Origin of the sequence: Pseudomonas sp. REST10 (genome assembly GCF_029542605.1) — a bacterium.
Classification (GTDB): domain Bacteria; phylum Pseudomonadota; class Gammaproteobacteria; order Pseudomonadales; family Pseudomonadaceae; genus Aquipseudomonas; species Aquipseudomonas khazarica.
In genome coordinates this window covers 1,301,372-1,358,636 of record NZ_CP035677.1, presented here as the reverse complement: position 1 = coordinate 1,358,636, position 57,265 = coordinate 1,301,372, and the positions used below count along the sequence as shown (strand labels likewise).

The following is a 57,265-nucleotide window of genomic DNA, read 5'->3' as shown; positions in this document are numbered from 1 at the left end:
AGCGATCACCTGGAGCACTGGCGCCTGGGGCGTTTCCGCTTCCTCACCGGCGACGACAAATCCAGCTGGTTCAGCCTGATGCGCCTGGGCTACGACACCTTCTACGTGCCCGACGCCAGCATCAACACGGTCGAGCACCCGCCGGAGAAGAGCTTCATCAAGGCCAGCCGCAAGCTGATGTTCCGCTGGTACGGCAACAACCTGCGGCAGAACTCGCGCGCCCTGCGCCTGGGTGTGAAGCGCCTCGGTGCCTTCACCAGCCTGGTGCTGTTCGATCAGCGGGTATCGATGTGGACCTGCATCCTCGGCCTGTGCGTGGCGCTCATCGCCAGCATCAAGTACAGCCTGATGTACCTGCTGATCTACCTGCTGTGGATCGGCAGCACGCGCCTGATCCTGACCCTGCTGCTGATGCTCTCCGGGCATCGCATCGGCCCGGCCTACCCGGTCCTTCTCTATTACAACCAGATCGTCGGTGCGCTGGTGAAGATCTACGTGTTCTTCCGCCTCGACCAGCAGTCCTGGACCCGTCAACCGACCAAGTTGAACCGTGGCCTGTCCAGCTTCGCCAGCTGGTTCAACAGCTGGTCGTCACGCGCCATGACCTTCTCTGCCGCCTCCGTCTTCATCGCCGCGCTGCTGGCGCTGGTGTGACCGTACTCGAATAGGAATTAGCCACCATGAACTCTGTCGCCAATCTCAACGTCGTCCATGAGTCCGAAGCCCAGCGCCAGCACGCCCGCGTCAAGCTGCCCGGGCGCCTGCGCTACAGCAATGCCCAGCGCGAGCGCATCGACGCGCGCCTGCAGGATGTCTCCGCGGGTGGTTTCAGCTTCACCAGCGAGAACGCCACGCACAAGGTCGGCGACTTCCATCGCGGCCAGCTGCAGTTCCAGCTCGACAGCCTGGTCCTGGGCCTGGACATCGAGTTTCAGGTCACCTCGGTGCAGCCCGAGCACAACCGCGTCGGCTGCCAGTTCCACGGCCTCGGCGCCCGCGAGACGGCCGCCCTGCGCCACCTGATCAGCGCCCACCTGGCCGGCGAGCTGGTCAATGTCGGCGAAGTGCTGCACATCCTCCAGCGCGACAACTTCACCAAGGCGCGCAAGAACGGTTCCGGCAGCGGCATGGGCGTGTTCGGCCGCCTGCGTGCGGTCACCTTCAGTGGCGCCATCTTCCTCATCGGCCTGGCCGCCTTCGGCTACATCGGCAAGTCGATCTACGGCCTGTACTTCGTCACCCATGCCCAGTCGGCGCAGATCAGCCTGCCGGCGCTGCAGGTGACCATGCCGCGCGAGGGCAGCGTGCAGAGCCTGGCTCAGCCTGACGGGATGATCGAGAAAGGCGCGCCGATCGCCACCTTCACCACCAGCATGCTGGAGATGCTCAAGGGCCACCTGGGCGACGACCAGCTCGAGCCGAGCCGGATCGAGGCGCTGTTCGCCCGCGAGATGCAGGGCACCCTGACCAGCCCGTGCAACTGCAAGATCGCCCGTCAGCTGGTCGCGGACGGCCAGTTCGCCAGCAAGGGCGACGTGATCTTCGAGCTGGTGCCGCAGGATGGCGTGGCCACCGTCAGCGCCAGCTTCCCCTACCGCCACCTGGAGCAGGCCCGCCCGGGCACGCCGGTGACCTTCAAGGTCGCGGGTGAAGAACAGTCGCGGCGCGGCGAGATCGTCAGCAGCAGCCTCCACGACGGCGGCCTGAGCTCGGACATCCGCGTGGTGATCAAGCCGCAGGACACCCTGCCGGCCAGCCTCGCCGGACAGCCGGTGGACGTGGTCATCGACCGTGGCCCGTCGCTGAGCTGGCTGGTCGATCGCGCCGTCGCCGCAGGTCGATAAGGAGATCGCCGTGAGCATGCCCCTTCTTCGCCCCGCCCTGCTCGGCCTGGCCGTCGGCGCCACGCTGGCCGGTTGCGCCGGCCTGCCGGACGAGCGCCTGGCCCGTGAAGCCCTGCACAGCGGCGACCAGCAGACTGCCGAATGGCATTTCCGTCAACTCGCCGAGATGGGCTACAGCGACGCGCAGATCGGTCTGGCCGATATCTACGCGGCCGGCGGCCAGGACCAGGATCTGGATCAGGCCGAGCGCATCTATCGCCAGGCCCTGGACGGTTCGCCACGGGCCAAGGCACGCCTCGGCAAGCTGCTGGCACGCAAGCCCGGCAGCAGCCTGGCCGAGCGCCAGGAAGCCGCCGAGCTGCTGGAAAGCGCCAGCCGCGCCGGCGAGCCGAGCGCGCTGCTGCCGCTGACCGAACTCTACCTGTTCTACCCACAGGACTTTCCCGCCATGAACATCGCGCAACGTATCCAAGACTGGCGCCAGGAAGGCCGGCCGCAGGCCGAGCTGGCGCAGATTCTCCTGTACCGCACCGATGGCACCTACGACCAGCACCTGGGCGAGATCGAACGCATCTGCCAGGCCCGCCTGGCCAGCAACGACGCCTGCTATGTGGAACTGGCGACCGTGTACCAGAAGCAGAACCGCGAAGACGACCGCGAAGCGCTGCTCGAGCAACTGCTGGCCGGCTACCGCACGGGCACTGTCTCGCCCAACCAGGTCGAGTCCGTGGCCCAGGTGCTCAGCGACGCCGAGCTCGGCCAGCCGCAGCCGCAACGCGCCCAGGACCTGCTCGAAACCATCGCCCCGGACTACCCGGCGGCCTGGGTCAGCCTGGCGCGCCTGCTCTACGACTACCCGGCGCAGGGCGATACCGAGACCCTGCTCGGCTATCTGGACAAGGGCCGCGAAGCCGCCCTGCCGCGCGCCGAGCTGTTGCTGGGGCGCCTGTACTACGAAGGCAAGCTGCTGCCGAAAGAGCCGCACAAGGCCGAGCAGCACCTGCGCAAGGCCGCGCCCAGCGAGCCCAGCGCCAACTACTACCTGGGACAGCTCTACCTGCGTGGCTACCTCGGCGAGGTCTACGCCCAGCAGGCCTTGGACCACCTACTCAGCGCCGCCCGCGCCGGCCAGCTCAGCGCCGATTTCGCCCTGGCGCAGATGTTCAGCCAGGGCCGTGGCGTCAAGCCCAACCCGGTCAACGCCTACGTCTTCAGCCAGCTGGCCCTGCCGCGCAACACGCCGCCGACCTTCGAGCTGGCGCACGCGGTCGCCGAGAGCCTGACCCCGGCGCAATTGGCCGAGGGCCAGCGCCTGCTGCGCGAGGAGCGCGATGCACGCGGCATCGTCCTGCAGCAGCAGGCCGCCCTGCAGGTCAGCCAGCCATGAACAAGGATGCCCGCATGCAGCTAAACCGTATCGTCAGTCAACTGGGACTGGGCGCCAGCCTGCTGGCAGCCAGCACCGCCCCCGTCTGGGCGGCGGATGCAACGAAGAACTTCGGCCTGGACGTGAAGATCACCGCGCAATCGGAAGACGACCGCGACCTGGGCACCCGCAGCGGCGGTGACGTCAACGGCCTCGGCCTCGACGTTCGGCCCTGGGTCTACGGCGAACGTGGCAACTGGAGCGCCTTCGCCATGGGCCAGGCGGTGACCGCCACCGATACCATCGAGACCGACCCGTTGCAGGACGATGGCGAAACCAGCGAACAAGGCAACGACGCACGTCAGCCGGACAAGAGCTACCTGGCGCTGCGCGAATTCTGGGTCGACTACGCCGGCCTCACCGCCTACCCCGGCGAACACCTGCGCGTCGGGCGCCAGCGCCTGCGCAGTGACGAAGGCACCTGGTGGGACACCAATATCGAGGCCATCAACTGGCGCTTCGACACCACCCTGCTGCAAGCCACCGTCGGCGTCGCCGAGCGCTTCTCCGACTACCGCACCGACCTCGACGACCTGGCGCCCGAAGACGAGGATCGCCAGCACGTCTTCGCCGGCCTCGACTACCAGTGGACGCCCGGCCATCGCATCGGCGCCAAGCTGCACCACAGCCGCGACGACGGCCACCTGGCCAACCCCGGCGAGCGCATCGACGAGCTGAGCAAGCGCTACACCGGCGACCTCACCTGGTTCGGCGTGCACGCCGACGGCGGCTTCTTCGAGCGCAACTCGCGCAACCGCCTCAACTACTGGGCGCAGCTGACCTGGCTGCAGGGCGACACCGATCAGCTGCAACAACAGGTGGTCGGCGACGAGCGCCTGGCCACCGGCTCGCGCAGCCAGGACGTCGACGCCTGGGCAATCGACCTGGGCCTGCGCTACAGCCTCGACGACAACTGGAAGGTCGGCGCTGCCTACGCCCGTGGCAGCGGCGGTGGCGATGACGATACCTCGCACCAGTTCATGCAGACCGGCCTGCAGAGCAACCGTGCCAACTTCACCGGCGTCGAATCGCGCCTGCACCGCTACGGCGAGGCCTTCCGCGGCGAGCTCTCCAACCTGCAGGTGGCCAGCGCATTCAGCTCCTGGCAGCTGGGCGAGGACTACGACGCCAGCGTCGTCTACCACCGTTTCTGGCGCGTCGATGACGATCAGGACGTCGGTGACAGCGGCATCACCGCGCCGCTGCAAGCCGGCGAGAAAGACATCGGCCAGGAAGTCGACCTGGTGCTCACCCGCTACTTCAAGCAGGGCCTGCTGCCGGCCGCCGTGGCCGAACAGCTGGACGAACGCTCGGCACTGGTACGTCTGCGCGCCGGCGTGTTCCTGCCCGGCGATGCCTATGGCAGCGGCACCGACTCGGTGATGCACCGCGCCTTCGTCGACTTCATCTGGCGCTTCTGAGGGATCGGACCATGCAACCCAACGGCTTAGCCCTACCCCTGCTGCTCGGCGCGCTGTGCCTCGGCGTGCCGCTGGCCCAGGCCAACCCGCAGCACCACCAGTTCGACTACCGCGTGCGCAGCGCTCCGGCCGAGGAGCTGCACATGGAAACGCCCAAGCTGCCGGACCTGTCCGGCTACACCAAGGACGCCGTGCTGGCCAAGATTCCGCGCGGGCACAAGGGCAAGGTGGTGGTGCGGCGCATGCTGCGCCAGGACGCGTTGAAGGACTTCACCGGGGGCAACGAGCGCCTGCGCGAATGGATCGAGCGCCAGCAAGGCATGCCCCACGCGATCTTCATCGAAGGCGGCCTGGTCACCGCCCAGGACCTGGCCGAGGCGCTGCCCGACAGCCAGTTCGCCGAGCAGGAACCGGGCGTGTACATCGCCCGCCTGCCCATCGTCGTCGCCGAGGGCGCCGCGCTGCACGTCGGCAAGGAAACCCGCGAGTTACGCCTGTCGCAGGAACGCGGCGCGTTCCTGGTCAACGACGGCCTGATGTTCCTCACCGACACCCGCGTCACCGCCTGGCGCGAGGCGGACAACGGCCCGGCGACCTTCCGCGAGGCCAAGGAGTTTCGCCCCTTCCTGGTGTCCTGGGGCGGCAGCGAGCTGTACATCGCCAGCAGCGTGCTGACCAGCCTGGGCTACGACAACTCCAAGTCCTACGGCGTGTCGATCACCCAGTACACGCCGAACATGCACGAGCGCCTGCAGCGTGCAGAACCGACCGGCTGGCTGATCGACTCGGAGTTCGTCGACCACTGGTACGGCTTCTACTGCTACGAAGCACAGAACGTGGTGATCAAGGGCAACACCTACCGCGACAACATCGTCTACGGCATCGACCCGCACGATCGCTCGCACGGCCTGATCATCGCCGAGAACACCGTGTTCGGTACCAAGAAGAAGCACGGCATCATCATCTCGCGCGAGGTCAACGACAGCTGGATCATCAACAACGAGAGCTACGACAACAAGCTCTCCGGGGTGGTGATCGACCGTAGCAGCGTGCGCAACCTGATCGCCTACAACCGCGTGCACGGCAACCATTCCGACGGCATCACGCTGTACGAGAGCGGCGACAACCTGCTGTGGGGCAACCAGGTGCTGCGCAACCGGCGCCACGGCATCCGCATCCGCAACAGCGAGAACATCCGCCTCTACGACAACCTGTCGGCGATGAACCAGCTGACCGGCGTGTACGGCCACATCAAGGACCTGAGCAACACCGACCGCGACCTGGAGCTGGACCCGTTCGACACCAAGATCTCGATGATCATCGTCGGCGGCACCCTGGCCGGCAACGGCTCCAGCCCGATCAACATCGACTCGCCGCTTTCCGTCGAGATGTACCGCGTGAAGATGCTCGCGCCGAGCAAGGCCAGCGGCATCCAGCTGGCCGGGATTCTCGGCGAGAAGCAGGACGAGATTCTCGACCTCATGGTGCGCCAGCGCCTGCCCGTGCTGATCGACCCGATCGAGCCCGAGAAACTGACCAATTGATGAGGCCAAAGATGACACCATCGCCCTTCAAACTCCTCTCCCTGAGCATGGCCTGCGCCCTGGCCAGTACGGCGCTGCAAGCCGAAGAGCGGCAGGCGCCGCAGTATCAGGTCGAGGACTGCTGCTCGCTGTGCCCGGCAGCACACGACGCCAGCCGCTACACCAGCAACTACATGAAGAACTTCGTCACCCTGCTCGATGCCGACGAAGGCTGGCTGTTCCGTAGCGTGGAAGACCTGCGCACCGAATTCGGCACCAGCGAGGTCGGCTATCGCCGCCTCAAGGAACTGCGCGACGGCCTCAAGCAGCGCGGCGTCGAGCTGGTGGTGGTCTACCAACCGACCCGTGGCCTGGTCAATCGCGACAAGCTGCGCCCCGCCGACTACCAGCGCTTCGACTACGACAAGGCCCTGCGCAACTACCGCCAGGCCCTGAACCGTTTCGAGCAGCTGGGGATCTGGGTCCCCGACCTGAGCGGCCTCACCGACGAACACAGCGAGCAGGACTTCTACTTCCGCCGCGACCAGCACTGGACACCCTATGGCGCCGAACGCACCGCGCGCCTGGTGGCCGAAACGATCAAGCGCATTCCCGGCTTCGAGGACATCCCACGCAAGGAATTCGTCACCCAGCGCGTTGGCCTGATGGGCAAGACCGGCACCATGCAGAACGTCGCCAGCCAGCTGTGCGGCACCGGCTACGCGGTGCAGTACGTCGACCAGTTCATCACCGAACCCAAGGACGCCAGCGACGGCGACGCCCTGTTCGGCGACGAGAGCAGCCCGAGGATCACCCTGGTCGGCACCAGCCACAGCGGCAAGAACTACAACTTCGGCGGCTTCCTCGAAGAGTACCTGGGCACCGACGTGCTCAACGCCGCCTTCCCAGGCGGTGGCCTGGAAGGCGCGATGCTCGAATACCTGGGCAGCGAGTCGTTCCAGAACGACCCACCGCAGATTCTCATCTGGGAGTTCTCGCCGCTGTACGACCTGGCCTCGGACAAGATCCACCGTCAGCTGATGGCCACCCTGAACAACGGCTGCGCAGGCCAGACCGAGCTGCTCAGCAGCGAGAAGCGCCTGCATCCCGGCAGCAACGAGGTGCTGGTCAACGGCAAGAACAAGCTGCTGACCCTGGCCGGCAATCGCCACCAGCTCGACCTGCGCTTCAGCGATCCGTCGGTCAAGCGCGTCGACGCCACCATCTGGTACCTCAACGGCCGCCGCGAGCAGATCAAGCTGGAGAAGCCCAACACCGTCGATACCGACGGACGCTTCGCCGTCGAACTGCGTGACGAGCCGGGCTGGGGCGACGAGAACTTCTTCGCCCTGGAAATCGAGAAGCCCGCAGACAGCGACGACGACCTGAAAGTCCAGGCCAGCCTGTGCCAGCGCCCGGGTGGCGCCGCCCAGCAGGTCGCCCGGCACGGCGCGGACGACTGAGGAGGCCACCATGCCCATGCGACTCGCCCCACTCACGCTCATGAGCCTGCTGCTCAGCGCCCCGGCCTTCGCCGCGCTGCAACCGCCGCCCGGCTACCACGCCGCCGTCGGCCAGCGCGGCGGCGAAGCGCCCAGCTGCCAGGCCGTGCCCCGTCCCTATACCGGCGACCTGCAGTTCACCAGCAAGTACGAAGGCTCGAACAGCGCGCGCGCCACGCTCAACCGCAAGGCCGAGAAGAACTTCCGCGAGCAGACCGCGAACATCACCCGCCTGGAGAAGGAAGCCGGACGGATGATCACCTACTACATGCGCACCGGCCAGCAGGGCCACCTGGACTGCGCCGTCGAGTGGCTCGACCAGTGGGCCAGCGCCGATGCCCTGGAGTCCGAGCAGTTCAACCACACCGGCAAGTCGATGCGCAAATGGGCGCTGGGCAGCCTCGCCGGCGCCTGGCTGCGCCTGAAGTTCTCCGAGTCGCAGCCGCTGGCGGCCTACCCGCAGCAGAGCGCGCGCATCGAGGCCTGGTTCACCCGCCTGGCCGAGCACACGGTGCGTGAATGGAGCGGCCTGCCGCTGCGCAAGATCAACAACCACAGCTACTGGGCCGCCTGGTCGGTGATGGCGGTGGCCGTCATCGCCGATCGCCGCGACCTGTTCGACTGGTCGGTGGAGCAGTTCCGCGTCGCCGCCGGCCAGGTCGATGCCGACGGCTACCTGGCCAACGAGATGCGTCGCAGCCAGCGCGCCCTGGCGTACCACAACTACGCCCTGCCGCCGCTGGCGATGATCGCCGCATTCGCCCAGGCCAACGATGTCGACTTGCGCGACGCCAATCACGGCGCCCTGCAACGCCTGGCCGAACGGGTGCTGCAAGGTGCCCGCGACCCCGCTGCCTTTGCCCGTCGCAGTGGCGCCGAGCAGGACATGGCGGAGCTGCACAAGGACTACAAGTACGCCTGGCTGGCGCCTTACTGCAGCCTCTATGCCTGTGACGAGCAGACCCGCGAGCTGAACCAGGAGCGGGGGCCGTTCAACAGCTTCCGCCTCGGTGGCGAGGTGACGCAGGTGTTCGAAAAACCCTAGAGGCGGCTTGCCGGCGATGCTTTCAGAAGCCGATCGCCGGCAAGCCGGCTCCTACACGTAGCAAAACAAACCCTCCGCTCGCGGGGGGAAAGGGGGGCGCTGCCCCGGCTGTTCACGGAGAAGCACGGATGGTCTTTTCATCCAACGTATTTCTGTTCCTGTTCCTGCCGATCTTCCTCGGCCTGTACTACCTGTGCCCGAACCGCGGGCGCAACCTGCTGATCCTGATCGGCAGCTACACCTTCTACGCCTGGTGGCGGGTGGACTTCCTCCTGCTGTTCGCCGCCGTGACGCTGTGGAACTACCTCTTCGGCCTGCGTATCCAGGCGCATGCCGGCACCCAGGCAGCGCGCCGCTGGGTGGCTGTGGGGGTGATCGGCAACCTGGCCACCCTGGGCTATTTCAAGTACGCCAACTTCGGCGTGGCCAACATCAATGCCCTGCTGGAAGCCGCCGGCATGCAGCCGTTCGTGCTGACCCAGGTGATCCTGCCGATCGGTATTTCCTTCTACATCTTCCAGTCGATCAGCTACCTGATCGACGTGTACCGCAAGGACACCGAACCCACGCGCAACCTGATCAACTTCGCCGCGTTCATCGCCCTGTTCCCGCAGCTGATCGCCGGCCCCGTGCTGCGCTACAAGGACCTGGCCGACCAGTTCACCGACCGCACGCACAGCCTGGACAAGTTCTCCGAAGGCGCCACGCGCTTCATGCAGGGCTTCGTCAAGAAGGTGTTCATCGCCGACAGCCTGGCACCGCTGGTCGACCACTGCTTCGCGCTGGACAACCCGACCACCGGCGAGGCCTGGCTGGGCATGGTCGCCTACACCGCGCAGCTGTACTTCGACTTCTCCGGCTACAGCGACATGGCCATCGGCCTGGGCCTGATGATGGGCTTCCGCTTCATGGAGAACTTCAACCAGCCCTACATCAGCCAGTCGATCACCGAATTCTGGCGACGCTGGCACATCAGCCTGTCCACCTGGCTGCGCGACTACCTGTACGTACCGCTGGGGGGCAACCGCCACGGCACCTTCAACACCTACCGCAACCTGTTCCTGACCATGCTGCTGGGCGGTTTCTGGCATGGCGCGAACTGGACCTTCCTGATCTGGGGCGCCTGGCACGGCACCTGGCTGGCCATCGAACGCGCACTGGGCGTGAAGGCCGCGGCCACCCAGTTCAACCTGTTCAAGTGGGCCTTCACCCTGCTGCTGGTGATGCTCGGCTGGGTGATCTTCCGCGCCGAGAACCTCGAGGTCGCCGGGCGCATGTACGCCGCCCTGTTCGCCTTCGACGACTGGCACCTGAGCGAGCTGACCCTGGCGCGCATCACCGGCCTGCAGATGAGCACGCTGCTCCTGGCCTGGGTGGTGATCGCCCTGTGCGGCGCCCGGCAGTTCCTCGCCGGTCGTCGCCACGCGCCGGGGATGACCCTGGCCGGCGCCGGCGCTGCCCTGCAGGCCGTGGACATGCGCACGGTCGCCCTGCGTGGCGCGCTGCTCCTGCTGTTCTGCGCCTCGCTGCTCAAGCTCTCGGCGCAGAGCTACTCCCCCTTCCTCTACTTCCAGTTCTGAACGGAGGCCGATGATGAACCGCCCCATCAAGACGCTCTACGTCGTACTGTTCAGCCTGCTCCTGCTGCCCGTCAGCCTGCTCGCGCTGGCCAACCTCGCCGACTACCGCATGCCGGCCAAGCCCAGCGTGCTGGATGGCGGCCTGGCCAAGAGCATCGAGCAGCACTACGACGAGCAGTTTCCGCTGAAGCAGGCTGGCATCAACCTGTGGGCAGCGCTGGAGTACCTGGCCTTCGGTGAAGGGCGCAGCGGCCTGGTGATCGGTGACGGCGGCTGGCTGTACTCGGACGAGGAGTTCGACCCGGTGCCCGACGCCCAGCGCCAGATGCGCGACAACCTGGCGCTGATCCGGGGCGTGCAGCGCCAGCTGGAGCAACGCGACATCCACCTGGTGCTGGCCATCCTCCCGGCCAAGACCCGCCTGTATCCGGAACACACCGGCGAGCACCACCCGAGCGCCCTGCAGACCAGCCTCTACCCGCGCTTCCACCGCGCCGTGCGCAATGCCGGAATCGCCGCGCCCGACCTGCTCGGCCCGCTGCTGGCCGGCAAGGGCAAGGCGCAGATGTTCCTGCATACCGACACCCACTGGACGCCCCAGGGCGCCGATGTCACCGCACGCGCCCTGAGCGACGTGGTGCGCAGCGCGGTGCAGCTGCGTGGCGAACCCCAGCAGTTCGTGACCGAGACCGTCGAGACCCGCGCGCACCAGGGCGACCTGACCCGCTTCCTGCCCCTGGCGCCGCTGTTCGAAAGCCTGTTGCCGCGAGCCGATCAGCTGCAACAGCGCGAAACCCACAGCGCCCAGGCCAGCAGCGACGACCTGTTCGCCGACAGCGACATGCCGGTGGCCCTGGTCGGCACCAGCTACAGCGCCAACCCGGCCTGGAACTTCGCCGGCGCGCTGCGCCAGCACCTGCAGCGTGACCTCGGCAACTACGCCGAGGAAGGCGAAGGCCCGCTGGTGCCGATGCTCAAGTACCTGCAGAGCGAGGAATTCGCGGACAACCCGCCGCAGCTGGTGATCTGGGAGTTCCCCGAGCGCTACCTGCCGATGACCAGCGATTTCACCGATTTCGACCCGCAATGGCTCGCCGCCCTCAAGGCGGGCGGCGAGCGCCAGGGGCTGGCTACGGCCAGTCACTGATTCATCCCCCAAGGAGGACTATCCAATGACCAAACCAACTACCCTGCGCCGCTTCACCCTGGGTACCTGCGCGCTGGCCCTCGGCCTCGGCATGCTGCAGGCACACGCCGCCGATGACGGTGCGCTCTACGGGCCCAAGGCGCCCAAGGGCTCGGCCTTCGTCCGCGCGTACAACGCCAGCAGCGCCGAACTCGATGTCAGCGTCGGCCAGACCCAGCTCAAGCAGATCTCGCCGCTGGGCTCCAGCGACTTCAAGTTCCTCCCGGCGGGCAGCTACCAGGCTCAGGTCGGCACTGCGCAGATGCCGGTGCAGCTGCAACCCGAGCACTACTACACCCTGGTCAGCCAGAGCGGCGCCAAGCCACGCCTGGTCGAGGAGCCGCCCTTCACCAGCCGGCAGAAAGCCATGCTGCGCGTGCAGAACCTCAGCGACAGCACCCTCAGCCTGAAGACCGCCGACGGCAAGACCGCCGTGGTCGCCGACGTCGCACCCGATGGCCGTGGCGATCGCGAGATCAACCCGGTGAAGGTCGGCCTGGCGCTGTTCGAAGGCGAGCGCAAGGTCGCCGACCTCAAGCCGGTCACGTTGGAGCGCGGCGAGGTGGTCAGCCTGTTCGTCACCGGCGCCCAGGGCAAGTTGTCGCCGGTCTGGGTCAAGCGCCCCATCGATGGCTGAGGCCATCCACGGCTTCTGCAGAACAAGGAAAACGGCGGGTACACGTCGCACCGACACGACACGGGCAAACCACTTGATCAATCGTTCAGGAGAGACACAACCATGACCCCTATCATCCTTTCCGGTGGCAGCGGCTCGCGACTCTGGCCTCTTTCGCGCAAGCTGTACCCCAAGCAGTTCCTCGCCCTGACCGGTGAGCAGACGCTGTTCCAGCAAACCCTGCAGCGCCTGTCCATCGAAGGCATGCAGCCTCCGGTGCTGGTGTCCAACCAGGAACACCGCTTCATCGTCCAGGAGCAGCTGGAGCAGATCGGCCAGCAGGCGCAATTGCTGCTGCTCGAACCCTTCGGCCGCAACACCGCGCCGGCCGTGGCCATGGCAGCCCTGCAACTGGTGGCCGAAGGTCGCGACGAGCTGATGCTGGTGCTGCCGGCCGACCATGTGCTGGATGACCAGCAAGCCTTCCGCCAGGCGCTGGCGCTGGCCACCGTGGCCGCCGAGAAAGGCGAGATGGTGCTGTTCGGCGTACCGGCCAACCGCCCGGAGACCGGCTACGGCTACATCCTCGGCGAGACCGACGGCGAGCTGCCGGACGGCGTCGCACGGGTCTCCAGCTTTGTCGAGAAACCCGACGCCAAGCGTGCCTCCGAGTACGTCGAGAGCGGCAACTACTACTGGAACAGCGGCATGTTCCTGTTCCGCGCCAGCCGCTTCCTGGAAGAGCTCAAGCAGCATGACGTGGATATCTACGACACCTGCCTGCTGGCCCTGGAGCGCAGCCAGCGCGAGGGCGAGCAGATCGCCATCGACCCGGCCACCTTCGCCTGCTGCCCGGACAACTCCATCGACTACGCGGTGATGGAAAAGACCGATCGCGCCTGCGTGGTGCCGCTGTCGGCAGGCTGGAACGATGTCGGCAGCTGGTCGTCGATCTGGGAAGTGCACGACAAGGACGCCGCCGGCAACGTGGTCAGCGGCGACGTGCTGCTGGAAGACAGCCGCAACTGCCTGGTGCACGGCAACGGCAAGCTGGTGTCGGTGCTCGGCCTGGACGACATCGTCGTGGTGGAGACCAAGGACGCCACGATGGTGGCGCACAAGGACCGCGTGCAGGACGTCAAGAAGCTGGTCGGCAAGCTCGACGAGCAAGGCCGCAGCGAAACCCAGAACCACTGCGCCGTCTACCGCCCCTGGGGCTCGTACGACTCGGTGGACATGGGCGGTCGCTTCCAGGTCAAGCACATCACCGTCAAGCCGGGGGCGCAGCTGTCGCTGCAGATGCACCACCACCGTGCCGAACACTGGATCGTGGTATCCGGCACCGCCCGCGTGACCTGCGACGACCGCGAGTTCCTGCTCACCGAGAACCAGTCCACCTATATCCCGATGACCTCGGTGCATCGCCTGTCCAACCCGGGCAAGATCCCGCTGGAGATCATCGAGGTGCAGTCCGGCACCTACCTGGGCGAAGACGACATCGAGCGCCTGGAGGATGTCTACGGCCGCAGCGACGCGGTGGCGGCACATGGCTAGGTAAGCGCCTCACGCAGGAGCCGGTCTGCCGGCTCCTGCGCACATCCCCGGTAACGCCTCGGCGGTTACCCGTGCGACGACAGCTTGTGTACGATGAGCGCAGACTTCAATCAGGGCTGTTCTCATGCTGTTCGGTGTCGCACTCGTCATTACCTGGCTGATCCTGCTGATCCGCTATCCGGGCAAGGCCTTGCCGGTTTCCATGGCGGCGCTGCTCGGGCTCGGCCTGGTCGCCACCTGGGTGCTCTGGCAGGAAAGCCGCGACGAGCGCTACCTCGCCCACCTCGAACTGCGCCTGAACTACGACCCGCAGCGCTGCCCCGCCGACCGCCCGCTGGCCATCGCACTCAGGAACGGCAGCGATGCCGCCCTGCTCGAGTTGCGCTGGGAAGTCGCCGCCTACCGCCCCGGCAACGCCACCAACCTGGCCCAACGCCTGTACGAGTCACCACGCTACAGCGGCCCGGGTGAACTGCTGCCGGGCGCCAGCTGGAACGACTGCCTGCCCGTGCCCGATCTGCGCAGCGGTTATCGCCCGTCCACGTTGGAATTTCGCGCCGAGCGCCTGCAGGGCAAGTTCGTCCCATGAACGCAGAAACACCGGCAGCGGACGTTGGCCATGACTGCAGCCGTGGCTGCTAAGCTGCAGCCCCATTCGCGTCTCAGGGAGTTCCGCGCATGCCTCAACCCAGCGTCCTCATCACCGGCTGCTCCAGCGGCATCGGCCGCGCCCTGGCCGATGCCTTCAAGGCCGGCGGCTATGCCGTCTGGGCCACGGCGCGCAAGGCGTCCGACCTGGCCGAACTGCAACAGGCCGGTTTTCATGCGGTAGCACTCGACGTCAACGATGGCGAGGCCCTGCAGCAGTTGGCCGAGCGCCTTGGCGAGGAGATCGGCGGCCTCGACGTCCTGATCAACAACGCCGGCTATGGCGCCATGGGCCCGCTGCTCGACGGTGGCGTGGACGCGATGCGCCAGCAGTTCGAAACCAACGTGTTCGCCATCGTCGGCGTCACCCGTGCGTTCTTCCCCCTGTTGCGCCGCAGTCGTGGCCTGGTGGTGAACATCGGCAGCGTGTCGGCCATCCTGGTCACCCCTTTCGCCGGCGCTTACTGCGCCTCCAAGGCGGCGGTGCATGCCCTGAGCGATGCGCTGCGCATGGAACTGGCGCCCTTCGCCATCGAGGTGATGGAAGTGCAGCCCGGCGCCATCGCCTCCAGTTTCGGCGCCAGCGCCAGCCAACAGGCCGAAGCCCTGATTCGCGAGGATTCGCCCTGGTGGCCATTGCGCGAGGGCATTCGCGCACGCGCCAGGGCCTCGCAGGACAACCCGACCCCGGCCAGCGATTTTGCCGCGCACCTGTTCGCCGCCGTCCAGCGCGACAAGCGCCCGCGCCTGCTGCGCCTGGGCAACGGCAGCCGCGCCTTGCCCCTGCTCGCCGCGCTGTTGCCGCGCGCGCTGCTGCAACGGGTTCTGAGCAAACGCTTCGGCCTGGCCAAGGCGCTATGAGCGAGCCCCTGCACCTGCGCTACTACGCCGCTGCCGGCGTGATCACGGCTGTGCTGCTCAACCTGCTGCTGCGCACCTTCGTGCGCCTCGGCGGCATGATCACCACCCTGCTGATTGCCGCAGCCATCGCCGCCGGCCTGGCGCTGGTGTTCCACTGGCGCCAGGGGCGTGCGCCCAGCAACGCGGAGCGCTGGCGCTTCACGGCGCTTTATGGCGGCGTATTGGGGCTGCTCTACCTGGGTCTGCTGGGCATGATGTACCTGCAGGACACGCCCAGCCCCATGGGCCTGTTTCTCTTCAGCCTGCACTACCTGTGCTACCCGCTGCTGGCCTGGTGGGCCTTTGCGCCGCGCCATGGCCGCCGATAACCCGTCAGGACGACACTCATGCTGCACACCCTCGCCGTTGCCAATTACCGCTCGATCAATCGCCTGATCCTGCCGCTGGGGCGGCTCAACCTGATCACGGGCGCCAATGGCAGCGGCAAGTCCAACCTGTATCGCGCCCTGCGCCTGCTGGCGGAGACCGCGCAAGGCGGCGTGGTCAACGCCCTGGCCAGGGAAGGCGGCCTGGAGTCGAGTTTCTGGGCCGGCCCGGAGAAGGTGTCCCGGCGCATGCGCAATGGCGAGGTAGCGGTGCAGGGAGGCCCGCGACAGGGCGCCATGCGCCTGCGCCTGGGGTTCGTCGGGGATGATTTCGGCTACAGCATCGCCCTGGGCCTTCCCGAGTCGAACTCGGGTGAGGATCGCACCACGCCCAGCGCCTTCGCCCTCGATCCGGAGATCAAGCGCGAGTGCATCTGGGCCGGCGCCAGCTACCGGCCGGCGTCGCTGCTGGTGGATCGCGCCGGCCCCATGGTGCGCATGCGTGAGGGCCGCAGCTGGGAGGTACTGGCCCAGCACCTCCCGAACTACGACAGCCTGTTCGATCAGATCGGCAACGACCCCGGTTGCCCGGAAGTCTTCCAGCTCCGGGAAACCATACGCCGCTGGCGCTTCTACGATCATTTCCGCAGCGACGCCGACGCGCCGGCACGGCAGCCACAGCTGGGCACCCGCACGCCGGTGCTGCATCACGATGGCCGCGACCTGGCCGCAGCCCTGCAGACCATCCGCGAGATCGGTGACCCCGCCGCTCTGGACGCCGCCATCGACGACGCCTTCCCCGGCAGCCGCCTGCGCATCGACCTCCAGGCCGGCGGGCGCTTCGTCGTCGAGCTGCACCAGGAGGGCCTGCTGCGCCCGCTGGGAGCCGCCGAACTGTCCGACGGCACGTTGCGCTACCTGCTGCTGGTCGCCGCCCTGCTCACGCCACGGCCACCCTCGCTGATGGTGCTCAACGAGCCGGAAACCAGCCTGCACCCGGACCTGCTGCCTGCGCTCGGGCGCCTGATCATCGCGGCCTCGCGGCAGACCCAGGTATGGGTCGTGTCCCACGCCAGCCGCTTGATCGCCACGCTCAGGGAAAGCCCCGAATGCAACATCCTGGAGCTGGACAAGCAGCTCGGCCAGACCTGCATCCGCGGCCAGGGCATGCTGGACGAGCCGCCATGGCACTGGCCGGACTGAGCAGCCCGGGCGCAGCCCCGCAGGAGCTTGTCGGCCGGCGATCAGCCACTGTTGCGCTGCGCCGGCAAGCCGGAGCCTGCGAGCGACGCGGTTAAGGCCTCAGAGCCCGTCGAGATAGCGCTCCACGTCCAGCGCGGCCATGCAGCCGGCACCGGCCGAAGTAATCGCCTGGCGATAGACCGAGTCGGCCACGTCACCGGCGGCGAACACGCCGGCGACGCTGGTCGCGGTGGCATTGCCCGCACGACCGCCGTCGACCACCAGGTAGCCATCCTGCAAGGCCAACTGGCCGTCGAACAGGCCGGTATTGGGGGTATGCCCGATGGCCACGAACAGACCGTCCACGCTCAGCTCGCGGTACGCGCCGCCGTATTGCTTCAGGCGCACGCCGGTGACGCCACTGGCATCGCCCAGCACCTCGTCGACCTCGGCATTGAGCTGCAACTCGATCTTGCCCTCGGCAATGCGCGCACGCAGCTTGTCCTGGAGGATTTTCTCCGCCCGGAAGGTGTCGCGGCGGTGGATGAGCGTCACCTTGCTGGCGATGTTGGCCAGGTACAGCGCCTCCTCGACGGCCGTGTTACCACCACCGACCACCGCCACCTCGCGACCGCGATAGAAGAAGCCGTCGCAGGTGGCGCAGGCCGACACGCCGCGCCCCATGAAGGCCTCCTCGCTGGGCAGCCCCAGGTAACGCGCACTGGCGCCCGTGGCGATGATCAGCGCGTCGCAGCTGTAGGTAGCGCTGTCGCCCACCAGGGTGAAGGGCTTGCCAGCCAGATCCACGGCATTGATATGGTCGAAGACGATCTCGGTCTCGAACCGCTCGGCATGCTCCTGCATGCGCTGCATCAGGGCCGGGCCGGTCAGCCCATGGGGGTCGCCAGGCCAGTTGTCCACTTCGGTGGTGGTGGTCAGCTGCCCACCCGCCTGGATGCCGGTGATCAGCAACGGCTTGAGATTGGCCCGCGCGGCGTACACGGCGGCGCTGTAACCGGCCGGACCGGAACCCAGGATGATGACGCGGGCGTGACGAACGCTGGACATCGCTAACTCCTCGCCGACCCGTCGCGCCGGCTGCAATAAAAAGGGGACTTTCGAAGCGCTAGGGGAAGGCTTGTGAAGAGTGAAAGCCCCGCAAAAGTGAAGGTGCGGCCCAGACTATCGGGCAGCCTGAACGGGCGGAAATACCTATCGCCAATGCCCCGGATAGAGAGGCGCTATCGTTCATGCACGGCCCCGGAGCCTCACTATACTGAGGCTGTAGCGACGAGGACGAAAAACCCGATGAGCCTGCGCAAACGCCTGTTTTCACTCTTTGCGCCGCTGCTGGTAGTGACCCTTCTGATCGTCCAGCTCCTGTCGGACCACCTGCTGCTGCGCCGTTTCGACCAGCAGGACGAACAGAACCTCCAGGACGCGGCCAGCAAGGCACAACAGATCCTGTTCGACCACATCGAGCAGGCCGCGCAGCTGTTGCGCAGTTACAGCTGGTGGGACCAGAGCTACGCGGTCGCCCAGGCGCGCAGCCCGGTGGAACGCTACCTGGAGGAGGACCTCGACGACACCGAACTGGACAACTACGACTTCGACTTCATGGCCATGTTCGATGCCCAGGGACGCCTGCTGCTGGAGCGCTGGGGCACGTTCGACACCCGCGAACTGCTGGTGCTGGGTCCGGGCGGCGAACCGAGCCGTGAAGACATGCGCAACGACGTGTACGCACGCAGCGCGGCGACAGGCATCCTCGACGCCAAGGGCGATCCGCGCTTCACCACGGCGCAGTTCCTGCTGATCCATGGCGTACCCACCCTGCTGCTGAGCAGTGCCGTCACCGACAGCGACGGCACTGCGCCAGCGGCCGGCGCCTTTATCGCCGGCCGCTTCTTCACCACGTCGCGCATGACCTCACTGGCGCACCAGTTCGTCGGCCAGGTCGCCTTCATCCCCGCCGTTGCCGACACGGCGGGCTGGCAGCCCAGGCACGAGGCCCCCCTCGGCGCCGAAGTCAGCCCCCGCGAGCTGCTGTCCGACAAACGGCAGAGCATCCTGCTGCAGCTCGACAACCCGTGGCAGGCACCCGAGCTGGCCCTGCGCATCACCACCGAACGTAGCAACTACAACGGTGCGCACGACGCCTTGCACTTCTTCCTGGCAATCAGCTTCGTCATCGTTCTCGGTGCCGCCCTGGTTGTCTACATGGGACTGGAGTTCTGGCTGCTCAGGCGCCTGGAGGTGCTCAACCGAGAGATCGACGGTATCGGCGAGCAGACCCGGCTGCCGAAGCTGGCGGACCTCGGCAGGGATGAGCTGGGGCAGTTGAGCAGCGCCCTCAACAGCATGCTCGAGCGCCTGGAGCAGAGCGAACAACGTGACCGCGCCATTCTCGAGTCGATCCAGGACGGCTATTTCGAGGTGGACGAACACGGCCACGTTCAGCGCATCAACGGCGCGATGGTGAAGATTCTCGGCTACAGCAGCGAGGAACTGCTGGACCGCCCCTTTACCCAACTGCTGCTGCATGGCCATACGACGACGGCCCTGCAGTACTTTCAGAACGCCCGCGATGACAGCAGCCTGCGCACCCTCTGCACGCCGATGCGGCGTCACGACGGCACCCTCGGTGACTTCGAGGCGCGCCTGTCGGTGATACAGGACACCGACGGCACCTTCCGTGGGTATCGCGGCATCCTGCGGGATGTCAGTGCCCAGGCCTCGCAGCGGCGCAAGCTGCACACCCTGGCCTATCACGACACCCTGACCGGGCTGGGCAATCGCAAGGCCTTTCTCGAACACCTGCCGCAGCAGATCGCCGAGGCCCAGAGCCAGGGCAAGCAACTGGCGCTGTTCTTCATCGACCTGGATCACTTCAAGCAGGTCAACGACCGTTTCGGCCATGACGCCGGCGACGAGCTGCTGCGCGCCATTGCCCTGCGCCTGCAGCACGCCCTGCGCCAGCCGGACCAGCTCTACCGCCTCGGCGGCGACGAGTTCACCCTGCTGGTCTCCAACGCCAGCGCCGAAACCGCTCGGATCGTCGGTGAGCGCCTGATCGCCGCACTGCGCAAACCCTTCGACATCGCCGGTACATGCATCGACTTCGTGACCCTGAGCATCGGCATCGCCCTGTGCCCGCTCGATGGCCAGGACGCGGTCACGCTGACCAAGGCGGCCGACAGCGCGATGTACCTGGCCAAGCGCCAACGCAGCCACATCGTGATCGGGCCGGCAACGCAAGGCACCCCGCAGGAGTGAGTGACTGAACTTTCACCCGCGCGCTGAAATCGGTATGGTCGCGCCCATTGACCACTCCGGAGTCTTCCATGCCCGCCGCCCCCGTACTGTCCGGCCCGCAATACCTGCGTGAAGGACTGAAACTCATCCTCAGCCCCGGCCTGCGCCTGTTCGTGCTGCTGCCGCTGGCGGTGAACCTGCTCCTGTTCGCCACGCTGATCGGCTTCGCCGTGCAGCAGTTCAGCGGCTGGGTCGACACCTTCATGCCCAACCTGCCGAGCTGGCTGAGCTTTCTGCAGTACATCCTCTGGCCACTGTTCGTGGTACTGGTGCTGCTGATGGTGTTCTTCACCTTCACCATGCTGGCCAACATCATCGCGGCGCCGTTCAACGGTTTCCTTGCGGAGAAGGTGGAGGTGGTCGCCCGTGGCCAGGACCACTTCCCGCCGTTCAGCTGGGCCGAACTGGCGGCCATGGTGCCGCGCACCATGGGCCGCGAGATGCGCAAGCTGGGCTACTTCCTGCCGCGTGCCATCGGCCTGCTGATCCTCAGCTTCATCCCCCTGGTCAACCTCGTGGCCGCACCGCTGTGGCTGCTGTTCGGTGTGTGGATGATGGCGATCCAGTACATCGACTACCCGGCGGACAACAACAAGATGAGCTGGCAGGACATGCTCGCCTGGCTGCGCGAGAAGCGCTGGCAGAGCCTGAGCTTCGGCGGCATCACCTACGCCGCTCTGCTGGTGCCGGGGCTGAACATCCTGATGATGCCGGCCGCCGTGGCCGGCGCGACGCTGTTCTGGGTACACGAGCGCGGCGAGCAGGCATCAGCGGCTGGCCAGGACCTCACCTAATGCCTGCATGGAGGCCTGCGACTCGCGCTCGATGCGCCGGCGCATGAACAGGCCGTTGAGCAGTCGCATCGGCCAGCCCTCGAAACCGTACTCGAGGGTGCGCACGAACTCGCAGCCCCCTTGCACCTCCACGCAGGCGTAGGTCAGCAGCAGGTGCAGGCCATGCTCGCCACGGGCACTGGCCTGCCAGCACCGGCCCGGCTGATGCTCGAGCACGTCCCAGCGCAAGTGCCCGGCGCGCCCACCCGCATGGATGTCTTCCTCGAATCGCTCACCGGCGAGCAGCGCGCCCTCGCGACCGTAAATGCGCAGTGACGACGGGTGCCAGTCCGGCCAGTGAACCGGCGCGGCGGCGTAGCCCAGTACCTGCTCGGCGGGTAACGCGACACGGATGCGATGCTGCTGGCGGTTCTGCTGGTGAATCGCCTCGGGCTCCCAGTACAGGGTGCCGTAGAGCCAGTCCATCAGCGGATGGACGATGCCGAAGTTGCGCGCATGCATCAGCTCACGACGGTGGTGCAGCGCATGCAGGCGGCGCATCTGGCGAATCCACGGCAGGCGCGAGAGCGGGTGCTCGGCGGGCAGGTGCTCGCAGGCATGCACCACTTCGTAGCTCATGTAGCCCAGCAGCATGCTGCCGGCGAACAAGGCGGCGAGATTGCCATCGAGCCGGGACAGCAGCCACCAGACCGCGAACAGGGGCAGGCTGTAGAGCACGATCAGCCAGGCCGGGAACAGAATCACGCGCCAGTCGCGCGCGGTCTCGTAGGGCATCAGCGTCTCGACGAAGAAGCTGTGGTGGTCGCCCGTGTGGCGCTTGTAGAAGAGTCTGCCGAAGCGCGTCCTGTTGTGGCCAAGGCGCCTGTGCACCTGGTACTCGCCCCAGCTGAAGAACACCAGCGTCGCGGGTACCAGCAACCACTGCCAGGGCGCCACCGCCTCCAGCGAGCGCCACAGCAGGCCGATGCAGAGCAGGCCGTACGCCAGCACGAATGCGGCATGCAGCCAGGGGCTGTACAGCGGATGGATGGCAGCCCGGTAGTCGCTGCGAAAAGCCTGGGCATTGTCGTTGTTGTAGGCCATGGCGCTCTCCTGTGGATTGACAACAGTCTAGGCTCGGCCAAATCATTCGAATAATGGATATTCTGAAAGAGCATTATCCTTGATAACGAATTTGCGCCAGCTCGACCTCAACCTGCTGCTGGTCTTCGACGCGCTGATGCAGGAAGGCAACCTGACCCGTGCCGCCCTGCGTCTGCACCTGAGCCAGTCGACCGTGAGCAATGCCCTCGCCCGCCTGCGCCAGCAGCTGGGCGAGGAGCTGTTCCAGCGCACAGCCCGTGGCATGACGCCGACTGCGCGCGCCCTGGCGCTCTATCCACCGGTCCGCCAGGCGTTGCACCTGTTGCAGTCCGGTCTCGGTCCGGCGGAGCCCTTCGCCACCGATGCGCCACATGTCTTCAATCTGTCGCTCAACGACTACGCCCAGGCGGCGCTGCTGCCGACGCTGCAAGCGCACCTGGCGGACGTCGCGCCGCAGGTGGAACTGGTGGCACAAAGTGACGATGCCGACAGCATGCTCGCGCGCCTGGAGAGCGGCACCCTGGACCTGGCCATCGACTACCTGCACCTCGACTCGCCCGACCTGCAGTACGCCCCGTTGCGTGAGGAGACGCTGGTAGTAATCGGCCGCAAGGACCACCCGGCATTCATCGGCGGCCTCAGCCTCGCGGACTACCAGCAGGCCCGCCATGCGATCGTCACGCCACGCGCCGGACGCGGCTCGCCGCTGGAGATCGTGCTCGGCTCCGCCAGGGTCAGACGCCAGGCTGCCCTGCACCTGCCCAACTACCTGCCGATTCCCGCCATCGTCGCCCAGACCGACCTGCTTGGCACGGTGCCGGAGCGCCTGGCCGCCAGCTTCGCACCGATCTTCGGCTTGCGGGTCGCACCCCTGCCGCTGGACATGCCTGCGGTGCAGATCAGCCTGATCTGGCATCGCCATCGCCAGCACGACCCGGCGCACATCTGGCTGCGCGACCAGCTGCACGGCCTGCGTCTCTGACACACAAGCGTCATCCGAGCGTCATGTTCACTACATGACCCGCGCAGAGACTGCGTACATGAACGCACCGTCCCTGCACATCGCGCTGATCAGCGAAACCTTCCCGCCGGAGATCAACGGCGTCGCCAACACCCTCGGGCGCCTGGTCGATGGCCTGCGCGGCCTTGGCCATCGCGTGCAACTGATACGTCCGCGCCAGGAGGCCGATCAGGCCACGACGGCCGACGCCGATCTGCTGCTCACGCGCGGCTGGCCGCTGCCGGGCTACCCCGGCCTGCAATGGGGCCAGTCCTCGCTGCACAAGCTGCTGCGGCGCTGGAAACGCCAGCGCCCGGACGTGCTCTACATCGCCACCGAAGGTCCGCTGGGGCTCTCCGCGCTGCGCGCGGCCAGGCGCCTGGCGATCCCGGTGGTCAGTGGCTTCCACACCAATTTCCAGCAATACACCGGTCACTACGGCGTCGGCCTGCTGACCCGGGCGATGACCAACTACCTGCGCTGGTTCCACAACCGCACACAGATGACCCTGGTGCCGAGTGTCGGCCAGAAGGTGGAGCTGGAACGCCGCGACTTCGAGCGCCTGGCGCTGCTCGCCCGCGGGGTCGACAGCCAGCTGTTCCACCCGGGGCGGCGCTGCGATGCGCTGCGCGAAAGTTGGGGCCTGGGGCCGGACGACCTGGCGGTGCTGCATGTCGGTCGCCTGGCGGCGGAGAAGAACCTGGGGCTGCTGGTGAAGGCCTTTCAGGCGCTGCGACTCAAGCACCCGCACAGGCGCATGCGCCTGATCCTGGTCGGCGACGGGCCACTGCGCGCCAGCCTCCAGGCACAACTGCCGGATGCCCTGTTCTGCGGCCTGCAACGCGGCGAGACGCTGGCGAAGCACTACGCCTGCGGCGACCTGTTCCTGTTTCCCAGCCTCTCGGAAACCTTCGGCAACGTGGTACTGGAAGCCCTCGCCTCGAGCCTGGCCGTGGTGGCGTTCGATCAGGCCGCAGCCGCGCAGCACATCCATCACGGGCACAACGGCATGCTCGCGCGTCCCGCCGACGAGGCCGGCTTCTGCGACGCAACCTGCGAACTGCTGGAGGACGCCGAGACCCTGCGCGGCATGCGCCTGAATGCCCGCCGGCATGCCAGCCATCTCAGCTGGGAGGGCATCGTGGCACTGTTCGAACAGCACCTGCGCAACGCCATGCAGCCACGGGCGGAAATCAGCGTGAATGCGCAACTGGCTCCTGGGGCAGGCGACAACCGCCCGTGAGGGCAACGGGCGGATCGCACGTCGCCCGCCTGCGGACGCAGAAAAGCCCCGATGTGCCGCAATGCTGTTCACACCAGAAGTGGTCGGACGCGATCAGTCCCCTCGCCCCCTTGGAGAGAGGGGAAAACTGGCAGTTCTGCGGCATTTTCAGCCCTCTCCCCCAGCCCCTCTCCCATAAATGGGAGAGGGGAGCCAAACGCGTGCAACCTTAGATGAACAGCATTACCGACGTGCCGGGGCCGAAAACGGGGCGTCGGATCACGACGCCCAGGTAACAGGGGACTCAGACCAGGGTGGTCAGCGCATCCCGGCTGAATGGCAGGATGTCCTGCTCGCGCCCTTCGCGGACCTTCAGCGCCCAGTCCGGGTCGACCAGCAGCGCGCGGCCCACGGCCACCAGGTCGAATTCCTCCTTGTTCAGGCGCTCGAGCAGGTTCTCGATGCTGGCCGGCTCGGCGACCTTGTCGGTCTTGACCATGAACTGCAGGAACTCGCCGTCCAGGCCGACGCTGCCGACGGTGATGGTCGGTTTGCCGGTGAGCTTGCGCGTCCAGCCGGCCAGGTTGAGGTCACTGCCCGCGAACTCCGGCTCCCAGAAACGACGGGTCGAGCAATGGAAGATGTCCACGCCAGCCTCGGACAACGGCTTGAGGAAGGCCTCCAGTTCTTCCGGGGTCTGCACCAGGCGTGCGCTGTAGTCCTGCTGCTTCCACTGCGAGAAACGCAGGATGATCGGGAAGTCCGGGCCGACCGCCGCACGGACGGCCTGAATCAGCTCGATGGCGAAACGCGAGCGCGCGGCCAGGTCGCCGCCGTACTGATCGGTACGCTGGTTGCTGCCTTCCCAGAAGAACTGGTCGATCAGGTAACCATGGGCACCATGGATCTCCACACCGTCCATGCCGATGGCCTTGGCATCGCGTGCGGCCTGGGCGAAGGCGGCGATCACCTCGTCGATATCGGCCTGGGTCATGCCGTGCACGACCACCTCGCCGTCCTTGACCTTCTCCATCGGGCCGTAGCCGGGGACCTCGGCATCCGGCTCGGTGCCCAGGCGGCGCACGTTACCGACGTGCCAGAGCTGCGGGACGATCTTGCCGCCCTCGGCATGCACCGCGTCGACGACCTGTTTCCAGCCGGCCAGGGCATCTTCACCGTAGAAACGCGGCACGTTCGGGTAGCCATTGGCGGCCTGGTGGCCGACGGTGGTGCCTTCGGTGACGATCAGGCCCACGCCCGCCGCCGCGCGGCGACGGTAGTACTCGATGACCTTGGCGTTGGGCACGCCGCCCGGCGAGAAGGAGCGGGTCATCGGCGCCATGACCACACGGGTCGGTAGCTCGAGGTTTCCGAGACGGAACGGGGCGAACAGGGCTTGAACGGGAGCGCTCATGATCTTTCCTCTGCGATTTGACGGTTATCAGGCCTGCAGCAAGCGCTCCAGGCGGGTGACGAAAGCTTCCAGCGGTTGCAGGCTGTGCCGGACCTTGAGGCGCGCGAGCACGCCCTGCCAGGCATCGCTGACGAAGGTGGCGAGATTGCCGCAGTCCTCGTCGGCCGGCAGTTCACCGGCGGCCTGCGCCTGTTCCAGGCAGCCGCGCAGGATGTCCACCGAAGCCTGCTGGATGGCCGCGACCTCGGCGCCGATGGCCGGCAACATCTCGCTCATCTCGAAACTCAGGCTGCCGATGAAGCAGTGATACTGCGGCGTGTCCTGGCGCGCGAAATGCGCCAGCAGCTCACGGTAATAGCCGAGGATGCGCGCACGCGGGCTCAGTGACGGGTCACTCAGCGCCTGGGCGTAGCGCTGCAGACGCGGGCGGTAGATGAACGCCAGCGCCTGCAGAGCGAAGTCTTCCTTGCTGGCGAAATAGTGATAGAAGCTGCCCTTGGGAATGCCGGCAGCCTGGACGATCTCCAGCACACCGGTACCGTGATAGCCGCGACGGGTCATCACCGCCGAGCCCTTGCTCAGGATCAGGTCACGCTTGTCGAGTCGAATGCTGTTCATGGCGCCGAGCATATGACCGGTCGTCTCGCTCGGCCCAGCACTATTGATGATGGTGATCAAGGGCTAGAACGAAAGCCTGCCTGGACAGCCTTTCCGAACCCGATACCACGCTGGACCGATGAGGCGTATCCACTAGCGACGAAGTAACGACAAACCTGCAGGAGCAGCTTCAGCCGCGAAAGGCATCGCGGCTGAAGCCGCTCCTGCAATCCGCACAGACCGCTCTGCCAGTTTTTCCGGATGAGACTGGACGAACGCTGTTCTGCTGGACCGACAAGGCGCGATCCACCCTGCGCTCAGGGCTGCAGCCAGATCAGCGAGGCGAAACGCCCGGTGCGGGCGCTGCGGCGATAGGAATAGAAACGTGCGTCGTTGTAGGTGCACAGCCCGCCACCGAAGACCGCGTTGACGCCGATGGCCGCCAGACGGATGCGCGCCAGCTGGTAGATGTCGGCCATGAACTTCCCGGCGTTGGCACCGGGCACGAAGGCAGCGGCCGCCGCGCCATGCTGCTGCACGAAGGCGTCGCGCACTTCGCCACCGACCTCGAAGGCCGCCGGACCGATGGCCGGACCGAGCCACACCAGCAACTCCTGCGGTGCGACGTTCAGCGCCTGCACGGTTGCCTCGAGCACGCCGCCTGCCAGCCCGCGCCAGCCGGCATGGGCCGCGGCAACCCGGCTACCGGCGCGGTCGCAGAACAGCGCCGGCAGGCAGTCGGCGGTCATCGCCGTACAGGCGATACCAGGTTGTTCGGTCCAGTTGCCATCGGCTTCGATGACCCTTGTCGAATCCGCCTCGGCCACGACGATGCCATGCACCTGGCGCAGCCAGGCCGGTTGGCAACCCAGGGTTGCGAGCAGATGGCGACGATTGGCCAGCACCGCAGCCGGGTCGTCATCGACATGATCACCGAGGTTCAGGCTGTCGAACGGCGCCTGGCTGAAACCGCCATTGCGGGTGGTGACACAGGCCCGCACGCTGGCGGGCGCCGGCCAGTCCGGGCGCAGCCAGTCGTGGGCCGTCACCCGACGAACGCCTCGCGGTCCTGGCGCAGCAGGGTCAGCAGCCAGACCAGGTCATCCGGCAGCGCCGACTCCCACTTCATGCGCTTGCCGGTGGCCGGGTGATCCAGTTCGAGAAAGCGCGCATGCAGGGCCTGGCGGGGAAATTCCTTGAGGCTCTGCACCAGGCTCGGGCTGGCCGCCGGCGGGATGCGGAAACGCCCGGCATAGACGGGGTCGCCCACCAGCGGATAGCCAACGTGGCTCATGTGCACACGAATCTGGTGGGTGCGCCCGGTTTCCAGCTTGACCCGCACATGGGTATGCGAGCGGTAACGTTCCAGCACCCGATAGTGGGTGATCGCCGGCTTGCCGCCGTCGGTCACCGCCATGCGCTGGCGCTGGCTGGAACTGCGCCCGATGGGGGCATCGATGGTGCCACCCGCAGTGATCACGCCCACGCTGATGCATTCGTAGATACGGCTGACGGTACGCTTCTGCAGCTGCTCCACCAGGTTGGTCTGCGCCTGCAGCGTCTTGGCCACCACCATCAGCCCGGTGGTGTCCTTGTCCAGGCGATGGACGATGCCGGCGCGCGGCACGTTGACGATGTCCGGCACGTGATGCAGCAGGGCATTGAGCAAGGTGCCATCGGCATGCCCGGCGGCCGGATGCACCACCAGCCCTGCCGGCTTGTCGATCACCAGCAGGTGCTCGTCCTCGTAGACGATATCCAGCTCGATATCCTGAGCCACCCACTCGCCCTGCGCTTCCTGCTCGGCATCGAGCACCAGGCTCGAGCCCGCATGCACGGTGTCACGCGGACGCGCCACGGCGCCATCGACGGTCAGGCGTCCTTCCTTGATCCAGGTGGAAAGGCGCGAGCGCGAGTACTCGCCAAACAGCTGCGCGGCCACCTGGTCGAGGCGTTGGCCGCCCTGTTCGAAAGGGACGACGGCCTGGAGTTGGATCAGTTGCTTGTCTATAGAGGTCATCTTCAGAAACCGTTCAAAAATCTGCTGCGCGTCTGCCCTGCTGCGTTGAAAACAGGCTCGGATGCTCATTTACGGCGCGTAAACTCCGCGTCCTCGCCTTGCATTGTTCCAGCTCGCGAAACGTTGAACAGGCTCTTGGGCAACGGCGGGAGCCTGGCCTTTGGTTTCGGCGACAGGCTTGTGGTTAAATACGGCGTCTTTGCCCCAGGGTTTTCCGGGGGCGTTCATCATAACAGGACGGCCGCGCGGCCGTCACAGGGACGCAAGCCGCCATGCAAGTGAAACACCTGCTGCTGATCGCCATCCTCGCCCTTACCGCCGCCTGCTCCTCCAAGCAGCCGGAGGTCGATGAAAACCTCAGCGAGGTGGAGCTGTACCAGCAGGCCCAGGCCGACCTGGACAACCGCAGCTACACCCAGGCCACGGCCAAACTGAAGGCGCTGGAATCGCGCTATCCGTTCGGCCGCTACGCCGAGCAGGCTCAGCTCGAGCTGATCTACGCCTACTACAAGAATGCCGAGCCGGAAGCGGCCAAGTCGGCGGCCGAGCGTTTCATTCGCCTGCACCCGCAGCATGCCAACGTCGACTACGCCTACTACCTCAAGGGGCTGGCTTCGTTCGACCAGGATCGTGGCCTGCTGGCGCGCTTCCTGCCGCTGGACATGACCAAGCGTGACCCTGGCGCCGCGCGCGACTCCTACAACGAGTTCGCCCAGCTCACCAGCCGCTACCCGACCAGCCGCTATGCCCCGGACGCCAAGCAGCGCATGATCTACCTGCGCAACCTGCTGGCCGCCTACGAAGTGCACGTCGCCCACTACTACCTGACCCGCCAGGCCTACGTCGCCGCCGCCAACCGTGGTCGCTACGTGGTGGAAAACTTCCAGGAAACCCCGTCGGTCGGCGATGGCCTGGCGATCATGACCGAGGCTTACCAGCGCCTGTCCCTGGACGACCTGGCCGCCAGCAGCCTGGAAACCCTCAAGCTCAACTACCCGGATCACCCGAGCCTGGAAAGCGGCGAATTCGTGCCGCTTGAAGAAGAGTCCGACAACCGTTCCTGGCTGGCCAAGGCGACCCTCGGCCTGATCGAAACCGATACGCCGCTGCCGCCGGGCGAAACCCGTGCGAGCCAGGACGTCATCCGTCAGTACGAAGAAGCCGAGCAGCAGATTCCGCGCGAACTGCAGCAGGATGCCAAGACCGGCGAGACCGAGAAGAAGCGCTCGTTCTGGAGCTACCTGACCTTCGGCCTGTTCGACTGACCGACAGGTCATGCGAGAAGGGAGGCCATGGCCTCCCTTTTTATTGCCTGGAAACAGCTCACAGGCTACTCCCCTGCCCCTGTGCCGATGCCATCAGCTTGGCTAAACTGGCGGCTTTGAACGGATAAAGAGCACGATATGGGCCTGTTTCGCCTGCTGTTCTGGGTCGCCATCATCTTCGCCGGGATCTGGATCTGGCGTCGCTTCATCAGCAACGCCAGGAAACCCAGGCCCCGTGAGGACGCGGCTGCGCCCATGGTGCGCTGCGCCCACTGCGGGGTGCACATTCCCAAGACTCAGGCACTGAGCCAGGACCAGCAGTGGTACTGCAGCCAGGCCCACCTCGAACAAGGCCCTCGTACCGGTGATCGCTGAGGCAGGCATGCAGGATGGAGCCCAGGGGCGACGCATCCTCAGGCTCTATCATTTCTATCGTCTGATCATCGGCCTGGCACTGGTTCTGCTGATCTCCAGCAACCTCGACGAACAACTGCTGGATGTCGTGCACATCGGCCTGTTTCGCACTGGCAGCTGGGTCTATCTGATCCTGAACATCTTCATCGCGGTGCTGGTGCAGAAACCCAAGCACCTGGCGCAGCTGTTCAGCCTGGCCCTGGTCGACGTGATCTTCCTCTCCGGCCTCTTCTACGCAGCCGGGGGCACCCCAAGCGGCATCGGCAACCTGCTGGTGGTCGCGGTGGCGATCGCCAATATCCTGCTGCGCGGGCGCATCGGCCTGCTGATCGCCGCCGTCGCCGCCATGGCGCTGATCTACCTGACCTTCTACCTGAGCCTCAGCCGCCCCGCTGCCGTCGCCCAGTATGTCCAGGCCGGCGCGCTGGGTGCGCTGTGCTTCGCCGGCGCACTCTTCATCCAGGGCATCACCCGCCGCCTGCAGTTGAGCGAGACCCTCGCCGAGCAGCGCGCAGCCGACGTGGCCAACTTGGAGGAGCTCAACGAGCAGATCATCCAGCGCATGCGCACCGGCATCCTGGTCCTGGACACCCAGCACCGGGTGCTGCTGGCCAACCAGGGCGCGACACAGCTGCTCGGACGTGGCGAACTCAGCGGCAAGATCATCGACCCGCACTGCCCCGAACTGCTCAAGCGCCTGCAGCAGTGGCTGCACAACCCGAGCATGCGCCCGGACAGCCTGCAGGCACAGGTCGACGGCCCGGTGCTGCAGCCCAGCTTCATCTCCCTGCAGCGCGGCGAGCAGCAGCACACCCTGGTGTTTCTCGACGATATCTCGCAGATCGCCCAGCAGGCGCAGCAGCTCAAGCTGGCTTCGCTCGGCCGCCTGACGGCAGGCATCGCCCACGAGATACGCAACCCGCTCGGCGCCATCAGCCACGCCGCACAGCTGCTGCAGGAGTCGGAAGACCTGCAAGGCCCGGATCAGCGTCTGGCACAGATCATCCAGGATCATTCCAAGCGCATGAACCTGGTGATCGAGAACGTGCTGCAACTGTCGCGCCGGCGCCAGGCCGAACCGCAGCTGCTCGACCTGAAGTACTGGCTGCACCGCTTCGCCAGCGAGTTCCGCAGCTCGGCGCCAAGCGACCGACAGATCCACCTGGAGACCCGGGGCGGCAGCCTGCAGACGCGTATGGACCCTCACCAGCTGACCCAGGTACTGACCAATCTGGTGCAGAACGGCCTGCGCTATAGTGCTCAGCAGCACCGCCTCGGCCAGGTCTGGCTGCAGCTGTTCCGCGACGAGAAGAGCGACCTGCCGGTGCTCGAAGTGCTCGACGATGGCCCCGGCGTCTCTGCGGAGCAGGAGCAGCACATCTTCGAGCCGTTCTTCACCACCGAGAACAAGGGAACCGGGCTCGGCCTGTATATTTCCCGTGAACTGTGCCAGAGCAATCAGGCCCGCCTCGACTACAAACCTCGCGAGGGTGGCGGCAGCTGCTTCCGCATCACCTTCGCCCACCCGCGCAAACTGAGCTGACCATGACCCGCCAGAGAGCCCTGATCGTCGACGACGAACCCGATATCCGCGAACTGCTGGAAATCACCCTCGGACGGATGAAGCTGGACACCCGTAGCGCGCGCAACGTCAAGGAGGCGCGCGAGTGGCTGGCACGCGAGCCCTTCGACCTGTGCCTCACCGACATGCGCCTGCCGGACGGCACCGGCCTCGATCTGGTGCAGCACATCCAGCAGCGCCACCCGCAGGTACCGGTGGCGATGATCACCGCCTACGGCAGCCTGGACACGGCGATCAACGCCCTCAAGGCCGGCGCCTTCGACTTCGTCACCAAGCCGGTCGACCTCGCCCGCCTGCGCGAGCTGGTCGCCGCCGCGCTGCGCATCCGCTCCCCGGAAGGTGACGAGGCGCCGGTCGACAGCCGCCTGCTGGGCGACTCGCCACCGATGAAGTCGCTACGCAAACAGATTCAGAAACTCTCGCGCAGCCAGGCGCCGGTGTATATCAGCGGCGAATCCGGCAGCGGCAAGGAGCTTGTCGCGCGCCTGATCCATGAACAGGGGCCGCGCCTGGAGCACCCCTTCGTGCCGGTCAACTGTGGCGCGATCCCTTCGGAGCTGATGGAAAGCGAATTCTTCGGCCACAAGAAAGGCAGCTTCACCGGCGCCATCGAAGACAAGCAGGGCCTGTTCCAGGCCGCCAATGGCGGCACGCTGTTCCTCGACGAAGTGGCGGACCTGCCGCTGCCGATGCAGGTCAAGCTGCTGCGCGCGATTCAGGAAAAGGCCGTGCGCGCGGTCGGCGGCCAGCAGGAAGTGGTGGTCGACGTACGCATCCTCTGCGCCACCCACAAGGACCTGGCCGCCGAAGTCGCCGCCGGGCGCTTCCGCCAGGATCTCTACTACCGTCTCAACGTCATCGAGCTGCGCGTGCCGTCCCTGCGCGAGCGCCGCGAGGATATCGCACAGCTGGCCGAGGTCATGCTCGCGCGCCTGGCGGAGGGCTCCGGCCTGGCCGCGGCCAAGCTGCAGCCCGATGCGCTGGAGAAACTCAAGAACTATCGTTTTCCCGGTAACGTGCGCGAACTGGAGAACATGCTCGAGCGCGCCTACACGCTGTGCGAAGACGACCAGATCAGGCCGTCCGACCTGCGCCTGGCCGACGCCAGCGCCCCCACTGGCGAAGTCGGCGAGGCCTGCCTGGCGCAGATCGACAACCTTGAGGACTACCTCGAGGAAATCGAGCGCAAGCTGATCATGCAGGCGCTGGAAGAAACCCGCTGGAACCGCACGGCAGCGGCGGAGCGCCTGGGCCTGACCTTCCGCTCGATGCGCTACCGCCTGAAGAAGCTGGGTATCGACTGACGAGACGGGCCTGCGTTGTCATGCAGGCCCTTTCATCTACTGCAGGCGCGCGGCAGGCGCATAAGGCGCCGGATCGATGATCGGTTCGCGACCGAGCATCAGGTCGGCCAGCAACTGACAGGACGCCGGCGCCAGCACCAGCCCGTTGCGGAAATGCCCGCAGTTGAGCCACAACCCCGGGTGCGAGGCCAGTTCGCCGATGAACGGGATGCCTTCCGGCGAGCCCGGTCGCAACCCTGCCCAATGCCCGACCACCTCGGCATCCCTGAGCGCAGGCAGCAGCTCCTCGGCGGATGCCTTGAGGCTTTCCAGCGCGTCATCGGTCGGCGTCTTGTCGAAGCCTGCGTACTCGAGCGTGCTACCGACCAGGACGTGCCCGTCGCGCCGCGGGATCGCATAACGCCCCCTGGCCAGCACCATGCTTGGCAGAAAGTCACCGGCGCACTTGTAGAGGATCATCTGCCCTTTCACCGGCTCGACCGGCAAGCGCAGGCCCAGCGTCGCGAGCAACTCGCCACTCCAGGCACCGGCAGCGAGCACCACTCGCTCGGCACGCACCTCACCCTCAGCGGTGCTCACCCCGCGCACGCGTCCGCCTTCGTGAACGAAGCCGCTCACCGGACAATGCTCGCGCACCTCCACGTTGGGCATCGCCGCCAGGGCTGCACGCAGCGCCTTGACCAGCCGGGGATTCCGCACGTTGGCCACACCCGACATATGAATGGCACGGGAGAACCCTGCCCCCAGCACCGGCACCTGCCGGTACGCCTGATCGATGTCCACCGACAGCAGAGGACGCCCCTGACGCCCGGCCCACGCCAGCGCCTCGACCTCGTCATCCATGTCCAGCCAGTACAACCCGGTGACATGCACCTCGGGGTCGATACCCGTTTCATCCAGCAAGCGCTGTCCGAACCCCGGATAGAAGTCCTGCGACCAGTGCGCCAACGCCGTGACCGCGGCACTGTAGCGCCAGGGATACAGCGGCGAAACGATCCCGCCGCCGGCCCAGGAGGATTCTGATCCGACCTGCGAGGCCGCCTCACACAGAACCACCCGAGCTCCCTCCGACGCCAGGTTGCAGGCACTCAGCAAACCGATCACCCCGCCACCGACAACAACTACATCAGCCCCCACTGCGCCCCCTTATACCGAACGACGATTTGACAATACCCAGCCTTGCTGTAGAACCGATGAGAGGCCAGGAAGGCCTCAGATCATAAGTGCAAAAGGAATCGCACCATGGATCAAAATCAACAAAAGGCGTTCAGCCTTGTAGAGTTGATGACGGTTACCTGCATCGTTGCCGTTCTCATCAGCATCCTGCCCACGACCCTGGGATCTCTGGCTCGAAACAACCGAGAGCAGGCTACCCGAGACACCTTGCTGGCACTCCTGTCACAGGCTCGAACACTGTCAGTCACAACACAGCGCCCCCACGTCCTATGCGGCTCAAGTGATGGTGATACCTGCGATGGACGATGGGCCAGGTACTGGCTGGTCGTCACACCTCACGACAACCGTGTTCACCAGCGTTATCAGCCTCACGAAACCACTCCCGTATGCTGGAGCGGCTTCAGTCAGGACATTCGCTACGTCCCAAATGGTACCGCTCCCGCAAGCAACGGGCGCTTCGCTCTGTGTCGAGAGCAGATACCCGTCTGGCAAGTGGTCATCAACCGCCAAGGGCGGGTGCGCCTGGCGTCGACAACGGAGCGAGCGGCCTGCTGCATGACCGATCATACCGGCAGTTAAACCGATCATCCCGCCTGAAAAGACAGTCGGATCGGCACTTGGCAAACTGAGCAAACACTCTCCAATAAAGTGCACGCCAGTATGCCCAATGCCCTTTCCTGCTCAGGCCGCACGATAACCTCCCGGTTGTCGGTGCAGGGCTTTTCTCTGATCGAACTCCTGATCGTCCTGATTCTCATTGGAATATTTGCGGCAATAGCGATGCCCAATCTTCAGCAGTTGATCGCCACCAACCGGGTTCAAAGCGCGACCAACGAGCTGACGAGCCAGCTGCAATATGCCAGGAGCGAGGCGGTCGTCCGCAATCGCTTGGTTATCGTGGAGAACACCTCCGGGCAAAGTGGCCGCTGGGATCAGGGAATTCGTATTTTCGTGGCGGGCAACACCACCGCCAACCGGGCCTACAACTCATCCACCGATACTGAGCTGCGCAGTCATGCGGGTCTGGGCCAACCGAAGCTCGCGGCGAGATCGACCAGTGGCGCAGCCTCCTGGCTCTCCTTCAGACCCAACGGCACATTGGCCACTACGACAGCGCAACAGATCGTCCTCTGCGAAGACGGTGATCTGTCCCTGGCCAGAGTGATAGAAGTCCAGCCCAGCGGACGCGTCACAGCCCCTACAGCCGCCCCAACTACCTGTTCGCCGTGAGAATGCACATGCCCGCGAAGACATCACAGAAAGGCTTCAGCATGGTCGAGGTGCTGGTAGCCATCGTAATCATCAGCATCGGTGTGCTTGGACTCGTTGCCATGCAAGGCAAGACGATCCAGTACACCCAGGATGCCAACCAGCGCAATACCGCCGCCATGCTGACCAACGATCTGATCGAGCTGATTCGTGGCAATAGAAGCGCGGTAATCGGCCCCAGCGGGGAACTGCTCAGCTCCTCCAACTACTACAAGGCAGCGTCTGGCGCATTCCCCACCGCCGGTGAAGCCAGCTGCAGAACGACCACAGGCTGTACCGCCGCACAAATGGCGACCGATCACCTGTTCCTGTGGACCCAGCAGGTGCGCAACAGCTTGCCGATCGACAACGCCACCCTGGCCACTTTCATCATCTGCCGGGATAGAACTCCGGATAGCGAAGCCTGCGACAACCAGGGGTCGGCCATAAAGATCCGTGTCGGCTGGCTGAGCCGCAACACCGACTGCCCGACAAATACGCCTTGCGCTGACCTGGTGGATGCCGGGAATCGTCGCGAGTACTACCAAATCAGCTTCGAGCCCTGAGGTGCCCATGCAACGCCTGACACCATCCCAACAACGAGGCTTGTCCATGATCGAGCTGCTGATCGCCATGGCGATCAGTAGCTTCCTGATCCTCGGGATCACGCAAATTTTTATCGACAACAAGCGCAACTATATCTATCAGCAGAACCAGTCCGCCAACCAGGAGGGCAGCCGTTTCTCCCTGATACTGCTGGAACAGCAGCTCTACAAGGCTGGATATCGTCGCACGCCACAAGATGCCCGCGACTTCATCTTCCCTGCGGCCGGGGCCACCAATGGCTGCATGGCATTTGCCGCTGGCCAGGTCATCAGACCGACCACCAACGGCCAGGGCATATGCATGCGCTATCAGCGTGCGACCAACAGTGAGCGTGACTGCCAAGGCAACACGATCACCAGTGATACGCCTGTCACGGTCAAGATAGAAAGAACGACAGCGGGCCAATTGCAATGTGCCGTGAGATCAGGCACGGGCACATTCAGTGCAGCCGCGACGCTGCTGGAGAACGTCAGCCAAATTCAGTTCGAATACGGCATCGACAGCCAGGGCGCTGATCGGGTTGCAGACGCCTACGTGACCTACAACAACGTCCCGAGTCTCAGCGACGTCATTGCCGTTCGCTATGCCACGCTGCTGGAAAGCACCTCGACCAACGTCGCCCTGAGCAACGACAGTTATTACTTCCCGCTGTCCAGCACCACCGCCACGACACCCTCGGACAGCAGGCTCTATCGCTCCGTACAGGGCACAACGACCTTGAGGAACATCGCGCCATGATTCCCGCAACTCACAAGCAACGTGGCGCCACGCTGCTGATCAGCCTGATACTGCTCCTGATCATTACGGTTCTGGCCATTTCCAGCATGAGAGAAGTCACGCTGGAAGAACGCATCGTTGGCAATCTGCGCGATCAACAGGCGTCGTTCAACGGTGCCGAATCAGCGCTTCGCGAAGGCGAAACCCGCCTTGCCGCCAGTATCGGCCCCGCCACGACTTCAGCGAACTGCGCAGGTCAGACGGTGCTCTGCGTCCGTGCGACCCCCTCCAGTTCTATTCCATACCTCGACTGGTCCTGGTGGACAACCGCAGCAAACGCGATTCCTTACAAGGGTTCGACGAGCAACACAACAGAACTCAACGTAGCCAGCGACCCCCGCTGGCAAACAGCGCTGCTGGGCTTTGATCTGATCGACTCCAGCGGCCGGGTCGAGGTGACTGACCCGAACCTGCGCAGCCGGGGTGTCGGCCCTTACTACTATGAGGTCAACGCCTCATCACAGGGTCGTTCCAGCCGCACCATGACTGCCCTGCAATCCGTTACCGTTCAGCGCTACTGAATCGGAGTCAAACATGAAGACCACACAATTCACAGCCAAGACAGCGCTCAGTAGTGCATTGGTAACCGCCATGCTCATGGCTGCCCAGTCGACCCAGGCGGCTGGACTGACTATCGGTCAGGAACCGCTGTTCCTGACCGAAGGTGTTGCCCCCAACCTGCTGGTGACGCTGGACGACTCCGGTTCCATGGCCTATGCCTTTGCTCCGGATAGCATCTCGGGAAGGTCTACGACCCGCAGATTCAGATCATCGGACTATAACCCGATGTACTACAACCCCAATACGACTTACGCCCGCCCCAAGAGCGTGACCTTCAACAGTCGCACGGGGTTGATTTCTACAACGGAATACACCACCAGCTATACACAGGCCTATATCAACGGTTTCAAGCCCAACCTGGGCTCTATAAATCTTTCAAACAACTACCTCGTAACGACTACCCATACACCGGACAGCACCTCCCAGAGCCAGGCGAATCACCCTTCAAGTGATTTCAACCGAACCGGTCGGGCATCTGCCGCATATTATTACGTTCGCGACAACTCTCTCAGTAACTGTAATGGCACACTTGAAGACGATGACTGTTACCGGCTGGTGTGGGTCAGCAGTGCCGAACAGCAGAACTTCGCGAACTGGTATTCGTTCTACAGGACTCGTACGCTAGCGACAGCCTCGGCCGCCAATCTGGCGTTCCTGTCACTCCCCGACAACGTCCGCGTCACCTGGCAGATGCTCAACACTTGCAGAAGCATTGGTTCTGGCAACTGCAGCGGCGCCGACAACAGCTATTCCAACTACCTGCGCAACTTTGCCAACCAGCATCGCGAGGGCTTCTTCTCCTGGTTGGCCGATCTGCCTGCAAGTGGGGGCACCCCCCTACGCGCCGCAGCTCAGCGGGCAGGTAACTTTCTCTCGACTACCGGCGTCAACGGCCCTTGGGCCTATGCCCCTGGCACAACAACGTCACCACAGTATTCCTGCCGCTCCACCTACCATATTTTAATGACCGATGGTCTGTGGAATGGGAGTCTATCCACCGATGTGGGTGATACCGACGGGACCAGCCGAACATTGCCTGATGGTACAGCCTATACAGCAAGAGCGCCGTTCCGTGACGGTGCCAGCCGTAACGATGAGAACACCCTGGCAGACTTGGCATTCAAATACTGGGCCGAGGATGCGAATACGAACCTGGCGAACGGCCTGAAACCCTTCATCCCGGCCACCAACGCCGACCCAGCGACCCAGTACTGGGACCCTCGCAACAACCCGGCCACCTGGCAACATATGGTGACCTATACGCTGGGCCTGGGCTTGACTCGTAGCCTGACCAACCCAGCCTGGGGCGGCAGTACGTTCGAAGGCGACTATGACCGCCTGCGCCAGGGACTCGTAGACTGGCCTCAGCCGGCCAGCAACCAATCGCAAAACGTGTACGAGCTGTGGCACGCGGCACTCAACTCTAGGGGCGAATTCTTCAGCGTCGACTCGCCGAACGACATGGTGGCGGCCTTCCAGACCATCCTCAATCGCATTGCCGCCCGCGATACATCGGCCTCTGCGGCCTCGCTGGAGTCGGCAGTCGCCACATTCGACAACGAGGCCTACTACGCACGCTTCTCCAGCAAGAACTGGAGCGGCGAACTGGTCAAGTATGACGTGGACAGCAACGGACTCCTGACGTTTGCCTGGAATGCACGTGACCCACTGAACAGTCGCTCACCTGCATCGCGCACCATCATGTTCAACCAGAACGGGACGTTGCAGCCGTTCCTGTGGAGCAATCTGTCCACGGCTCAGCAAACGACGCTCAATCGTACCGCTGCTGGGGTAGCAGATACCCGCGGGGAGTCCCGCGTGAACTATATCCGCGGCGACCGCAGCCTGGAGACCAGCACGTTCCGCACTCGGGAGCACCTGCTGGGGGACATCATCCACTCCAGCCCGATTGCGGTAGGAGCGCCAGACCGGGTGCCCAACCTGATGGACCAGGCCGCTGGCAGCTCTGGCGCCCAGTCCTACAACAACTTCGCCCTCAGCAAGGCCAACCGGGCCAAACGGATCTACGTTGGCGCGAATGACGGCATGCTGCATGCGTTCGACGCCTCGGGCAGCGAAGTATTTGCCTATGTACCAACGGCGGTGATCGAAAAGCTCAATCTGCTGACAGACAAGAGCTACACCCACCAGTTCTATGTTGACGGCACGCCCGTAGTGAGTGACATATTCGACGGCACGAATTGGAGGACCATTCTGGTCGGCACACTGCGTGGCGGCGGCCGTTCGGTTTTCGCTCTGGACATCACCGACCCCAACAATATCTCGCTGCTGTGGGAGTTCAGCTCCACTGCCGATGCGGACCTTGGCTTCACCTTTCCCGAACCCATCATCAGCAAACTGCACAATGGCAAGTGGGGCGTAATCCTCGCCAACGGCTACAACAGCACCAACGACCGTGCGGCCCTGTTCATTCTTGATGCAGTTGATGGCACGGTCACTCGGAAATTCACGGTGGGCACCGCCGGCACCATCAATGGCCTGTCCTCGCCGAGGGCTGTAGACATCAACGGGGACCTGGTCACCGACTACGTCTATGCCGGCGATCTCACTGGCAACCTCTGGCGTTTCGACCTGTTCGATGCCAGCAAATCGTCACCACTGCAGAACACAGCCAATGTCAACGCCAGCACTTTCAAGGTCGCGTTTGGCGGAAACCCGCTGTACACGGCTCTTGCCAGTGACGGCTCGACTCGACAGCCGATCACCGCAGCACCGGCGCTGGTTCGCCACCCATCGGGCACTGGCTACATCGTGGGCTTTGGTACCGGCAAGTACTTCGAAACCACGGACTCTCAGGCCAATACCTCCGTCGCGATGTCACTTTATGGCATCTGGGATCGCCAGACGGCCGGGGAAACCGCCAGCTCAACGCCAAGCGTGGCACGCAGCAACCTGGTTGCCCAGACGATAAGCACCTCGGTAACCAGTACCTTCACGGACAGTGACAACAGCTCGTCCCGCAGCCGTGAAATTCGCACAATCAGCAAGAACCCCATTCAGTGGATGAATGGCACCAACGTCAACAAGTACGGCTGGTTCCTGGACCTGAAGGAAGGCAACACGCTGAAAGGGGAGCTCGTCACCACGCCGCTGACATCGCGCGGGAACGTACTGCTCGCAGCGACCACGGTGCCGAACTCGGACCCATGCAGCTCGGGCATCGACCGCTGGTTCCTGGCAATCGACGGTCGCACCGGTGGGGCCACTGACTTCAACGTGCTCGACCTGACCGGCAACAACTACGTGACCGCAGACGACTCCTACAACGGCCAGGTCGTGTCCAGTGTTCGCATACCGGGCTTCGGCTCCCCAGCGGTCGTGGGGACTCAGGCATTCTTCAACACCGATGGTGGCGTTCAGAAGGAAGTGCTGGACTTCGGTCCCGCCTCAAGAGGCCGCCAGACCTGGCGAGTACTGGGAGAGTAACAATGAAAAAGTTCCTTTTCATATTTGTCAGCGTGTGTGGGCTATGGATGGCCCATGCCTCGGCCCAGGCTCAAACCTTTGAAGCCGCTGGCGCCGTGCAGGACATAAACCTGGCACAGTCCAAGATCAGGATCGATGATCGCACTTACCTGCTGCCCAACTCGGTGACCGAGAGCCTGCAGGTCAATGCCGGTCCGGTGATCTATCAGCTCCAGATAGGCACCGTCATCGCGTTTTCCGGAACCGAGTCAGGTAGCATTGCCAAGATCGAGTCGGTCGCCATCTTGCTGCAACCGAGCCCCGAGGAAGTGCAGGAACTGCTGAGAGAGCGAGCGAATGAACAGAACTAAGAACTCGGGTTTTACCCTGATCGAGCTGATGATTGCAGTGATGATCATTGGTGTGCTGGCGGCCATTGCCATTCCCAGTTACCAGCAGTACGTCACGCGCTCGAACCGTACCGAAGGCATGGCGCTGCTGCAGGAGGCAGCAGCGCGCCAGGAACGTTTCATGACCCAGAACAATCGCTATGCGACTACAGTGGCAGAGCTGGGCTACACCGCAACGGGAGGACGCGCGGCGGGGCGCTCAGCCAACAACTTCTATCAGCTGACCATCGCCAATAGTGCTTCCACCGTCGAATACAGCATGACCGTGGTTCCTCAAGGCGTACAGGCCAGCCGTGACAGCGAATGCGGAACCCTGGGTCTGAACCATGCGGGTGCCAAGAGCAAGACTGGTAGTGGAGCGCTATCCGACTGCTGGAAATAACGCCCCCTCAGATCGCCTTAACCCTCAACTCCTTCGGCATGGAGAACGTCACGTTCTCCGGCCGCCCCTCCAGTTCGCACTCCCCTTCTGCGCCCCAGGCGCGGAGTTGTTCCACCACACCGCGCACCAGGACTTCCGGGGCAGAGGCGCCGGCGGTGATACCTACACCCGCCACACCGTCAAACCACTCGGACTTGAGGTCTTCGGCGCCGTCGATGAGGTAGGCCGGCGTGCCCATGCGCTCGGCCAGTTCGCGCAGGCGATTGGAGTTGGAGCTGTTCGGGCTGCCGACCACCAGCAGCACATCGCACTCGCTGGCGAGCTGCTTGACCGCGTCCTGGCGGTTCTGCGTGGCATAGCAGATGTCGTCCTTGCGCGGCCCGCCAATGGCAGGGAATCTGGCGCGCAGGGCGTCGATCACCTTGCTGGTATCGTCCATCGACAAGGTGGTCTGGGTCACGAATGCCAGGTTCTGCGGGTCGCGCACCTGCAATTCGGCGACGTCCGCCTCGTCCTCCACCAGGTAGATGGCGCCACCGTTGCTGGCGTCGTACTGGCCCATGGTGCCCTCGACTTCCGGGTGGCCTTCGTGGCCGATGAGGATGCACTCGCGGCCTTCACGGCTGTAGCGCACCACTTCCATGTGCACCTTGGTCACCAGCGGGCAGGTGGCGTCGAATACCTTGAGACCACGATTCGCCGCCTCGTCGCGCACCGCCTTGGAAACACCGTGCGCACTGAAGATGACGATGACGTCGTCCGGCACCTGATCCAGTTCCTCGACGAACACCGCGCCACGGGCGCGCAGGTCCTCGACCACGAACTTGTTGTGCACCACTTCATGGCGCACGTAGATCGGCGGACCGAATACCTCCAGGGCACGGTTGACGATCTCGATGGCGCGGTCGACACCGGCGCAGAAGCCACGGGGATTGGCGAGTTTGATATACATGCAAGGCATCTCGGCGTTGATCGAGAGTCGAAACGACGCAATCGCGTCGATCCCGGAAGGTACAGCCTGCGCGGGATAAGCCCAGGCTGCAAGAAGAGCGTCGCGGCTGAAGTCGCTGCCGCGGGAGCGGCAAGGCGGGCTAGAGCGCTTTGACCTCGATGATTTCCACATCGAACTGCAGCACCTTGCCAGCCAGCGGGTGGTTGAAGTCGATGGTCACCTGAGCGTCGTCGAAGGCTTTGACCACACCCGGCAGCTCGGCATTGGCGGCGTCATTGAAGATCACCAGCAAGCCCTCGGACAGCTCCATGCCCTCGAACTGGCTGCGCGGCATGACCTGCACGTTCTGCGGGTTGGGCTGGCCGAAGCCCTGCTCCGGCTGGACCTGCACGCTGCGCTTGTCGCCGGCCTTGAAGCCGTACAGCGCCTGTTCGAAACCCGGCAACAGGTTGCCATCGCCGACCTTGAAGGTGGCCGGCTGCTTGTCGAACGTGCTGTCGACCACATCGCCGTTTTCCAGCTTGAGGGCGAAATGCAGGGTGACCTCGCGATCCGGGCCGATGCGTACGTCGCTCATTGCGCAGCCTCCTTCGCGGACTTGTCGCTCTTGAACATATCCAGTGCCAGCAGGATGGCGCCGAGGGTGATGAAGGTGTCGGCCAGGTTGAACGCCGGGAAGAACCAGCGGTTCTGCCAGTGCACCAGGATGAAATCGACCACATGGCCGAGCACGACGCGGTCGTACAGGTTACCCAGCGCACCGCCCAGGACCATGGCCAGCGCCACGGCGAGGAGGGTTTCGTGGCGCTTGAGGCGTTTGACCCAGACCACCAGCACGACGCTGACCACGATGGCGATGGCGGCGAAGAACCAGCGCTGCCAGCCGTCGGCATCCGCCAGGAAGCTGAATGCCGCGCCGGTGTTGTAGGCCAGGGTCCAGTCGAAGTAGTCAGGGATGACCTGAATACGCTGGTACATGCTCAGACTGCCTTCGAAGAAGTCCTTGCTGACCCGGTCGACGACCAGGATCAGCACGCTCAGCAGCAGCCAGGGCAAGTGCCCGAAACGCGAAGACTCAGGCATGCTTGCGCACCTCGCCATCACCTTCGATATTGCTCACGCAGCGGCTGCACAGTTCCGGATGCGCGGCGTGGCTGCCGACGTCGGCACGCAGGTGCCAGCAACGACCGCACTTGGCATGCGCGGACTTGACGATCTTCAGCTTCAGGCCCGGCACCTCGGTGCTGACGGCATCGGCCGGCGCATCCGCCAGAGGCGCGGTGGTGACAGCCGAGGTGATCAGCGCGAAGCGCAGCTCGTCGCCGAGCTTGGCCAGATCGCCGCTCAGGGCGTCGTCGCTGAACAGGGTGACCTCAGCCTGCAGGCTGGCGCCGATGGTCTTGCTCGCACGCATGGCCTCCAGTTCCTTGTTGACCGCGCCCTTGACGTCCATCACGCGCTGCCAATAGGCCTGATCCAGCTCGAAGCCTTGCGGCAGACGCGCCAGGTTCTCGTACCAGGTGGCCAGCATCACCGACTCGGCGCGCTCACCCGGCAAGAACTGCCAGATTTCCTCGGCGGTGAACGCCAGGATCGGCGCCACCCAGCGCACCAGCGCCTCGCAGATGTGGAACAGCGCGCTCTGGCAGGAGCGACGCGCCACGCTGTCGGCCGCCGTGGTGTACTGGCGGTCCTTGATGATGTCCAGGTAGAAGCCGCCCAGCTCCTGCACGCAGAAGTTGTGCACCTTGGAGTAGACGTTCCAGAAGCGGTACTCGCCGTAGGCCTCGGTCAGCTCGTCCTGCAGGCGCGCGGTGGCGTCCACCGCCCAGCGGTCGAGGTCGAGCATCTGCTCGGGTTGCAGCAGGTCCCTGGCCGGGTCGAAACCGTTGAGGTTGGCCAGCATGAAGCGCGCGGTGTTGCGGATGCGGCGGTAGGCATCGGCACTGCGCTGCAGGATCTGGTCGGAAACGGCCATCTCGCCGGAGTAGTCGGTCGATGCTACCCACAGGCGCAGAATGTCGGCGCCCATGCTGTCGATCACCTTTTGCGGCGCGACCACGTTGCCCAGCGACTTGGACTGCTTGCGGCCCTGCTCGTCGACGGTGAAGCCGTGGGTCAGCAGTTCCTTGTACGGCGCGTGGCCGTCGATGGCGCAGCCGGTCAGCAGGGAGGAATGGAACCAGCCGCGGTGCTGGTCGGAACCTTCCAGATAGAGGTCGGCCACCGGACCGCTGCGGTGCGCCAGGTCGGCGTGGGAACCGCGCAGCACGTGCCAGTGGGTGGTGCCGGAGTCGAACCACACGTCCAGGGTGTCGCGGCTCTTGTCGTACTGCTCGGCCTCGGCGCCCAGCAGCTCGGCGGCGTCAAGCTTGAACCAGGCTTCGATGCCCTCCTGCTCGACGCGCCCCGCCACCTCTTCCATCAGTTCGACGGTGCGCGGGTGCAGCTCGCCGCTCTCCTTGTGGGTAAAGAACGGGATCGGCACGCCCCAGTTGCGCTGACGCGAGATGCACCAGTCTGGGCGCCCGGCGATCATGCTGTGCAGACGCGCCTGGCCCCAGGCCGGGACGAATTTGGTTTGTTCGATGGCCGCCAGCGAGCGCTCACGCAGGGTGCCGCCCTCTTTCGGCTGGCTGTCCATGCCGACGAACCACTGCGCGGTGGCGCGGTAGATCAGCGGGGTCTTGTGGCGCCAGCAGTGCATGTAGCTGTGGCTGATGGTGGCGTGCTTGAGCAGCGCACCGGCTTCTTCGAGCTTGCTGACGATGGCCGGGTTGGCCTTCCAGATGAACTGGCCGCCGAAGAACGGCAGCGACTCGGCGTACACGCCGTTGCTCTGCACCGGGTTGAGGATGTCGTCGTTGCTCATGCCGTACGCCTTGCAGGTACGGAAGTCGTCCTCGCCGTAGGCGGGTGCGGAGTGAACGATACCGGTACCGGCGCCCAGCTCGACGTAGTCGGCCAGGTACACCGGCGACAGACGCTCGTACAGCGGGTGGCGGAAGTTGATCAGGTCCAGCGACGCGCCAGGCGCGGTGGCCACCACCTCGCCCAGCAGGTCGTAGCGCTGCAGACAGCTTTCCACCATCTCTTCGGCCAGCAGCAGCAGGCGGTCACCGACGTCGACCAGGGCGTAGGTGAATTCCGGATGCACGTTCAGCGCCTGGTTGGCCGGGATGGTCCAGGGCGTGGTGGTCCAGATGACGATGGCGGCCGGCTTGCTCAGGCTGGCCAGACCGAAGGCGGCGGCCAGCTTGTCGGCGTCGGCGACCGGGAAGGCGACGTCGATGGCTTCGGACTTCTTGTCCATGTACTCGACTTCGGCCTCGGCCAGCGCCGAGCCGCAGTCGAAGCAGAAGTTGACCGGCTTGAGGCCCTTGAACACGAAACCGTTCTTGACCATCTCGGCCAGGGCGCGGATCTCGCCGGCCTCGTTGGCGAAGTTCATGGTCAGGTAGGGGTTGTCCCAGTCACCCAGCACGCCAAGGCGGACGAAACCGGCCTTCTGCTCTTCCACCTGTTCGGCGGCATAGGCACGGCAGCGCTCGCGGGTCAGGTCGGCCGGCTGGTTCTTGCCGAAGGTGGTCTCGACCTTGTGCTCGATCGGCAGGCCGTGGCAGTCCCAGCCCGGCACGTACGGCGCGTCGAAGCCGGCCATGGTCTTGGAACGGGTGATGATGTCCTTGAGGATCTTGTTCAGCGCGTGGCCGATGTGAATGCTGCCGTTGGCGTAGGGGGGGCCGTCGTGCAGGATGAACTTCGGACGCCCTTCACCCGCCTTGCGCAGCTTCTCGTACAGGCCAATATCAATCCAGCGCTGCAGGGTCTGCGGCTCGCGTTGCGGCAGGCCAGCCTTCATCGGGAAGGGGGTGTCGGGCAGGTTCAGCGTGGCTTTGTAATCGGTCATGTCGGACTCTTCATCAGCGGGTGGCTCTGCCAATATTCACGGGCAGTTGCAATATCGGCGGCAATTGCCGCCTTCAAAGCCTCCAGCGAGGCGAAACGCTGCTCATCACGCAGCTTGTGGTGGAAAGCCACCGAGAGGCGCCGGCCATACAGATCGCCGGCAAAATCCAGAAGGTGTACTTCCAGATGGGCGCTGCCGTCACCGGCAACGCTGGGGCGCACGCCAATATTGGCGACGCCTGGTTGAATCACGCCATCGACGTCACAGCTCACCAGATAGACGCCGGTCAGCGGCACCTTGCGCCGCTTGAGCTGGATATTGGCAGTGGGGGCATTCAGCTGGCGACCGAGCTTCTGCCCGTGCAGCACCCGCCCGACGATGCGAAACGGCCGCCCCAGCAGGGCTTCGGCCAGTTCGAAATCACCATCGGCCAGCGCCTGGCGCACGCGTGTGCTGCTGACCCGGCCACCGCGCACCTCGACCGTGGTCGAGGCATCGACGCTGAAGCCATGACGCTGGCCAGCCGCCTTGAGAAATTCGAAATCGCCGGCCCGGTCGCAACCGAAGCGGAAATCGTCGCCGATCTCCAGGTCCCTGACCTTGAGCCCGTCGACCAGCACGCGCTGCACGAACTCGGCCGCCGACAACTCCCGCAGCCGGCGATTGAAGGCCAGGCACAGCACCATGTCGACGCCTTCCGCAGCCAGCAGGGCAAGCTTGTCACGCAGGCGGGTCAGGCGCGCCGGAGCGGTATCCGGGCCGAAGAATTCTCGCGGCTGCGGCTCGAAGATCACCACGCAACTGGGCACGGCCAACTCCGCGGCACGCTCACGCAGGCGCGCCAGAATGGCCTGGTGCCCACGATGAACGCCGTCGAAATTACCGATGGTGACCACACAGCCCCGCGCCTGGGACTGCAGGTTATGAAGACCTCGAACCAGCTGCATAGCACGCTTCTTGTTCACAAAGTGGCCGATTATACGCACAGCACGCCATGCACAACAGGCGTCAAAGCGCCCGTCGGGCAAAGTCGCGCAGACGGAATCCCAGCAGCAGCAACATGCCGAAGTAGGTGATCAGGCCGGCGACCACCAGCCCCGCGAGGCGCAACAGGCGCAGCGGCATCTCGCCATCGGCCCAGGCCGGCATGACCTGCAGCAAGCCCAGCAGCACCGCGACCATGGCCACCACCGCCAGCACCAGCTTGAGCAGGAACAGGCCCCAGCCGGGCAACGGACGGAAGATGTCGGCGCGGCGCAGCTGCCAGTACAGCAGGCCGGCGTTGAGGCAGGCCGCCAGGCTGATCGCCAGCGCCAGGCCGGCGTGCGCCAGCGGGCCGACCAGCGCCAGGTTCATCAGCTGGGTGAAGAGCAGCGTCACCACGGCGATCTTCACCGGCGTCTTGATGTTCTGCTGCGCATAGAAGCCGGGCGCGAGAATCTTCACCAGGATGATGCCGAGCAACCCGATGGAATAGGCGATCAGCGCCTGCTGGGTCATCAGCGCATCGGTGGCGCTGAACTTGCCGTACTGGAACAGCGACACGGTCAACGGCTCGGCCAGCACCGCCAGCGCCAGCGCACTGGGCAGCACCAGCAGGAAGCACAGGCGCAGGCCCCAGTCGAGCAGGCGCCGGTACTCCTCACGGTCGCGACTGGCGTAGGTCTTGGACAGCGCCGGCAGGAGGATGGTCCCCAGCGCCACGCCCAGCACCCCGGAGGGCAGCTCCATCAGGCGATCGGCGTAGTACATCCAGGACACCGAGCCGGCCACCAGGAACGAGGCGAAGATGGTGTTGATGATCAGCGAGATCTGGCTCACCGAGACGCCGAAGATCGCCGGCCCCATCTGCTTCAGCACCCGCCACACGCCGAGGTCGGAGAAATTCAGCCGCGGCAGGACCAGCATGCCGATCCGTTTCAGGTGCGGAAGCTGCCAGACCAGTTGCGCCATGCCACCAGCCAGTACCGCCCAGCCGAGCGCCATGATCGGCGGGTCGAAATAGGGGGTCAGGAACAGCGCGAAGACGATCATGCTGACGTTGAGCAGGGTCGGCACGAAGGCCGGCACCGAGAAGCGGTTCCAGGTATTGAGGATGGCGCCGGCCAGCGAGGACAGGGAAATCAGCAATATATAAGGAAAGGTCACCCGCAACAGATCGACGGTCAGCCCGAAGCGCTCGCCGTCCTCGGCGAAGCCCGGCGCCGAGGCCCAGACGATCCAGGGGGCGGCCAGTACGCCGATGGCGGTCACCAGCGCCAGCACCAGCGTCAGCAGGCCGGAGACATAGGCGACGAAGGTGCGCGTGGCCTCCTCGCCCTGCTGCATCTTGTACTCCGCCAGGATGGGTACGAAGGCCTGGGAGAACGCGCCCTCGGCGAAGATGCGACGCAGCAGGTTGGGCAGCTTGAAGGCCACGACGAAGGCGTCCGACGCCACCCCGGCACCGAAGGTGCGGGCGATGATGGTGTCACGCACGAAGCCCAGCACGCGGGAAACCATGGTCAGAGAGCTGACGGCGGCCAGGGATTTGAGCAGATTCATGGAGGTCAGGGCTTTTCCGGACAGCGGCGAACGTGGACAATCCGCCGCTCGCAAAAGCGTCGAGTGTAGCGAGCCACCGCTGGTCAGGCCAGCGGCGAAAAGCACCCGCGGACTTGACAGCCGATAGTCATGTCGGCATGATTCGCGGCCTTAATTTGTGTAAACCCCCCAGTTTTCGAGGAGCTTGACGGTGGCCAACTCACCTTCTGCCAAAAAACGCGCCAAACAGGCTGAGAAGCGCCGTAGCCATAACGCCAGCCTGCGCTCGATGGTCCGTACCTACATCAAGAACGTGGTCAAGGCTATTGCTGCCAAGGATCTCGAGCTTGCCAAGACCGCTTACACCGCAGCCGTTCCGGTCATCGACCGCATGGCTGACAAAGGCATCATCCACAAGAACAAAGCCGCTCGTCACAAGAGCCGCCTGAACGCGCACATCAAGGCGCTGGGCGAAGCTGCTGCCGCCTAATCGCGACAGGTTCTTGAAAAACCGGCCCCTGTGGCCGGTTTTTTATTACCCCGGATTCCTGCTCCGCAGTCCATAAAAAATGCCCGCGCTCCCAGGGAGGCAGGCATTTTTCTGCAAGGCCCTCAGCCGCGCGCGGCCTTGATCACCTCGATGTAAGGCTCGGCGTTGCGCTGGTCCTGGATCAGCGCAACGAAGTCGTTGCCCTGCGCATCCGTCGCGGCGAGATCATGGCCGGCGGCCACGAAGAACCCCACGAAGCGCTCGAAGTCATCGACACGCAGGCCACGGTAGGCCTTGACCAGCTTGTGCAGCGACGGCGGCGTGGCGTCCGCCGGTTCCACCGCAAGGAACAGCTTGATCGAGTCATCGCTGATTTCTTCGCCAATCACCTGCTTCTTGTCTTTACGCATCGCCTGCTCCCGCCAGCATTACAGAGGGCCGGCAGTGTACCGCCGAGCCGGGCGCCGCTCAACGCGCAGCCGGACACGCTAACACCGGCACGACTGCCGCAACAGCCGACCTAGGTCATACCGCGCCGGCATCCTGGCTCCTATAATGCGCCAAGCCACCCTGGAGCCAGCATGTCACGTCAATCGTTACCGCTGTTCGCCGCCTGGCGCCAGACCCGGGGCGCCGGTTATTCGTGGAAGGCCCTGCGTGGCGACCTGAGCGCCGGCCTGACGGTCGGCATCATCGCCATTCCCCTGGCCATGGCGCTGGCCATCGCCGTGGGCGTGGCGCCCCAGCACGGCCTTTACACCGTCCTGATCGCGGCGCCGCTGATCGCCCTGTGCGGTGGCTCGCGCTTCAACATCTGCGGCCCCACGGCCGCCTTCGTGGTGATCCTCCTGCCGATCACCCAGCAATACGGCCTGGGCGGCCTGCTGCTGTGCACGATGCTCGCCGGAGCCATTCTGATCGCCCTGGGACTGCTGCGCGCCGGACGCCTGATCGAGTTCGTGCCCTACCCGGTGACACTGGGCTTTACCGCCGGCATCGGCATCGTCATCGCCATCCTGCAGATCAAGGACCTGTTCGGCCTGCACCTGGCCAGCACACCCCATCACCTGCTGGAACAGCTGAAGCTGCTGGCGCAGGCCCTGCCCGGCCTGCAACCGGGCGACAGCCTGGTCGGCGCAGCGGCACTGGCAACGCTGCTGGTCTGGCCGCGTCTGGTGCCGAAAGTACCGGCGCACCTGGTCGCCCTGGCGCTTGGCGCACTGCTGGCGCTCGCCCTGGAGCAGCTCGGGCTGCCCGTGGCGACACTCGGCGAGCGCTTCAGCTATCAGCTCGATGGCGTCGAATACCCCGGCATCCCGCCGTTCCTGCCGGACCTGGCCCTGCCCTGGAACCTGCCCGGTGCCGACGGCCAACCCCTGACGCTGTCCTTCGAACTGATCCGCCAACTGCTGGCCCCGGCATTCGCCATCGCCATGCTGGGCGCCATCGAATCGCTGCTCTGCGCCGTGGTCGCCGACGGCATGACGGGCAGCAAGCACGACCCCAATGCCGAACTGATCGGCCAGGGGCTGGGCAACCTGGCCGCGCCCTTCTTCGGCGGCATCACCGCCACTGCCGCCATCGCCCGCACCGCTGCCAACGTGCGTGCCGGTGCCTTCTCGCCACTGGCCGCCCTGGTGCATGCCGGCGTGGTGCTGGCGGCGATCCTGCTGCTGGCGCCGCTGTTCAGCTACCTGCCGATGGCGGCGCTGGCGGCGTTGCTGCTGATGGTGGCGTGGAACATGAGCGAGCCGCAGCATGTCCTGCACACCCTGCGCATCGCGCCGCGCAGCGATGTGCTGGTGCTGCTCGTCTGCCTGGTGCTGACGGTGCTGTTCGACATGGTGCTGGCCGTGGGCGTCGGCCTGCTGCTGGCCGCCGGGCTGTTCATCAAGCGCATGAGCGAACTGACCGACACCGCGAGCCTCAACCGCCAGCAGCGCCAGGTCCTGCAGGACCTGCCCGAGCACGTACTGGCGTACGCCATCCGTGGCCCGCTGTTCTTCGGTGCGGCGGAAAAGGCGCTGAGCGTGCTGCGCCGCTTCACGCCGGGGGTGCGCATCGTGATCGTCGACATCACCGCCGTACCGCTGCTGGACATGACGGCCCTGGCCGCACTGGACAACGTCCTGCGCGACTATCGGCAGCAGAACGTGGCGCTGATCCTCAGCGGCGCGACGGCTCAGGTGCGCCTGCAGCTGCGTCGCGCCGGGGTGCTGCGCCGCGAAGGCGAACTGGCCTACGTGCGCGACCTGGCACAGGCGCGCGCGAAGGCGTTGCGCTGGTTGGGGGAAAAACCTCAGGAAGCCTAGGCGCGCATGGCACACGCCCAAAGCGGGGCAGCGGCTTACAGGCCCTTGACCGCGAAGATGCCGGCAGCGTTGCGCCAGTATCCCTTGTAGTCCATGCCGTAGCCGAAGATGTAGCGGTCGATGCACTGCAGGCCGACGTAGTTGGCCTTCAGGTCCGGACGCGCCTTGCGGTCATGCTCCTTGTCGATCAACACCGCAGTGTGCACGGCACGGGCACCGGCATGGTGGCAGAAGTCGATGATGGCGCCGAGGGTATGCCCCTCGTCGAGGATGTCGTCGATGATCAGCACGTCGCGGTCGATGAACGAGACTTCCGGCTTGGCCTTCCAGAACAGTTCGCCACCGCTGGTTTCATTGCGGTAACGGGTCGCGTGCAGGTAGGACGCCTCGAGCGGGAAGTTCAGCTTGGGCAGCAGCTTGCCGGAGAAGATCAGCCCGCCGTTCATCACGCAGAACACCACCGGGTTGCTCTCGGCCAGTTCGGCATTGATCTGGCCGGCGACCTTGTCGATGGCCGCTTCGACCTGGGCGTCGGTGAACAGGCAGTCGGCTTCCGCCATGACTTGGCGGATGTGCGCGAGATCGGCGGACATGATGGCGTTCTCTCTTGATCGGGCTGATGAATGGCGCTGAACAGCCTGAAAGCTGATCGAGTCGTCAAATAAAAGCGGGCAAAGGTACAGATCTGGACAGCGCTTGCCAAGTCTCGCCTGACCAGCGTAGCCCATGCAGGACGCCGTGTGCCGTGACCCGCAAGTCACCCACCACTTGGCACGAGCAATGCTTTAATCTAACGCGATTTTTCCCAGAGCCCCGTTGGAGATCCCAGCCCATGCCCACTCGCGAGATCCGCCATCCGCTGATCCGTCACAAGATCGGCCTGATGCGCCGCGCCGATATCAGCACCAAGAATTTCCGTGAGCTGGCCCAGGAAGTGGGCGCCCTGCTGACCTACGAGGCGACCAACGACCTGCCGCTGGAAGCCTACGAGATCGAAGGCTGGGCGGGCGCCGTACAGGTCGAGAAGATCGCCGGCAAGAAGATCACCGTCGTGCCGATCCTGCGCGCCGGCATCGGCATGCTCGACGGCGTGCTCAGCCTGATTCCCGGTGCCAAGGTCAGTGCCGTGGGCGTGGCGCGCAACGAGCAGACACTCGAGGCGCACACCTACCTGGAGAAGCTCGCACCGGAGATCGATTCGCGCCTGGCCCTGATCATCGACCCGATGCTGGCCACCGGCGGCTCCATGGTCGCCACCATCGACCTGTTGAAGAAAGCCGGCTGCAAGGACATCCGCGCCATGGTCCTGGTCGCGGCTCCCGAGGGCATCGAAGCGGTCGAGAAGGCGCATCCCGATGTGACCATCTTCACCGCCTCCATCGACCAGCGCCTGAACGAGCACGGTTACATCATCCCGGGCCTGGGCGATGCGGGCGACAAGATCTTCGGCACCAAGCAGAAGGACGCCTGACATGTCGCAGACGGAATTCAACGATCCGCTGTGGCGCCAGGGCATCTCCGGCGCACAGATGCTCTTCGTGGCCTTCGGCGCGCTGGTGCTGATGCCGCTGATCACTGGCATGGACCCCAACGTCGCGCTGTTCACCGCCGGCATCGGCACCCTGCTGTTCCAGCTGGTGACCAAACGCCAGGTGCCGGTGTTCCTCGCCTCCAGCTTCGCCTTCATCGCACCGATCCTGGCCGCCAAGGGCGAGTTCGGCCTGCCGGCCGTGATGGGCGGGATCATCGCCGCAGGTCTGGTCTACATCCTGCTGTCGGTGGTGGTCAAACTGCGCGGCCCGAGCTTCATCGACCGCCTGCTGCCGCCGGTGGTGATCGCACCGGTGATCATCTCCATCGGCCTGGCGCTGTCGCCGGTCGCGGTGAACATGGCCATGGGCAAGGCCGGTGACGGCAGCGTGGAACTGGTGCCGTACCAGACCGCCATGCTGATCTCGATGCCGGCGCTGATCACCACCGTACTGGTCGCCGTGCTCGGCCGTGGCATCTTCCGTCTGGTACCGATTCTCGCCGGCATCGCCGTTGGCTGCTCGATTGCCGCCCTGCTCGGCGTGATCGACAGCAGCGCCGTGAGCCAGGCCGCCTGGATCGCCATGCCCAATTTCATCGCGCCGGAGCTGCACTGGGGCGCCATCCTGTACATGGTGCCGGTCGCGCTGGCACCGGCGATCGAGCACATCGGCGGCGTGGTGGCGATCGGTAACGTCACCGGCAAGAACTTCGTTAAGAAGCCCGGCCTGCACCGCACCCTGCTCGGCGACGGCCTGGCCACCTCGGCCGCCGGCCTGTTCGGCGGCCCGCCCAACACCACCTACGCCGAAGTGACCGGCGCGGTGATGCTGACCAAGAGCTACAACCCGAAGATCATGACCTGGGCTGCCGTGTTCGCCATCGCCCTGGCCTTCATCGGCAAGTTCGGCGTGGCTCTGCAGAGCATTCCGGTGCCGGTGATGGGCGGCATCCTCTGCCTGCTGTTCGGCTCCATCGCGGTGGTGGGCCTGAACACCCTGATCCGCCATCAGGTCGACCTGTCCGAAGCACGCAACCTGATCATCGTCTCGGTGACCCTGGTCTTCGGCATCGGTGGCATGGTCATCGGCGGCCAGGAGTTCGCCCTGTCGGGGATCTCCCTGTGCGCCATCAGCGCGCTGCTGCTCAACCTGCTGCTCCCTGGCGGTGCCGGCTGGCGCAACCGCGACCTCGAAGACGCGTGACCCCGCCGTAAAGAAAAGCCCGCGACCAGGTCGCGGGCTTTTTCGTTGCAGCGGGCTCGCGACGGTCCTTACCAGCCGACGCCGAAGCCCAGGGTATAGCGGGTCTCGTCCAGGTCCCCTTCGGCGCCGCTGACGATGTCCTTTTCCGCCTTCATGTTCAGCGATGCCCAGTCGGTGACCTTGTAGCGCAGGCCGACCTCGGCATCCAGGCTGTATTCGGCGGCGCCATTGAGTGGCCGGCCGACCTCGCCGACGCTGAACAGCTGGACGGTCTTGCCGACCAGGTAGCGGTTGTAATCCCATTTCACGCTCAGCGCGTAGAAGCGGTCCTGCTCACCATTGCTGTAGCGGTAGTCGCTGCGGTTGGCCAGGGTGGCGACGGAGAAGGCACCCAGCTCGTCATCCCAGAACTGGTAACCCGGGCCCGTACCGATGGTGCGCTGACGCTCGACCTCCTCGACGCGGTCGCGCTTGTACTCGAAGCGCCCCTGCCAGAACAGTTTCTCGTTGAGGAAGCGGTCCAGCGCGTACTCCGCACTCCAGTTATCGGTGCTGACCACGCCGTCCTTCAATTCACGGTTGTAGTCGGCCAGTGCGTTGTGCCGCCAGCGTCCGTGGCGCGCCTGGGTCTTGATATCAACGTCGTAGTCGTCGGAGTCGCGCTCGCCACGCTTGTAGTCCAGGCCGAGGTCGACGTTGCCCTTCCAGACGAAATCCTCCACCAGCGGCTTGGGCTTCATGATCTGCTCGATCTGCGCCAGCTCGACGGTCTTCGGCGCCTCGCCGTTGGCCAGGGTCACCTTGCCCGACTCGGCGGCCAGCAGCGACTTGGCTCGTTCCCCCTCGAGCGGGCCGAGCTTGACCAGCAGCTCGTGATCACTCTCCAGGGTGGCGATCTTCTTCCAGTCCAGCGCAATGGAACCGCCGTAGTCGGTCTGCAGCAGCAGCCGGCTGCCGTCGAAGACGCGGATGGTGCCGGTGAGGCGGTCGCCGTTCTTCAACCAGACGGTATCGGCGAAGGAAGCGGAACTGCACAGAGCGATGCTCAGGCCAAGCAGGGACAGCGATGTAGAGCGAGACATAGATTGGGCGAAGGCGTTGGTGGGCGAAGGCCGGGCATTATCCGCAAGCCCGGCGACAGAGCAACAGCTGACCGACCGGAGCACCCAGAGTTCAGCTTTATCTGCCGGGCGGCGTTCCGCTGGGCGGCACTCCGTCGGGCGGCGTTCCGTTGGCCCGCACGCCGTCACCAGCCCACGCCGATACCGATCAGATAATGTCGATCGGCAACCGTCCTGCCCTGGCCACGCACCTGATCGAGCTCGTACAGCAGCGACAGGCGCGCCCACTGGTTGACGCGGTAGCGCAGGCCGAACTCGCTGTCGAGTACGTAGTCGATCTCGTCGATATGCGGAACCTGCAACTCGGCATTGGCGTAGAACTCGAAGCGGGTTCCCCACAGCAGGCGCTTGTAGTCCAGTTCCAGCGAGCTGGTATTGAATGCCAGGTCGTCGACATCCGATTCCAGGCGCACCCGGTTGAACTGGGCGATCAGATCGAAGCGGCCAAGCTCGTCGTCCCAGAAGCGATACCCGGGGCCCGTGCCGACGATGCGCTGCCGCTGGATGGACTCGAACTCGTCCTCGCTCTGCTCGATGCCACCACGCCAGAACCAGTGCTGGGTGAAGAAGCGGTCGAGGTCGTATTCCAGCTCCCAGTTGTCCTCGACCTTCCTGCCGTTCTTGGTCTCGTGCTCCAGTTCGCCACTGAGCACGTGGCGCCAACGCCCGTGCTCCACGCGGGTGTTGCCCTTGAGCTTCCATTCATCGACATCGTTCTGGTTGCGCTTCATGTCCAGCTTGGCATCGAGGTTGCCCTCCCAGACGTTATCCTCCAGCAACGGTCGTGGCGGCACCAGGCGGGTGATCTGCGCCAGCGGCAGGGTGTATTCCCGCGCCCCCTGCACCCGGACCATTCCGCTGCCGGCGGCCGCCAACCTTTCGCTGTGTTCGTTGTCGAAACCGCTGCGACGCACCAATAGGGGCTTGTCCGAACTCAGGGTGTCGATATCCTTCCAGTCGATGAGCACCTGGCCGGCATAGCGGGTCTTGAGCGCCAGCTTGCCGCCGTCGAGCAGGATGATTTCGCCGCTGAGGCGGTCGCCATTGTTCAACCACACGGTGTCGGCCCAGGCCGGAGCAGCCAGGGCAATCAGGAAGCAGGCAAGCAGTACGCGCATGATAAGGACGAATCTCATGGGTAAATCGAAACCGCCAGAGTCTGCATGGCCGGGATCACCACCGGCAAGCGCGGAGGCGCGTCGCGAGGCACTGTATCTGGTACTGGCGCAGATTCCGCAGGGCAAGGTCGTCAGCTACGGCGAGCTGGCTCAACTGGCCGGCCTGGGCCGCGCAGCGCGCTGGGTCGGTCGCACGCTGAGCCAGTTGCCCGAAGGTACCCGCCTGCCCTGGCACCGCGTGATCGCCGCGGGCGGACGTCTGAGCCTGGCCGCCGGCAGCCCGTCGGGCGCCGAGCAGCGCGCGCGCCTGCGTGCGGAAGGCATCAGCATCCTGAACGAACGTGTGGATATGCGCCGCCACGGCTGGCGCCCGATGGAGCGCAGCAGTTAGAGTGCGCCCTACCAACCTCCCCCCCGACCCAGACTCGAGCCTGATGCCACGCAAATCCTGGCGAGAAGCCCTCGCGACCTACGCCAACCCCGCCACCCTGGCCCTGCTACTTCTCGGCTTCGCTGCCGGCCTGCCCTACATGCTGGTGTTCTCGACCCTGTCGGTGTGGCTGCGCGAAGCCGGTGTGGCGCGTGAAACCATCGGTTTCGCCAGCCTGATCGGCCTGGCCTATGCCTTCAAGTGGGTCTGGGCGCCGATGCTCGACCAGTGGCGCCTGCCGTTGCTGGGCAAGCTGGGACGACGCCGTTCCTGGCTGGTGCTGGCGCAGGGCCTGGTCGCCATTGGCCTGGTCGGCATGGCCAAC

Annotated in this window: 53 protein-coding genes (2 of these 53 cut by a window edge); 36 read left to right on the top strand and 17 right to left on the bottom strand. The window is 65.1% G+C overall.

Translation table 11 applies throughout. The annotated features are described in order from the left end of the window. The 15 genes from alg8 to EWH21_RS06165 form a co-directional block, all read left to right on the top strand. On the top strand, positions 1–654 hold the 3' end of the coding sequence (alg8, locus tag EWH21_RS06235) for a mannuronan synthase (RefSeq protein ID WP_047587947.1). It extends 828 nt beyond the left edge of the window; the window shows 654 of its 1,482 coding nt (coding positions 829–1,482); its start codon lies off the left edge, out of view; it ends in the stop codon at positions 652–654. Positions 655–680: 26 nt separating this feature from the next. After that, positions 681–1,844 (top strand): alginate biosynthesis protein Alg44, encoded by a 1,164-nt coding sequence (locus EWH21_RS06230; RefSeq protein WP_277700054.1) that lies wholly within the window; start codon positions 681–683, stop codon positions 1,842–1,844. A gap of 10 nt (positions 1,845–1,854) precedes the next feature. Next, positions 1,855–3,231: an alginate biosynthesis TPR repeat lipoprotein AlgK gene (gene algK, locus EWH21_RS06225; protein ID WP_277700053.1), complete on the top strand. Its 1,377-nt coding sequence runs from the start codon at positions 1,855–1,857 to the stop codon at positions 3,229–3,231. A gap of 14 nt (positions 3,232–3,245) precedes the next feature. Beyond that, a complete protein-coding gene (locus tag EWH21_RS06220; RefSeq protein WP_047587962.1) occupies positions 3,246–4,691 on the top strand; it encodes an alginate export family protein in 1,446 nt (481 codons plus the stop codon). 11 nt (positions 4,692–4,702) lie between these two features. Further along, positions 4,703–6,235, top strand: a complete 1,533-nt coding sequence (gene algG / locus EWH21_RS06215) for a mannuronan 5-epimerase AlgG (protein WP_277700052.1) — start codon at positions 4,703–4,705, stop codon at positions 6,233–6,235. Positions 6,236–6,246: 11 nt separating this feature from the next. Continuing rightward, complete coding sequence (locus tag EWH21_RS06210) at positions 6,247–7,677, top strand: alginate O-acetyltransferase (RefSeq protein WP_277700051.1); 1,431 nt, start codon at positions 6,247–6,249, stop codon at positions 7,675–7,677. Between the two features lie 10 nt (positions 7,678–7,687). Further along, on the top strand, positions 7,688–8,761 hold the full coding sequence (locus EWH21_RS06205) for a mannuronate-specific alginate lyase (protein ID WP_134678105.1): 1,074 nt from the start codon (positions 7,688–7,690) through the stop codon (positions 8,759–8,761). 128 nt (positions 8,762–8,889) lie between these two features. Then, a complete protein-coding gene (locus EWH21_RS06200) occupies positions 8,890–10,341 on the top strand; it encodes an MBOAT family protein (protein WP_134678106.1) in 1,452 nt (483 codons plus the stop codon). Positions 10,342–10,354: 13 nt separating this feature from the next. Next, positions 10,355–11,488, top strand: a complete 1,134-nt coding sequence (locus EWH21_RS06195) for an alginate O-acetyltransferase (protein ID WP_277700050.1) — start codon at positions 10,355–10,357, stop codon at positions 11,486–11,488. Between the two features lie 25 nt (positions 11,489–11,513). After that, positions 11,514–12,164, top strand: coding sequence for an alginate O-acetyltransferase AlgF (locus tag EWH21_RS06190; RefSeq protein ID WP_037046807.1), 651 nt, complete (start codon positions 11,514–11,516; stop codon positions 12,162–12,164). 102 nt (positions 12,165–12,266) lie between these two features. Beyond that, positions 12,267–13,697, top strand: a complete 1,431-nt coding sequence (locus EWH21_RS06185; RefSeq protein ID WP_277700049.1) for a mannose-1-phosphate guanylyltransferase/mannose-6-phosphate isomerase — start codon at positions 12,267–12,269, stop codon at positions 13,695–13,697. Between the two features lie 124 nt (positions 13,698–13,821). Beyond that, positions 13,822–14,286, top strand: a complete 465-nt coding sequence (locus EWH21_RS06180) for a hypothetical protein (RefSeq protein ID WP_037046803.1) — start codon at positions 13,822–13,824, stop codon at positions 14,284–14,286. Positions 14,287–14,375: 89 nt separating this feature from the next. After that, entirely contained in the window at positions 14,376–15,206 is an 831-nt protein-coding gene (locus EWH21_RS06175) for an SDR family oxidoreductase (RefSeq protein ID WP_134678110.1), read from the top strand. Continuing rightward, positions 15,203–15,574 (top strand): hypothetical protein, encoded by a 372-nt coding sequence (locus EWH21_RS06170; RefSeq protein ID WP_037046790.1) that lies wholly within the window; start codon positions 15,203–15,205, stop codon positions 15,572–15,574. The genes EWH21_RS06175 and EWH21_RS06170 overlap by 4 nt, the downstream gene beginning before the upstream one ends. Before the next feature lie 18 nt (positions 15,575–15,592). Further along, positions 15,593–16,774, top strand: a complete 1,182-nt coding sequence (locus EWH21_RS06165) for an AAA family ATPase (protein ID WP_277700048.1) — start codon at positions 15,593–15,595, stop codon at positions 16,772–16,774. Between the two features lie 99 nt (positions 16,775–16,873). Here the strand turns inward: EWH21_RS06165 and trxB are convergent, their stop codons facing one another. Beyond that, on the bottom strand, positions 16,874–17,821 hold the full coding sequence (gene trxB / locus EWH21_RS06160) for a thioredoxin-disulfide reductase (protein ID WP_037046785.1): 948 nt from the start codon (positions 17,819–17,821) through the stop codon (positions 16,874–16,876). Between the two features lie 240 nt (positions 17,822–18,061). On the opposite strand from trxB, the gene EWH21_RS06155 reads away from it, so the two are divergent. Together EWH21_RS06155 and cysZ are read left to right on the top strand one after the other, a co-directional pair. Continuing rightward, entirely contained in the window at positions 18,062–20,029 is a 1,968-nt protein-coding gene (locus EWH21_RS06155; RefSeq protein ID WP_277700047.1) for a diguanylate cyclase, read from the top strand. A 68-nt stretch (positions 20,030–20,097) separates the two neighbouring features. Beyond that, positions 20,098–20,862 carry a sulfate transporter CysZ gene (gene cysZ, locus EWH21_RS06150; protein WP_277700046.1) on the top strand — a complete coding sequence of 255 codons (765 nt, stop codon included), beginning with the start codon at positions 20,098–20,100 and terminating at the stop codon, positions 20,860–20,862. Here cysZ and EWH21_RS06145 read toward each other — a convergent pair. After that, positions 20,836–21,945, bottom strand: coding sequence for an SRPBCC family protein (locus EWH21_RS06145; protein WP_277700045.1), 1,110 nt, complete (start codon positions 21,943–21,945; stop codon positions 20,836–20,838). The two genes, cysZ and EWH21_RS06145, sit on opposite strands and share 27 nt — an antisense overlap. Positions 21,946–22,024: 79 nt before the next feature. Here EWH21_RS06145 and EWH21_RS06140 point away from each other — a divergent pair, with 79 nt between their 5' ends. Together EWH21_RS06140 and EWH21_RS06135 are read left to right on the top strand one after the other, a co-directional pair. After that, a complete protein-coding gene (locus EWH21_RS06140; protein ID WP_277700044.1) occupies positions 22,025–22,927 on the top strand; it encodes a LysR family transcriptional regulator in 903 nt (300 codons plus the stop codon). Between the two features lie 58 nt (positions 22,928–22,985). Further along, on the top strand, positions 22,986–24,188 hold the full coding sequence (locus tag EWH21_RS06135; RefSeq protein ID WP_277700043.1) for a glycosyltransferase family 1 protein: 1,203 nt from the start codon (positions 22,986–22,988) through the stop codon (positions 24,186–24,188). 283 nt (positions 24,189–24,471) lie between these two features. Here the strand turns inward: EWH21_RS06135 and EWH21_RS06130 are convergent, their stop codons facing one another. The 4 genes from EWH21_RS06130 to rluD all read right to left on the bottom strand — a co-directional run bounded on the left by EWH21_RS06130 (position 24,472) and on the right by rluD (position 28,198). Then, positions 24,472–25,581, bottom strand: coding sequence for an NADH:flavin oxidoreductase (locus tag EWH21_RS06130; RefSeq protein WP_277700042.1), 1,110 nt, complete (start codon positions 25,579–25,581; stop codon positions 24,472–24,474). A 27-nt stretch (positions 25,582–25,608) separates the two neighbouring features. Continuing rightward, the gene (locus EWH21_RS06125) at positions 25,609–26,199 is read right to left on the bottom strand and encodes a TetR/AcrR family transcriptional regulator (RefSeq protein WP_256663069.1); all 591 of its coding nucleotides are present in this window, start codon (positions 26,197–26,199) and stop codon (positions 25,609–25,611) included. A 296-nt stretch (positions 26,200–26,495) separates the two neighbouring features. Next, positions 26,496–27,227, bottom strand: coding sequence for a peptidoglycan editing factor PgeF (pgeF, locus tag EWH21_RS06120; RefSeq protein ID WP_277700041.1), 732 nt, complete (start codon positions 27,225–27,227; stop codon positions 26,496–26,498). Next, complete coding sequence (gene rluD, locus EWH21_RS06115; protein WP_047590232.1) at positions 27,224–28,198, bottom strand: 23S rRNA pseudouridine(1911/1915/1917) synthase RluD; 975 nt, start codon at positions 28,196–28,198, stop codon at positions 27,224–27,226. The genes pgeF and rluD overlap by 4 nt, the downstream gene beginning before the upstream one ends. Before the next feature lie 272 nt (positions 28,199–28,470). Between rluD and EWH21_RS06110 the strand changes: the two genes are divergently transcribed. The 4 genes from EWH21_RS06110 (at position 28,471) to EWH21_RS06095 (ending at position 32,763) form a co-directional block, all read left to right on the top strand. Next, on the top strand, positions 28,471–29,463 hold the full coding sequence (locus tag EWH21_RS06110; protein WP_277700040.1) for an outer membrane protein assembly factor BamD: 993 nt from the start codon (positions 28,471–28,473) through the stop codon (positions 29,461–29,463). 138 nt (positions 29,464–29,601) lie between these two features. After that, positions 29,602–29,838, top strand: a complete 237-nt coding sequence (locus tag EWH21_RS06105) for a PP0621 family protein (protein WP_150608225.1) — start codon at positions 29,602–29,604, stop codon at positions 29,836–29,838. 7 nt (positions 29,839–29,845) lie between these two features. Continuing rightward, a complete protein-coding gene (locus tag EWH21_RS06100; protein WP_150608223.1) occupies positions 29,846–31,420 on the top strand; it encodes an ATP-binding protein in 1,575 nt (524 codons plus the stop codon). Positions 31,421–31,422: 2 nt separating this feature from the next. Beyond that, positions 31,423–32,763, top strand: a complete 1,341-nt coding sequence (locus EWH21_RS06095; protein ID WP_277700039.1) for a sigma-54 dependent transcriptional regulator — start codon at positions 31,423–31,425, stop codon at positions 32,761–32,763. A 36-nt stretch (positions 32,764–32,799) separates the two neighbouring features. On the opposite strand, the gene thiO is transcribed toward EWH21_RS06095, so the two are convergent. Further along, positions 32,800–33,900: a glycine oxidase ThiO gene (gene thiO, locus EWH21_RS06090; protein WP_277700038.1), complete on the bottom strand. Its 1,101-nt coding sequence runs from the start codon at positions 33,898–33,900 to the stop codon at positions 32,800–32,802. A gap of 699 nt (positions 33,901–34,599) precedes the next feature. On the opposite strand from thiO, the gene EWH21_RS06085 reads away from it, so the two are divergent. Genes EWH21_RS06085 through EWH21_RS06055 form a run of 7 tightly spaced genes read left to right on the top strand, consistent with a single transcriptional unit; the run spans position 34,600 to position 41,349 of the window. Next, positions 34,600–35,169, top strand: coding sequence for a GspH/FimT family protein (locus EWH21_RS06085; RefSeq protein WP_277700037.1), 570 nt, complete (start codon positions 34,600–34,602; stop codon positions 35,167–35,169). An 8-nt stretch (positions 35,170–35,177) separates the two neighbouring features. Then, positions 35,178–35,753: a type IV pilus modification protein PilV gene (gene pilV, locus EWH21_RS06080; protein WP_277700036.1), complete on the top strand. Its 576-nt coding sequence runs from the start codon at positions 35,178–35,180 to the stop codon at positions 35,751–35,753. 46 nt (positions 35,754–35,799) lie between these two features. Next, a complete protein-coding gene (locus EWH21_RS06075; protein ID WP_172979128.1) occupies positions 35,800–36,531 on the top strand; it encodes a PilW family protein in 732 nt (243 codons plus the stop codon). Further along, positions 36,528–37,091, top strand: coding sequence for a PilX N-terminal domain-containing pilus assembly protein (locus EWH21_RS06070; RefSeq protein WP_277700035.1), 564 nt, complete (start codon positions 36,528–36,530; stop codon positions 37,089–37,091). The genes EWH21_RS06075 and EWH21_RS06070 overlap by 4 nt, the downstream gene beginning before the upstream one ends. A 13-nt stretch (positions 37,092–37,104) precedes the next feature. Beyond that, positions 37,105–40,578 carry a PilC/PilY family type IV pilus protein gene (locus EWH21_RS06065; protein ID WP_152487965.1) on the top strand — a complete coding sequence of 1,158 codons (3,474 nt, stop codon included), beginning with the start codon at positions 37,105–37,107 and terminating at the stop codon, positions 40,576–40,578. A gap of 2 nt (positions 40,579–40,580) precedes the next feature. Continuing rightward, positions 40,581–40,928: a PilY2 family type 4a fimbrial biogenesis protein gene (locus EWH21_RS06060; protein ID WP_277700034.1), complete on the top strand. Its 348-nt coding sequence runs from the start codon at positions 40,581–40,583 to the stop codon at positions 40,926–40,928. Further along, positions 40,915–41,349, top strand: coding sequence for a type IV pilin protein (locus tag EWH21_RS06055; RefSeq protein ID WP_152487963.1), 435 nt, complete (start codon positions 40,915–40,917; stop codon positions 41,347–41,349). Before EWH21_RS06060 ends, EWH21_RS06055 begins: the two co-directional genes overlap by 14 nt. Before the next feature lie 7 nt (positions 41,350–41,356). Here the strand turns inward: EWH21_RS06055 and ispH are convergent, their stop codons facing one another. The 6 genes from ispH to murJ all read right to left on the bottom strand — a co-directional run bounded on the left by ispH (position 41,357) and on the right by murJ (position 48,755). After that, complete coding sequence (gene ispH, locus EWH21_RS06050) at positions 41,357–42,301, bottom strand: 4-hydroxy-3-methylbut-2-enyl diphosphate reductase (protein WP_277700033.1); 945 nt, start codon at positions 42,299–42,301, stop codon at positions 41,357–41,359. 139 nt (positions 42,302–42,440) lie between these two features. Further along, positions 42,441–42,878 (bottom strand): peptidylprolyl isomerase, encoded by a 438-nt coding sequence (locus EWH21_RS06045; RefSeq protein WP_047590269.1) that lies wholly within the window; start codon positions 42,876–42,878, stop codon positions 42,441–42,443. Further along, positions 42,875–43,384, bottom strand: a complete 510-nt coding sequence (gene lspA, locus EWH21_RS06040; protein ID WP_037046727.1) for a signal peptidase II — start codon at positions 43,382–43,384, stop codon at positions 42,875–42,877. Before lspA ends, EWH21_RS06045 begins: the two co-directional genes overlap by 4 nt. After that, positions 43,377–46,211 carry an isoleucine--tRNA ligase gene (gene ileS, locus EWH21_RS06035; RefSeq protein WP_277700032.1) on the bottom strand — a complete coding sequence of 945 codons (2,835 nt, stop codon included), beginning with the start codon at positions 46,209–46,211 and terminating at the stop codon, positions 43,377–43,379. The genes lspA and ileS overlap by 8 nt, the downstream gene beginning before the upstream one ends. Next, positions 46,208–47,158 carry a bifunctional riboflavin kinase/FAD synthetase gene (ribF, locus tag EWH21_RS06030; protein WP_037046723.1) on the bottom strand — a complete coding sequence of 317 codons (951 nt, stop codon included), beginning with the start codon at positions 47,156–47,158 and terminating at the stop codon, positions 46,208–46,210. The genes ileS and ribF overlap by 4 nt, the downstream gene beginning before the upstream one ends. Positions 47,159–47,219: 61 nt before the next feature. Further along, the gene (murJ, locus tag EWH21_RS06025; RefSeq protein WP_277700031.1) at positions 47,220–48,755 is read right to left on the bottom strand and encodes a murein biosynthesis integral membrane protein MurJ; all 1,536 of its coding nucleotides are present in this window, start codon (positions 48,753–48,755) and stop codon (positions 47,220–47,222) included. Positions 48,756–48,945: 190 nt separating this feature from the next. On the opposite strand from murJ, the gene rpsT reads away from it, so the two are divergent. After that, a complete protein-coding gene (rpsT, locus tag EWH21_RS06020) occupies positions 48,946–49,224 on the top strand; it encodes a 30S ribosomal protein S20 (protein WP_003243036.1) in 279 nt (92 codons plus the stop codon). Positions 49,225–49,346: 122 nt separating this feature from the next. Here the strand turns inward: rpsT and EWH21_RS06015 are convergent, their stop codons facing one another. Further along, positions 49,347–49,634, bottom strand: coding sequence for a PA4642 family protein (locus EWH21_RS06015; protein WP_037046718.1), 288 nt, complete (start codon positions 49,632–49,634; stop codon positions 49,347–49,349). A 171-nt stretch (positions 49,635–49,805) separates the two neighbouring features. Between EWH21_RS06015 and dauA the strand changes: the two genes are divergently transcribed. Continuing rightward, complete coding sequence (gene dauA, locus EWH21_RS06010) at positions 49,806–51,536, top strand: C4-dicarboxylic acid transporter DauA (RefSeq protein WP_277700030.1); 1,731 nt, start codon at positions 49,806–49,808, stop codon at positions 51,534–51,536. A gap of 35 nt (positions 51,537–51,571) precedes the next feature. On the opposite strand, the gene EWH21_RS06005 is transcribed toward dauA, so the two are convergent. Then, positions 51,572–52,129, bottom strand: coding sequence for a hypoxanthine-guanine phosphoribosyltransferase (locus tag EWH21_RS06005; protein WP_037046713.1), 558 nt, complete (start codon positions 52,127–52,129; stop codon positions 51,572–51,574). A gap of 239 nt (positions 52,130–52,368) precedes the next feature. Here EWH21_RS06005 and upp point away from each other — a divergent pair, with 239 nt between their 5' ends. Further along, a complete protein-coding gene (gene upp / locus EWH21_RS06000) occupies positions 52,369–53,007 on the top strand; it encodes a uracil phosphoribosyltransferase (protein WP_277700029.1) in 639 nt (212 codons plus the stop codon). A 1-nt stretch (position 53,008) separates the two neighbouring features. Then, positions 53,009–54,271 carry a uracil-xanthine permease family protein gene (locus tag EWH21_RS05995; protein WP_037046707.1) on the top strand — a complete coding sequence of 421 codons (1,263 nt, stop codon included), beginning with the start codon at positions 53,009–53,011 and terminating at the stop codon, positions 54,269–54,271. Positions 54,272–54,339: 68 nt separating this feature from the next. On the opposite strand, the gene EWH21_RS05990 is transcribed toward EWH21_RS05995, so the two are convergent. Together EWH21_RS05990 and EWH21_RS05985 are read right to left on the bottom strand one after the other, a co-directional pair. Continuing rightward, positions 54,340–55,353 (bottom strand): DUF481 domain-containing protein, encoded by a 1,014-nt coding sequence (locus tag EWH21_RS05990; RefSeq protein WP_277700028.1) that lies wholly within the window; start codon positions 55,351–55,353, stop codon positions 54,340–54,342. Between the two features lie 164 nt (positions 55,354–55,517). Next, the gene (locus EWH21_RS05985) at positions 55,518–56,510 is read right to left on the bottom strand and encodes a DUF481 domain-containing protein (RefSeq protein ID WP_175253023.1); all 993 of its coding nucleotides are present in this window, start codon (positions 56,508–56,510) and stop codon (positions 55,518–55,520) included. 16 nt (positions 56,511–56,526) lie between these two features. On the opposite strand from EWH21_RS05985, the gene EWH21_RS05980 reads away from it, so the two are divergent. Both EWH21_RS05980 and EWH21_RS05975 read left to right on the top strand, forming a co-directional pair. Next, positions 56,527–56,901, top strand: a complete 375-nt coding sequence (locus EWH21_RS05980; protein ID WP_152487959.1) for an MGMT family protein — start codon at positions 56,527–56,529, stop codon at positions 56,899–56,901. A 43-nt stretch (positions 56,902–56,944) separates the two neighbouring features. Further along, positions 56,945–57,265, top strand: partial view of an AmpG family muropeptide MFS transporter gene (locus EWH21_RS05975; RefSeq protein WP_277700027.1) — the start only. Its footprint extends 1,476 nt past the window's final position; 321 of the gene's 1,797 nt are visible here — the first part of the coding sequence; its start codon is at positions 56,945–56,947; its stop codon lies beyond the right edge, outside the window.

Coding starts and splice junctions, on each gene's coding strand:
- EWH21_RS06205 (WP_134678105.1), top strand. CDS start 7,688: ATGCCCATGCGACTCGCCCCACTCACGCTCATGAGCCTGCTGCTCAGC.
- cysZ (WP_277700046.1), top strand. CDS start 20,098: ATGCCCGCCGCCCCCGTACTGTCCGGCCCGCAATACCTGCGTGAAGGA.
- EWH21_RS06015 (WP_037046718.1), bottom strand. CDS start 49,634: ATGCGTAAAGACAAGAAGCAGGTGATTGGCGAAGAAATCAGCGATGAC.
- EWH21_RS06175 (WP_134678110.1), top strand. CDS start 14,376: ATGCCTCAACCCAGCGTCCTCATCACCGGCTGCTCCAGCGGCATCGGC.
- EWH21_RS06045 (WP_047590269.1), bottom strand. CDS start 42,878: ATGAGCGACGTACGCATCGGCCCGGATCGCGAGGTCACCCTGCATTTC.
- EWH21_RS06070 (WP_277700035.1), top strand. CDS start 36,528: ATGATTCCCGCAACTCACAAGCAACGTGGCGCCACGCTGCTGATCAGC.
- ispH (WP_277700033.1), bottom strand. CDS start 42,301: ATGTATATCAAACTCGCCAATCCCCGTGGCTTCTGCGCCGGTGTCGAC.
- murJ (WP_277700031.1), bottom strand. CDS start 48,755: ATGAATCTGCTCAAATCCCTGGCCGCCGTCAGCTCTCTGACCATGGTT.
- EWH21_RS06220 (WP_047587962.1), top strand. CDS start 3,246: ATGCAGCTAAACCGTATCGTCAGTCAACTGGGACTGGGCGCCAGCCTG.
- EWH21_RS06200 (WP_134678106.1), top strand. CDS start 8,890: ATGGTCTTTTCATCCAACGTATTTCTGTTCCTGTTCCTGCCGATCTTC.
- EWH21_RS06180 (WP_037046803.1), top strand. CDS start 13,822: ATGCTGTTCGGTGTCGCACTCGTCATTACCTGGCTGATCCTGCTGATC.
- EWH21_RS06075 (WP_172979128.1), top strand. CDS start 35,800: ATGATCGAGCTGCTGATCGCCATGGCGATCAGTAGCTTCCTGATCCTC.
- EWH21_RS05985 (WP_175253023.1), bottom strand. CDS start 56,510: ATGCGCGTACTGCTTGCCTGCTTCCTGATTGCCCTGGCTGCTCCGGCC.
- EWH21_RS06055 (WP_152487963.1), top strand. CDS start 40,915: ATGAACAGAACTAAGAACTCGGGTTTTACCCTGATCGAGCTGATGATT.
- EWH21_RS06065 (WP_152487965.1), top strand. CDS start 37,105: ATGAAGACCACACAATTCACAGCCAAGACAGCGCTCAGTAGTGCATTG.
- EWH21_RS06100 (WP_150608223.1), top strand. CDS start 29,846: ATGCAGGATGGAGCCCAGGGGCGACGCATCCTCAGGCTCTATCATTTC.
- EWH21_RS06185 (WP_277700049.1), top strand. CDS start 12,267: ATGACCCCTATCATCCTTTCCGGTGGCAGCGGCTCGCGACTCTGGCCT.
- EWH21_RS06170 (WP_037046790.1), top strand. CDS start 15,203: ATGAGCGAGCCCCTGCACCTGCGCTACTACGCCGCTGCCGGCGTGATC.
- EWH21_RS06155 (WP_277700047.1), top strand. CDS start 18,062: ATGAGCCTGCGCAAACGCCTGTTTTCACTCTTTGCGCCGCTGCTGGTA.
- trxB (WP_037046785.1), bottom strand. CDS start 17,821: ATGTCCAGCGTTCGTCACGCCCGCGTCATCATCCTGGGTTCCGGTCCG.
- EWH21_RS06095 (WP_277700039.1), top strand. CDS start 31,423: ATGACCCGCCAGAGAGCCCTGATCGTCGACGACGAACCCGATATCCGC.
- EWH21_RS06110 (WP_277700040.1), top strand. CDS start 28,471: ATGCAAGTGAAACACCTGCTGCTGATCGCCATCCTCGCCCTTACCGCC.
- EWH21_RS06145 (WP_277700045.1), bottom strand. CDS start 21,945: ATGGCCTACAACAACGACAATGCCCAGGCTTTTCGCAGCGACTACCGG.
- EWH21_RS06195 (WP_277700050.1), top strand. CDS start 10,355: ATGAACCGCCCCATCAAGACGCTCTACGTCGTACTGTTCAGCCTGCTC.
- algG (WP_277700052.1), top strand. CDS start 4,703: ATGCAACCCAACGGCTTAGCCCTACCCCTGCTGCTCGGCGCGCTGTGC.
- EWH21_RS05995 (WP_037046707.1), top strand. CDS start 53,009: ATGTCGCAGACGGAATTCAACGATCCGCTGTGGCGCCAGGGCATCTCC.
- EWH21_RS06135 (WP_277700043.1), top strand. CDS start 22,986: ATGAACGCACCGTCCCTGCACATCGCGCTGATCAGCGAAACCTTCCCG.
- EWH21_RS06105 (WP_150608225.1), top strand. CDS start 29,602: ATGGGCCTGTTTCGCCTGCTGTTCTGGGTCGCCATCATCTTCGCCGGG.
- EWH21_RS06230 (WP_277700054.1), top strand. CDS start 681: ATGAACTCTGTCGCCAATCTCAACGTCGTCCATGAGTCCGAAGCCCAG.
- EWH21_RS06130 (WP_277700042.1), bottom strand. CDS start 25,581: ATGAGCGCTCCCGTTCAAGCCCTGTTCGCCCCGTTCCGTCTCGGAAAC.
- ribF (WP_037046723.1), bottom strand. CDS start 47,158: ATGCAGCTGGTTCGAGGTCTTCATAACCTGCAGTCCCAGGCGCGGGGC.
- EWH21_RS05990 (WP_277700028.1), bottom strand. CDS start 55,353: ATGTCTCGCTCTACATCGCTGTCCCTGCTTGGCCTGAGCATCGCTCTG.
- EWH21_RS05980 (WP_152487959.1), top strand. CDS start 56,527: ATGGGTAAATCGAAACCGCCAGAGTCTGCATGGCCGGGATCACCACCG.
- dauA (WP_277700030.1), top strand. CDS start 49,806: ATGTCACGTCAATCGTTACCGCTGTTCGCCGCCTGGCGCCAGACCCGG.
- EWH21_RS06165 (WP_277700048.1), top strand. CDS start 15,593: ATGCTGCACACCCTCGCCGTTGCCAATTACCGCTCGATCAATCGCCTG.
- EWH21_RS06005 (WP_037046713.1), bottom strand. CDS start 52,129: ATGTCCGCCGATCTCGCGCACATCCGCCAAGTCATGGCGGAAGCCGAC.
- pilV (WP_277700036.1), top strand. CDS start 35,178: ATGCCCGCGAAGACATCACAGAAAGGCTTCAGCATGGTCGAGGTGCTG.
- EWH21_RS06060 (WP_277700034.1), top strand. CDS start 40,581: ATGAAAAAGTTCCTTTTCATATTTGTCAGCGTGTGTGGGCTATGGATG.
- lspA (WP_037046727.1), bottom strand. CDS start 43,384: ATGCCTGAGTCTTCGCGTTTCGGGCACTTGCCCTGGCTGCTGCTGAGC.
- EWH21_RS06125 (WP_256663069.1), bottom strand. CDS start 26,199: ATGAACAGCATTCGACTCGACAAGCGTGACCTGATCCTGAGCAAGGGC.
- EWH21_RS06085 (WP_277700037.1), top strand. CDS start 34,600: ATGCCCAATGCCCTTTCCTGCTCAGGCCGCACGATAACCTCCCGGTTG.
- rluD (WP_047590232.1), bottom strand. CDS start 28,198: ATGACCTCTATAGACAAGCAACTGATCCAACTCCAGGCCGTCGTCCCT.
- ileS (WP_277700032.1), bottom strand. CDS start 46,211: ATGACCGATTACAAAGCCACGCTGAACCTGCCCGACACCCCCTTCCCG.
- EWH21_RS06190 (WP_037046807.1), top strand. CDS start 11,514: ATGACCAAACCAACTACCCTGCGCCGCTTCACCCTGGGTACCTGCGCG.
- upp (WP_277700029.1), top strand. CDS start 52,369: ATGCCCACTCGCGAGATCCGCCATCCGCTGATCCGTCACAAGATCGGC.
- EWH21_RS06210 (WP_277700051.1), top strand. CDS start 6,247: ATGACACCATCGCCCTTCAAACTCCTCTCCCTGAGCATGGCCTGCGCC.